General features: G+C 69.1%; 55 protein-coding genes, 1 tRNA gene and 3 pseudogenes (1 of these 59 cut by a window edge). 36 read left to right on the top strand and 23 right to left on the bottom strand.

Annotation, left to right across the window (positions count from 1 at the left end; all coding sequences use genetic code 11):
• Positions 1-292: 292 nt before the first annotated feature.
• The gene (locus JDV09_RS03145) at positions 293-943 is read left to right on the top strand and encodes an MBL fold metallo-hydrolase (RefSeq protein ID WP_221367651.1); all 651 of its coding nucleotides are present in this window, start codon (positions 293-295) and stop codon (positions 941-943) included.
• A gap of 15 nt (positions 944-958) precedes the next feature.
• Positions 959-1,834: an LLM class F420-dependent oxidoreductase gene (locus JDV09_RS03140; protein ID WP_221367650.1), complete on the top strand. Its 876-nt coding sequence runs from the start codon at positions 959-961 to the stop codon at positions 1,832-1,834.
• A 4-nt stretch (positions 1,835-1,838) separates the two neighbouring features.
• Here the strand turns inward: JDV09_RS03140 and JDV09_RS03135 are convergent, their stop codons facing one another.
• Complete coding sequence (locus tag JDV09_RS03135; protein ID WP_221367649.1) at positions 1,839-2,825, bottom strand: phosphotransferase enzyme family protein; 987 nt, start codon at positions 2,823-2,825, stop codon at positions 1,839-1,841.
• 46 nt (positions 2,826-2,871) lie between these two features.
• Between JDV09_RS03135 and JDV09_RS03130 the strand changes: the two genes are divergently transcribed.
• Genes JDV09_RS03130 through JDV09_RS03120 form a run of 3 tightly spaced genes read left to right on the top strand, consistent with a single transcriptional unit; the run spans position 2,872 to position 6,483 of the window.
• Positions 2,872-4,194, top strand: coding sequence for an aspartate aminotransferase family protein (locus tag JDV09_RS03130; protein WP_255604744.1), 1,323 nt, complete (start codon positions 2,872-2,874; stop codon positions 4,192-4,194).
• Positions 4,195-4,199: 5 nt separating this feature from the next.
• Positions 4,200-5,096 (top strand): tRNA glutamyl-Q(34) synthetase GluQRS, encoded by an 897-nt coding sequence (gene gluQRS, locus JDV09_RS03125; protein ID WP_221367648.1) that lies wholly within the window; start codon positions 4,200-4,202, stop codon positions 5,094-5,096.
• 13 nt (positions 5,097-5,109) lie between these two features.
• On the top strand, positions 5,110-6,483 hold the full coding sequence (locus JDV09_RS03120) for a flavin monoamine oxidase family protein (RefSeq protein ID WP_221367647.1): 1,374 nt from the start codon (positions 5,110-5,112) through the stop codon (positions 6,481-6,483).
• Between the two features lie 3 nt (positions 6,484-6,486).
• On the opposite strand, the gene JDV09_RS03115 is transcribed toward JDV09_RS03120, so the two are convergent.
• Together JDV09_RS03115 and tgt are read right to left on the bottom strand one after the other, a co-directional pair.
• Positions 6,487-7,737: a cytochrome P450 gene (locus JDV09_RS03115; protein ID WP_221367646.1), complete on the bottom strand. Its 1,251-nt coding sequence runs from the start codon at positions 7,735-7,737 to the stop codon at positions 6,487-6,489.
• 34 nt (positions 7,738-7,771) lie between these two features.
• Complete coding sequence (tgt, locus tag JDV09_RS03110) at positions 7,772-9,046, bottom strand: tRNA guanosine(34) transglycosylase Tgt (protein WP_221367645.1); 1,275 nt, start codon at positions 9,044-9,046, stop codon at positions 7,772-7,774.
• A gap of 17 nt (positions 9,047-9,063) precedes the next feature.
• Here tgt and JDV09_RS03105 point away from each other — a divergent pair, with 17 nt between their 5' ends.
• Both JDV09_RS03105 and JDV09_RS03100 read left to right on the top strand, forming a co-directional pair.
• Positions 9,064-9,498, top strand: a complete 435-nt coding sequence (locus tag JDV09_RS03105) for a lipoprotein LpqH (protein ID WP_221367644.1) — start codon at positions 9,064-9,066, stop codon at positions 9,496-9,498.
• Positions 9,499-9,624: 126 nt separating this feature from the next.
• On the top strand, positions 9,625-10,095 hold the full coding sequence (locus JDV09_RS03100; protein WP_221367643.1) for a lipoprotein LpqH: 471 nt from the start codon (positions 9,625-9,627) through the stop codon (positions 10,093-10,095).
• Between the two features lie 19 nt (positions 10,096-10,114).
• On the opposite strand, the gene JDV09_RS03095 is transcribed toward JDV09_RS03100, so the two are convergent.
• Positions 10,115-10,459, bottom strand: a complete 345-nt coding sequence (locus tag JDV09_RS03095; RefSeq protein WP_221367642.1) for a DUF732 domain-containing protein — start codon at positions 10,457-10,459, stop codon at positions 10,115-10,117.
• A 91-nt stretch (positions 10,460-10,550) separates the two neighbouring features.
• Between JDV09_RS03095 and JDV09_RS03090 the strand changes: the two genes are divergently transcribed.
• Positions 10,551-10,934: a hypothetical protein gene (locus JDV09_RS03090; protein WP_221367641.1), complete on the top strand. Its 384-nt coding sequence runs from the start codon at positions 10,551-10,553 to the stop codon at positions 10,932-10,934.
• Here JDV09_RS03090 and JDV09_RS03085 read toward each other — a convergent pair.
• Complete coding sequence (locus JDV09_RS03085) at positions 10,925-11,947, bottom strand: NAD(P)H-dependent amine dehydrogenase family protein (protein ID WP_221367666.1); 1,023 nt, start codon at positions 11,945-11,947, stop codon at positions 10,925-10,927. The two genes, JDV09_RS03090 and JDV09_RS03085, sit on opposite strands and share 10 nt — an antisense overlap.
• Before the next feature lie 72 nt (positions 11,948-12,019).
• On the opposite strand from JDV09_RS03085, the gene JDV09_RS03080 reads away from it, so the two are divergent.
• Positions 12,020-12,937, top strand: a complete 918-nt coding sequence (locus tag JDV09_RS03080) for an NAD(P)H-dependent flavin oxidoreductase (protein WP_221367640.1) — start codon at positions 12,020-12,022, stop codon at positions 12,935-12,937.
• 39 nt (positions 12,938-12,976) lie between these two features.
• On the top strand, positions 12,977-13,267 hold the full coding sequence (locus tag JDV09_RS03075; RefSeq protein WP_221367639.1) for a hypothetical protein: 291 nt from the start codon (positions 12,977-12,979) through the stop codon (positions 13,265-13,267).
• Between the two features lie 100 nt (positions 13,268-13,367).
• On the opposite strand, the gene JDV09_RS03070 is transcribed toward JDV09_RS03075, so the two are convergent.
• Both JDV09_RS03070 and JDV09_RS03065 read right to left on the bottom strand, forming a co-directional pair.
• A complete protein-coding gene (locus tag JDV09_RS03070; protein ID WP_221367638.1) occupies positions 13,368-14,126 on the bottom strand; it encodes a DeoR/GlpR family DNA-binding transcription regulator in 759 nt (252 codons plus the stop codon).
• Positions 14,127-14,150: 24 nt separating this feature from the next.
• Positions 14,151-16,151 (bottom strand): PTS mannitol transporter subunit IICBA, encoded by a 2,001-nt coding sequence (locus tag JDV09_RS03065; RefSeq protein ID WP_221367637.1) that lies wholly within the window; start codon positions 16,149-16,151, stop codon positions 14,151-14,153.
• Positions 16,152-16,341: 190 nt separating this feature from the next.
• On the opposite strand from JDV09_RS03065, the gene JDV09_RS03060 reads away from it, so the two are divergent.
• The 16 genes from JDV09_RS03060 to JDV09_RS02985 all read left to right on the top strand — a co-directional run bounded on the left by JDV09_RS03060 (position 16,342) and on the right by JDV09_RS02985 (position 33,143).
• Positions 16,342-17,427, top strand: a complete 1,086-nt coding sequence (locus JDV09_RS03060) for a zinc-dependent dehydrogenase (protein WP_221367636.1) — start codon at positions 16,342-16,344, stop codon at positions 17,425-17,427.
• Between the two features lie 93 nt (positions 17,428-17,520).
• Complete coding sequence (locus JDV09_RS03055) at positions 17,521-20,064, top strand: DEAD/DEAH box helicase (protein ID WP_221367635.1); 2,544 nt, start codon at positions 17,521-17,523, stop codon at positions 20,062-20,064.
• 160 nt (positions 20,065-20,224) lie between these two features.
• Positions 20,225-21,166, top strand: a complete 942-nt coding sequence (locus tag JDV09_RS03050; RefSeq protein WP_308123981.1) for a universal stress protein — start codon at positions 20,225-20,227, stop codon at positions 21,164-21,166.
• A 49-nt stretch (positions 21,167-21,215) separates the two neighbouring features.
• Positions 21,216-21,677: a hypothetical protein gene (locus JDV09_RS03045; RefSeq protein WP_221367633.1), complete on the top strand. Its 462-nt coding sequence runs from the start codon at positions 21,216-21,218 to the stop codon at positions 21,675-21,677.
• On the top strand, positions 21,674-22,597 hold the full coding sequence (locus tag JDV09_RS03040) for a hypothetical protein (RefSeq protein ID WP_221367632.1): 924 nt from the start codon (positions 21,674-21,676) through the stop codon (positions 22,595-22,597). Before JDV09_RS03045 ends, JDV09_RS03040 begins: the two co-directional genes overlap by 4 nt.
• Positions 22,584-24,083: a V-type ATPase 116kDa subunit family protein gene (locus JDV09_RS03035; protein WP_255604743.1), complete on the top strand. Its 1,500-nt coding sequence runs from the start codon at positions 22,584-22,586 to the stop codon at positions 24,081-24,083. Before JDV09_RS03040 ends, JDV09_RS03035 begins: the two co-directional genes overlap by 14 nt.
• A complete protein-coding gene (locus JDV09_RS03030; RefSeq protein ID WP_221367631.1) occupies positions 24,077-24,505 on the top strand; it encodes an ATP synthase subunit C in 429 nt (142 codons plus the stop codon). The genes JDV09_RS03035 and JDV09_RS03030 overlap by 7 nt, the downstream gene beginning before the upstream one ends.
• Before the next feature lies 1 nt (position 24,506).
• Complete coding sequence (locus JDV09_RS03025; RefSeq protein ID WP_221367630.1) at positions 24,507-24,725, top strand: V-type proton ATPase subunit F family protein; 219 nt, start codon at positions 24,507-24,509, stop codon at positions 24,723-24,725.
• Positions 24,722-25,246, top strand: a complete 525-nt coding sequence (locus JDV09_RS03020; RefSeq protein WP_221367629.1) for a hypothetical protein — start codon at positions 24,722-24,724, stop codon at positions 25,244-25,246. Before JDV09_RS03025 ends, JDV09_RS03020 begins: the two co-directional genes overlap by 4 nt.
• Positions 25,243-26,961 (top strand): V-type ATP synthase subunit A, encoded by a 1,719-nt coding sequence (locus tag JDV09_RS03015; RefSeq protein ID WP_221367628.1) that lies wholly within the window; start codon positions 25,243-25,245, stop codon positions 26,959-26,961. The genes JDV09_RS03020 and JDV09_RS03015 overlap by 4 nt, the downstream gene beginning before the upstream one ends.
• Positions 26,958-28,343 (top strand): V-type ATP synthase subunit B, encoded by a 1,386-nt coding sequence (locus JDV09_RS03010; RefSeq protein ID WP_221367627.1) that lies wholly within the window; start codon positions 26,958-26,960, stop codon positions 28,341-28,343. Before JDV09_RS03015 ends, JDV09_RS03010 begins: the two co-directional genes overlap by 4 nt.
• Positions 28,344-28,352: 9 nt before the next feature.
• Positions 28,353-28,982 carry a V-type ATP synthase subunit D gene (locus JDV09_RS03005; protein ID WP_221367626.1) on the top strand — a complete coding sequence of 210 codons (630 nt, stop codon included), beginning with the start codon at positions 28,353-28,355 and terminating at the stop codon, positions 28,980-28,982.
• A gap of 226 nt (positions 28,983-29,208) precedes the next feature.
• Positions 29,209-29,676, top strand: coding sequence for a hypothetical protein (locus JDV09_RS03000; RefSeq protein ID WP_221367625.1), 468 nt, complete (start codon positions 29,209-29,211; stop codon positions 29,674-29,676).
• Positions 29,669-31,006, top strand: a complete 1,338-nt coding sequence (locus JDV09_RS02995) for a DUF1254 domain-containing protein (RefSeq protein ID WP_221367624.1) — start codon at positions 29,669-29,671, stop codon at positions 31,004-31,006. Before JDV09_RS03000 ends, JDV09_RS02995 begins: the two co-directional genes overlap by 8 nt.
• Before the next feature lie 65 nt (positions 31,007-31,071).
• Positions 31,072-32,133 (top strand): thiamine pyrophosphate-dependent dehydrogenase E1 component subunit alpha, encoded by a 1,062-nt coding sequence (locus tag JDV09_RS02990; RefSeq protein ID WP_221367623.1) that lies wholly within the window; start codon positions 31,072-31,074, stop codon positions 32,131-32,133.
• Positions 32,130-33,143: an alpha-ketoacid dehydrogenase subunit beta gene (locus tag JDV09_RS02985; RefSeq protein WP_221367622.1), complete on the top strand. Its 1,014-nt coding sequence runs from the start codon at positions 32,130-32,132 to the stop codon at positions 33,141-33,143. Before JDV09_RS02990 ends, JDV09_RS02985 begins: the two co-directional genes overlap by 4 nt.
• Positions 33,144-33,311: 168 nt before the next feature.
• Here JDV09_RS02985 and htpG read toward each other — a convergent pair whose 3' ends face one another.
• Both htpG and JDV09_RS02975 read right to left on the bottom strand, forming a co-directional pair.
• Entirely contained in the window at positions 33,312-35,243 is a 1,932-nt protein-coding gene (gene htpG / locus JDV09_RS02980; protein WP_221367621.1) for a molecular chaperone HtpG, read from the bottom strand.
• A 633-nt stretch (positions 35,244-35,876) separates the two neighbouring features.
• Complete coding sequence (locus JDV09_RS02975) at positions 35,877-36,737, bottom strand: cyclopropane mycolic acid synthase family methyltransferase (protein ID WP_221367620.1); 861 nt, start codon at positions 36,735-36,737, stop codon at positions 35,877-35,879.
• Positions 36,738-37,090: 353 nt separating this feature from the next.
• Between JDV09_RS02975 and JDV09_RS26520 the strand changes: the two are divergent.
• Together JDV09_RS26520 and JDV09_RS02965 are read left to right on the top strand one after the other, a co-directional pair.
• Positions 37,091-37,360, top strand: a pseudogene (locus JDV09_RS26520) (membrane dipeptidase); the annotation flags it as partial.
• Positions 37,361-37,422: 62 nt separating this feature from the next.
• A pseudogene (locus JDV09_RS02965) lies at positions 37,423-38,057 on the top strand (tyrosine-type recombinase/integrase); the annotation flags it as partial.
• 37 nt (positions 38,058-38,094) lie between these two features.
• Here the strand turns inward: JDV09_RS02965 and JDV09_RS02960 are convergent.
• The 3 genes from JDV09_RS02960 to JDV09_RS02950 form a co-directional block, all read right to left on the bottom strand.
• Positions 38,095-38,185: transfer RNA gene (locus JDV09_RS02960), tRNA-Ser, on the bottom strand.
• A gap of 124 nt (positions 38,186-38,309) precedes the next feature.
• Positions 38,310-38,762, bottom strand: coding sequence for a nucleoside deaminase (locus JDV09_RS02955; RefSeq protein ID WP_221367664.1), 453 nt, complete (start codon positions 38,760-38,762; stop codon positions 38,310-38,312).
• Positions 38,762-39,283, bottom strand: coding sequence for a tRNA adenosine deaminase-associated protein (locus tag JDV09_RS02950; protein ID WP_221367618.1), 522 nt, complete (start codon positions 39,281-39,283; stop codon positions 38,762-38,764). The genes JDV09_RS02955 and JDV09_RS02950 overlap by 1 nt, the downstream gene beginning before the upstream one ends.
• Positions 39,284-39,390: 107 nt before the next feature.
• Here JDV09_RS02950 and JDV09_RS02945 point away from each other — a divergent pair, with 107 nt between their 5' ends.
• The gene (locus JDV09_RS02945) at positions 39,391-40,335 is read left to right on the top strand and encodes a prephenate dehydrogenase (protein WP_221367663.1); all 945 of its coding nucleotides are present in this window, start codon (positions 39,391-39,393) and stop codon (positions 40,333-40,335) included.
• On the opposite strand, the gene JDV09_RS02940 is transcribed toward JDV09_RS02945, so the two are convergent.
• Genes JDV09_RS02940 through JDV09_RS02920 form a run of 5 tightly spaced genes read right to left on the bottom strand, consistent with a single transcriptional unit; the run spans position 40,298 to position 44,387 of the window.
• Positions 40,298-40,897, bottom strand: coding sequence for a putative glycolipid-binding domain-containing protein (locus tag JDV09_RS02940; protein ID WP_221367617.1), 600 nt, complete (start codon positions 40,895-40,897; stop codon positions 40,298-40,300). The genes JDV09_RS02945 and JDV09_RS02940 overlap by 38 nt on opposite strands.
• Positions 40,894-41,691: an ABC transporter permease gene (locus JDV09_RS02935; protein ID WP_221367616.1), complete on the bottom strand. Its 798-nt coding sequence runs from the start codon at positions 41,689-41,691 to the stop codon at positions 40,894-40,896. Before JDV09_RS02935 ends, JDV09_RS02940 begins: the two co-directional genes overlap by 4 nt.
• Positions 41,688-42,326, bottom strand: a complete 639-nt coding sequence (locus JDV09_RS02930; protein ID WP_221367615.1) for an ABC transporter permease — start codon at positions 42,324-42,326, stop codon at positions 41,688-41,690. Before JDV09_RS02930 ends, JDV09_RS02935 begins: the two co-directional genes overlap by 4 nt.
• Complete coding sequence (locus tag JDV09_RS02925; protein ID WP_221367614.1) at positions 42,323-43,423, bottom strand: ABC transporter ATP-binding protein; 1,101 nt, start codon at positions 43,421-43,423, stop codon at positions 42,323-42,325. The genes JDV09_RS02930 and JDV09_RS02925 overlap by 4 nt, the downstream gene beginning before the upstream one ends.
• 16 nt (positions 43,424-43,439) lie before the next feature.
• Positions 43,440-44,387 carry an ABC transporter substrate-binding protein gene (locus JDV09_RS02920; RefSeq protein ID WP_221367613.1) on the bottom strand — a complete coding sequence of 316 codons (948 nt, stop codon included), beginning with the start codon at positions 44,385-44,387 and terminating at the stop codon, positions 43,440-43,442.
• A gap of 104 nt (positions 44,388-44,491) precedes the next feature.
• Here JDV09_RS02920 and JDV09_RS02915 point away from each other — a divergent pair, with 104 nt between their 5' ends.
• The gene (locus JDV09_RS02915) at positions 44,492-44,866 is read left to right on the top strand and encodes a LapA family protein (protein WP_221367612.1); all 375 of its coding nucleotides are present in this window, start codon (positions 44,492-44,494) and stop codon (positions 44,864-44,866) included.
• Here JDV09_RS02915 and JDV09_RS02910 read toward each other — a convergent pair.
• From JDV09_RS02910 to JDV09_RS02900, 3 genes are all read right to left on the bottom strand, one after another.
• Positions 44,859-45,671, bottom strand: coding sequence for a transglutaminase-like domain-containing protein (locus tag JDV09_RS02910; protein WP_221367611.1), 813 nt, complete (start codon positions 45,669-45,671; stop codon positions 44,859-44,861). The two genes, JDV09_RS02915 and JDV09_RS02910, sit on opposite strands and share 8 nt — an antisense overlap.
• 97 nt (positions 45,672-45,768) lie before the next feature.
• Complete coding sequence (locus tag JDV09_RS02905; RefSeq protein ID WP_221367610.1) at positions 45,769-46,788, bottom strand: phosphotransferase family protein; 1,020 nt, start codon at positions 46,786-46,788, stop codon at positions 45,769-45,771.
• A 26-nt stretch (positions 46,789-46,814) separates the two neighbouring features.
• Positions 46,815-47,423, bottom strand: coding sequence for a histidine phosphatase family protein (locus JDV09_RS02900; RefSeq protein WP_221367609.1), 609 nt, complete (start codon positions 47,421-47,423; stop codon positions 46,815-46,817).
• Positions 47,424-47,508: 85 nt separating this feature from the next.
• On the opposite strand from JDV09_RS02900, the pseudogene JDV09_RS02895 reads away from it, so the two are divergent.
• Positions 47,509-47,646, top strand: a pseudogene (locus JDV09_RS02895) (putative zinc-binding metallopeptidase); the annotation flags it as partial.
• On the top strand, positions 47,639-48,409 hold the full coding sequence (locus JDV09_RS02890) for an SDR family NAD(P)-dependent oxidoreductase (RefSeq protein WP_221367608.1): 771 nt from the start codon (positions 47,639-47,641) through the stop codon (positions 48,407-48,409). The pseudogene JDV09_RS02895 and the gene JDV09_RS02890, both read left to right, overlap by 8 nt.
• 16 nt (positions 48,410-48,425) lie before the next feature.
• On the opposite strand, the gene JDV09_RS02885 is transcribed toward JDV09_RS02890, so the two are convergent.
• A complete protein-coding gene (locus JDV09_RS02885) occupies positions 48,426-50,303 on the bottom strand; it encodes an alkyl/aryl-sulfatase (protein WP_221367607.1) in 1,878 nt (625 codons plus the stop codon).
• 48 nt (positions 50,304-50,351) lie between these two features.
• Between JDV09_RS02885 and JDV09_RS02880 the strand changes: the two genes are divergently transcribed.
• The gene (locus JDV09_RS02880; protein WP_221367606.1) at positions 50,352-50,903 is read left to right on the top strand and encodes a cupin domain-containing protein; all 552 of its coding nucleotides are present in this window, start codon (positions 50,352-50,354) and stop codon (positions 50,901-50,903) included.
• A 1-nt stretch (position 50,904) separates the two neighbouring features.
• Here JDV09_RS02880 and JDV09_RS02875 read toward each other — a convergent pair whose 3' ends face one another.
• Together JDV09_RS02875 and JDV09_RS02870 are read right to left on the bottom strand one after the other, a co-directional pair.
• Complete coding sequence (locus JDV09_RS02875) at positions 50,905-51,321, bottom strand: MmcQ/YjbR family DNA-binding protein (RefSeq protein ID WP_221367605.1); 417 nt, start codon at positions 51,319-51,321, stop codon at positions 50,905-50,907.
• The gene (locus JDV09_RS02870) at positions 51,314-51,817 is read right to left on the bottom strand and encodes a metallophosphoesterase family protein (RefSeq protein ID WP_221367604.1); all 504 of its coding nucleotides are present in this window, start codon (positions 51,815-51,817) and stop codon (positions 51,314-51,316) included. Before JDV09_RS02870 ends, JDV09_RS02875 begins: the two co-directional genes overlap by 8 nt.
• A gap of 97 nt (positions 51,818-51,914) precedes the next feature.
• Between JDV09_RS02870 and JDV09_RS02865 the strand changes: the two genes are divergently transcribed.
• The 3 genes in view from JDV09_RS02865 to JDV09_RS02855 are tightly spaced (at most 27 nt apart) and all read left to right on the top strand, a layout consistent with a single transcriptional unit that may run on beyond the window.
• Complete coding sequence (locus JDV09_RS02865) at positions 51,915-52,241, top strand: WXG100 family type VII secretion target (protein WP_221367603.1); 327 nt, start codon at positions 51,915-51,917, stop codon at positions 52,239-52,241.
• 6 nt (positions 52,242-52,247) lie between these two features.
• Positions 52,248-52,538: a WXG100 family type VII secretion target gene (locus JDV09_RS02860; protein WP_221367602.1), complete on the top strand. Its 291-nt coding sequence runs from the start codon at positions 52,248-52,250 to the stop codon at positions 52,536-52,538.
• A 27-nt stretch (positions 52,539-52,565) separates the two neighbouring features.
• On the top strand, positions 52,566-52,959 hold the 5' portion of the coding sequence (locus JDV09_RS02855) for a WXG100-like domain-containing protein (protein WP_255604740.1). 1,139 nt of this gene lie beyond the right edge of the window; only the first 394 of its 1,533 coding nucleotides appear in the window; it begins with the start codon at positions 52,566-52,568; the stop codon falls past the right edge of the window.

Raw genomic sequence — 52,959 nt, 5'->3', positions numbered from 1 at the left:
CGGGCGCTGGCACGGCGGTGCCATTCGGCCAGTGCGGCGAACTTGCGGGCCTCCGCGGAGGCGGCCGCGCGCGCCCAGCCCGAGATCGCGTCGATCAGCTCGGCATCGGAGGCGTCGGTGACCGCGGCCGGACCCGGAAGCGAACCATCGAACATACGTGCGACGCTACCCGGCTCCGGTGACCATACCCCGCGGCCGGCAGACCACCCACACCCAGGCTGTGGATGAAACCGCGATTGGGGATAACTGACCCCCTTGACCTCAACAATCGTTCAGGTTGCAGGCTCGAAACATGCGACAAGTACTGAAAGACCTCTGGGAGACCCGGCCCGACAGCCCGTTCCCCGGCCTGACCACCCACGCCTACCTCTGGACGCCGACCCGGGCGCTGTTCTACGCACCGGCCACCGACGCCGATTTCGATCAGATCGAAGGCGCCGGCGGCATCGCCCACCACTACCTGTCCCACCGGGACGAGGCCGGGCCGATGCTCAAACGCATTGCCCAGCGGTTCGGTTCGACGCTGCACGCGCCCGCCGCCGAACGTGCGGAGATCGGCGTCCACCACCCGGTCGACGTCCCACTGAGCATCCGGCGCACCGACACGAACCACGTCGAGGTCATCCCGACCCCCGGCCACACCCCGGGCAGCACGTGCTACCTGGTGTCCGGCGCCGAGGGCCGGTACCTGTTCACCGGCGACACGATGGGCCGCGGTCCCGACGGCGGGTGGTGGGCCGGCTACATCGAGGGCATGAGCGACAGGGCCGCGCTGGCCGACAGCCTCACGCTGCTCGCAGAGTTGGAACCCGACGTCGTGATCTCCAGCGCATTCCAGGGCGACAGCGCGGTACATCGCATCGCCCCGGGCGGCTGGCAGGATCACGTTGCGCAGGCCAGATACGGCCTTTTCACACCGGCCTGGAATGGCCCTGGTTACTGACGCCTTGCAGCGGACATGGACTTCGGAATTCACGTACCGGTCTTCGACATCGACGGTGGCACCACGGCGATACCACCTGAGCTCGCGCGGGTCGGCACCGCGGCGGAGCAAGCCGGCGCCACCTGGCTGTCGTTCATGGACCACTTCTTCCAGATCGAGCCGACCGGGCTGCCCGCCGAGGCCAACATGCTCGAGGGCTACACCACGCTGGGCTACCTCGCCGCCCACACGTCGACGGTCAGCCTCGGGCTGCTGGTCACCGGCGTGACCTACCGCCACCCGGGGCTGCTCGCCAAGATCGTGACGACACTGGACGTGCTTTCCGGCGGACGCGCCGTGCTCGGCATCGGCGCCGCCTGGTTCGAGCGTGAGCACCACGGCCTCGGGGTGCCGTACCCACCGCTGGCCGAACGGTTCGAACGGCTCGAGGAGGCCCTGCAGATCTGCAACCAGATGTGGGATCCGGACAACAACGGCCCCTACACCGGCGCGCACTACCGGCTCGCGGAGACGCTGTGCAATCCGCAGCCGATCAACCGGCCCAAGGTGATGATCGGCGGTAGCGGGGAACGCAAGACACTGCGCCTGGTCGCGCGGTACGGCGACGCGTGCAACCTGTTCGCGAGTTCCCCGGACGACGTCGTGCACAAGCTCGACGTGCTGCGCCGACACTGCGACGACGCCGGACGCGACTACGACGCCATCCGCAAGACCGTGCTGGCCAACAATCCCCGGCCGACCCCGCAGACTCGTGACGAGTTCGTCACCCAGATGGCCGACTACGCAAGACTCGGCATCGACACCGCGATCGCCACTCCGACCACGGGTGCGCCCGCGGCGTGGATCGACGGGATGGCACCCGCGGTGAAACAGCTGGCCGAGCTCGGTTGAGGCCCTACTCGTAGCGCATCCAGCTCCGGTCGCTCAGATAGCGCTCGGCCAGTTCGACGGTGCCCACGGCGAACCCGTCGGTGAACGCGATCGCGGCGTCGGCGTCGGCGTGCGAGGCCACCCACGCGGTCAGCATCATCCGGCGCAGCATCACGAACGTCGGGATCATCCCCACATGGCCGGCCGGTATCGCGCGGACCTCGCGGTAGCCGCGCAGCCAGTCGACGATCATCCGCTCGGCCTCCGGGGTGTCCTCGATGAACGACACCACCGCGCCGAGATCGGCCAGATGCCAGGACCAGCCGCAGTCGTCGAAGTCGATGACGGTGATCCCGGCCGACTCGCCGATCATCAGATTGGCCATCCGCAGATCGGCATGGATCAGCCCGAACCGGTCGGGTCCCTGCCCGAACTCCGTCAGCGACGCCGCGACCGCCGAGGCCGCACGTTCCACCACGGCCACCCCGTCCCGGGTCAGGCCGGGGGCCTCCCGCCAGTTGCCCCACCGGGCGTGCGGGCCGAGCGTCGCCTCGACATCCCACCGGAACCGGGTGAAGTAGTCCGGCGCGGTCCACCGCTCGACGTGGTCGTGCATGTGCGCGCTGAGCCGGCCGAGCTCGTCGAATCCGACCGCCTCCGGGTTCTCCTCGGCGGTGCAGCCTGCGATGAACGTCACCGCGTCGACGTGCAGCATGCCGTCCCCCACCACGGCCGCCACCACGTCCGAGCCGTCGGCGGCGGGGATCAGCTCGGGGGTTGCCACCTCGGTTTCGGTGCGCAGCGCGGCCATCCAGTCCAGCTCGGAGCGGATCGCGTCCAGTGAGTGGTAGCCGGGCCGGTGCACCCGCAGCACCATCGGCGCGTCGCCGCCCACCAGGTAGGTGGCGTTCTCCGACAGACTGAGCAGGCGCAACTCCGCGTCGGGGCGATGCCCGTAGGCGGGCAGCGCGGCGCGGGCGTAGTTCTCGTGGTCGGGCGGCAGTCCGGACATCTGCACAAGTCTGAACGAGCACCCGCGATACAGCAGACTGGGGTCGATGTCATTTTCCAAGGCCTTCTCGAACATCATGGACTCCAACAGCTACCGGCCCGGCGCCGCCGACGGCGCCGAGCCGCTGATCGCCGCGCGCCAGCGACTGCTCGGCCCGGCCAACCGGCTGTTCTACCAGCGGCCGGTGCACATCGTGCGCGGCCTCGGCGCGCACCTGTACGACGCCGACGGGCTCGAATACCTCGACGGCTACAACAACGTCGCCAGCGTCGGACACTGCGAACCCCGGGTGACCGAGGCGGTGACCCGCCAGATGGCCACGCTGAACACCCACACCCGATACCTGCACGGCGGAATCGTGGACTACTCCGAGCGGCTGCTGGCGACCATGCCCGGCGCCCTGGACCAGGTGATGTACGCATGCACCGGATCCGAGGCCAACGACCTGGCCCTGCGGGTGGCCGAGACGTTCACCGGTGCGCGCGGTGTCGTCATCACCGCCGATGCCTACCACGGGAACACAGCTGCGGTGACCGCGATCTCGCCGTCGCTGGGCGGGGCGACGACGATCGGCGATCACGTCCGCACGGTGGCGCCGCCGGACAGCTACCGGGTGCCCGCCGGCGAGCTCGCCGAGCGCTTCGCCGCCGACGTGGCCCGCGCCGCCGACGAGCTAAAAGCGGCCGGGCACGGGGTCAGCGCGCTGGTCCTCGACACCATCTTCTCCTCCGACGGCGTGTACGCCACGCCCGACGTGCTGGGCCCGGCGGTCGACGTGGTGCGGGGGCACGGCGGGGTGTTCCTGGCCGACGAGGTGCAGCCCGGCTTCGCCAGGACCGGCGACACCACGTGGGGATTCCAGCGCCATCACGTCACACCCGACCTGGTCACGATGGGCAAGCCGATGGGCAACGGACTACCGGTGGCCGCGATGGTGGGCCGCTCGGAGGTGATCGCCCCGTTCGCGACCGGGGTGCCGTACTTCAACACCTTCGCCGGCAATCCGGTGTCGATGGCGGCGGCCTGGGCGGTGCTCGACGTCATCGCCGACGACGGCCTGCTGGGCAACGCCCGCGACGTCGGGGCCGCGCTGCGCGAGGGCGTCTCCGCGATCGGCGATCCGCGCATCGGCGACGTCCGCGGTTCGGGCCTCTACATCGGCGTCGAGATCTCCGACCCCGAGACCGGGACACCCGACCGGACCACCGCACGCCGGCTGGTCAACGAACTACGGGAGCGACGGGTGCTGATCTCGGTCTGCGGCAGCGAGGGCCAGGTGCTCAAGATCCGCCCGCCGCTGGTGTTCTCCCCTTCCGACGTGGACTGGTTCTGCTCGGCGCTGACCGACGTGCTGGCCCTACTAGCCTGAACCGCGTGACGATCCCGCCCGGCGCAGGCAGGTTCGCGCCGAGCCCGTCGGCGGATCTGCACATCGGCAACCTGCGCACCGCCGTGCTGGCGTGGCTGTTCGCCCGTGCCACCGGCCGGCGGTTCCTGATGCGGGTCGAGGACCTCGATGACCGCACCCACGGCGACATCGCCGAACGCCAGCTCGCCGACCTCGCGGCGCTGGGCCTGACCTGGGACGAACCGGCCGCCTGGCAGACCAGCCATCCCGAGCGTTACGACAGCGTCGTCGACGACCTCGCCGGCCGCGGGCTGCTGTTCGAATGTTATTGCACCAGAAGGGATATCGCTGCGGCGCCGCGGGCCCCGCACGCCCCGCAGGGGGCCTATCCGGGGACCTGCCGCGAGTTGACCGACGAGCAACGCGCCCAACGCGGGCGCGAGACCGGGCGCCCCCCGGCGTTGCGGTTACGCACCGACACCACCGAGTACACCGTGCGTGACCTGCTGCACGGCGACTACACCGGCCTGGTCGACGACTTCGTGGTGCGCCGCGGCGACGGGGTGCCCGCCTACAACCTGGCGGTGGTGGTCGACGACGCCGCCTCCGGGATCGACCAGGTGGTCCGCGGGGACGACCTGCTGGCGTCGTCGCCCCGGCAGGCCTACCTGGCGCGGCTGCTGGGCCATCCGGAACCGGTGTACGCCCATGTGCCGCTGGTGCTCAACGGCGACGGAGCCCGGCTGGCCAAACGCGACGGCGCGGTGACGCTGGCCGAGATCGGCGTGGCCGATGCGCTGCGCCTGATCGCCGATTCACTGGGCTACTCGGCACACTCGGTCGACGGGATGCTCGGCGAGTTCGACCCGGCCCGGTTGCCGCGCTCCCCCTGGATATTCCGGCCGGACGCCCCGGTGCCGTGAGACAGTGGCCGCCATGGCAACTGCAGCGACCCATGAGGCGGACGTCGTCATCGTCGGCGCCGGGATCTCCGGGCTGATCGCCGCCCGCACGGTGCTCGCGGCCGGCCTGACCCCGCTGGTGCTGGAGGCCGACCAGCGCGTCGGCGGCCGGATCCTGACCGAGGAGGTGGCACCGGGACTACCGGTGGAGCTGGGCGCGCAGTGGATCGGCGACACCCATCACCGGATGTTCGCCCTGGCCGAGGAACTCGGTGTGCAGACCTACCCGCAGTACGATCAGGGCGAGACGTCGTATCAGCTGGTCGGCTCGGGTGTGTTGCGGGAGAACGAGTTTCACGCCCGGTTCCGCGGCGAGCTGGCCGAGCTGGAGAAAGTGTTCCGGCTGCTCGACGAGCTCGCCGCCGAGGTGCCGCCGGATGCCCCGTGGCGGGCCCCGCGCGCCGCGGAATGGGACGCCATCACCGCGGGCGCCTGGTATGACGGGCAGGGCCTTTCGCCGGTGGCCCGCACGCTACTGGAGATCTGCACGGTCGGGATCCTCGCGGTACCCACCGTCGAGGTGTCGTTCCTGCACCTGCTCTTCACGATCCAGACCTGCGGGGTCACCTCCGAGCTGTTCGCCGAATCCGAGGGCGGCGCCCAGACCACCCGCTTCGTCGGCGGCACCGGCGAGATCCCGAACCGGCTGGCCGCGCTGATCGCCGACCATCTCGTTCTCGACGCACCCGTGTTGCTCATCGAGCACGGCCCGGACAGGGTGAGCGTGCACTGCCGCGGCGGCGTGGTCGCGCACGGCCGCCGGGTGATCGTCACGCTGTCACCGACGCTGGCGGGCCGCATCATGTACGACCCGCCGCTTCCCGGTGTGCGGGATCAGCTCACCCAGCGCACACCGAACGCGTCGGCGATGAAGGCGTTCTTCGTCTACGACGAACCGTTCTGGCGGGCGGACGGCCTCAACGGCCAGCTGATCTCCGACGTCGGGCCGGCCCGGATGTCCAACGACACCTGCATACCCGGCGACGACCACGGGGTGATCCTGCTCTTCCTGGAGGGCGAGCAGGCCCGCACCTACGGCCGGCTGCCGACCGACGAGCGACGGGCGGCGTTGACGGCTGAGCTGGTGCGCCACTTCGGCGACCGGGCGGCCCGGCCGGAGTTCTACGTCGACGGCGAGTGGGCCGACCGGCAGTGGACCCGCGGCTGTTACAACGCCAACTGCGGGCCGCTGGTGTGGACCAGCTACGGTTCGGCGCTGTCCGCGCCGATCGGCGCCATCCACTGGGCCGGCACGGACACCGCCACCCACTGGAGCGCCTACATGGAGGGCGCGGTCGAGGCGGGCGAGCGTGCCGCACAGGCGGTCATCGCCGAACTCGCCGGCTGACCGTCACAGCGCCAGCTGCAGCTCCGCCATGCCGCGCAGCGTGACGTTCTGTTTGTATGTCGGCTCGGCGGCCGGCTCGGCGTCCGGAAAGCGCGACACCAGTGCGGTGAGCGCGACGGTGGCCTCCAGCCGGGCCAGCGGCGCGCCGAGGCAGAAGTGCGGGCCCTTGCCGAACCCGAGGTGCCGGATGGTTTCGCGGTCCGGGTCGAACTCGTCGGGCCGGTCGGCCAGCTGGGGGTCGCGGTGCGCCGCGGCCAGCAGCAGTAACATGTTGTCGCCCTTGGGGATCGACACGCCGCCCGTGCCGTTTCCCCCGTCGCTTCGCTCGCCCCCGATCGTCATGTCCTCCCCCGCGATCCGGCCGACCAGCTGCACCGGCGGGTCGTAGCGCAGCGTCTCCTCGATCACCGGGCCGACCCGGCCCGGATCGGCGGCCAGGGCCGCCCACTGCTGCGGGTGCCGCAGCAGCGCCAGCGTCGCATTGGCGATCAGGTTGACCGTCGTCTCGTGGCCCGCGATCAGCAGCAGGTTGCACGTCGCGACGATCTCCTCCTCGGTGAGTTGGTCACCGGACTCTTCGACGTGGATCAGCCCCGACATCAGGTCCTCGCCCGGGTCGCGTCGCCGGCGGGCGATCAGCCCGCGCAGATACTCGCGCAGCCACAGCCCCGCCTCGATGCGCTCCTCGAACCCGTCGCCGGCCGAGCCCGTGACGCTGACGAACGGGTCCAGCGACTGGGCCAGCAGCGCCGAGGCCGCGCTGAACTGCGGCTCGTCCTCCAGCGGAACACCGAGCAGCCGGCAGATCACCGCGACCGGCAGCGGGTAGGCCAGCCCGCTGATCACCTCGAAGCCGCCGTCGGCGTCGCGCAGCAGCGAATCCACCAGCGCGGCGATGTCGGGTTCGAGCGCCCTGATCACCTTGGGCACGAACGCCTTACTGACCAGTCGGCGCAGCCGGGTGTGGTCGGGCGGATCGAGGAACAGGAAGCCCGGCTCGCCGAATGGGCGGGCCGCGGCACCGTCGGCAACCATCCGCTGGGCGACGGTCGACTTCAGCCGGTCGGAACACGAGGCCGGGTGCGTGAGCACCTCCTCGCAGTGCGCGAAGGAGGAGAATACGGTCAGGTTGTTCTCCGGCAGCTGCACCGGGCCGTGCTCGCGGATCCGCCGGTAGTACGGATACGGATCGGCCCGGTGGGCCGGGTCGAGCACCTGAAGCAGCAGTGACTGCGGTTCGGCGGCGGTCGTCATGCTCTTATTGTGCACGCGTCTAAGACGTTGCAGGTCAGGCTTTCGCGGAGTAGTACCGGCCCAGCACGTGCTCGCGCAGTTCGTCGAACCGGCCCGCCGCCAGCGCAACCCGGATGTCGTCGACCAGCCGGATGACGAACCGTTCGTTGTGGATCGTGCACAGCGTCGAGGCCAGGATCTCCTTGGCCTTGAACAGGTGGTGCAGATAGGCCCGGGTGTAGTGGGCACAGGTGTAGCAGTCGCACTCGTCGTCGATCGGGGTGAAGTCGCGCCGGTAGCGCGACCCGTTGATGTTGTACCGGCCGGTCGCCGAGTACACCGCGGCGTTGCGCGCGACCCGCGACGGCGACACACAGTCGAAGGTGTCCGCACCGGCCTCGACCGCGGCGAACAGATCGTCGGGTTCGCTGATGCCCAGCAGGTGCCGGGGCCTGTCCGGGGGCAGCTCACTGCTGACCCAGCCGACGATGGTGGCCAGGTTCTGTTTCTCCAGCGCACCACCGATGCCGTAGCCGTCGAACTCGAGTCCCTCCGCAGGCCCCGGAGCCGATCCGATGTCCCGCAGACCGCGGGCCGCCTGCCTGCGCAGGTCCTCGTACTGCGCGCCCTGCACCACGCCGAACAGCGCCTGGCGCGGCTGGTCGGTTCGTAGCTCCGAGAGCCGGCGGTGCTCGACCAGGCAGCGCTCCGCCCACTCATGGGTGCGCTGCACCGACCGCTCCTGATAGCCGCGCGTGTTGACCAGCGTGGTCAGCTCGTCGAAAGCGAAGATGATGTCGGCGCCGAGCTGATGCTGGATCCCGATCGACACCTCGGGCGTGAAACGGTGCTTCGAACCGTTGAGGTGCGACCGGAACGTGACCCCGTCGTCGTCGACGTGGGCGAGGCGTTCCTTGCCCTCGGCGATGATGTCGTCGGCCTGCACCCGGTTGGCGTCCATCGCCAGCACCTTGCGGAAGCCCGCGCCCAACGAGAGCACCTGGAATCCGCCGCTGTCGGTGAAAGTCGGCCCCCGCCAGTTCATGAACCTGCCGAGGCCGCCGGCCGCCTCGACGACGTCGGGCCCCGGCTGCAGGTAGAGGTGGTAGGCATTGGCCAGAATCGCCTGTGCGCCAAGCTCTCTCATCGACTCGGGGAGCACGGCTTTGACGCTGGCCTGGGTGCCGACCGCGATGAACGCCGGGGTGCGGATCCGGCCGTGCGGGGTGTGGATGACCCCGGTGCGGCCGGGCCGGCCGGGAAGTTCGGCTTCGACGGTGAAGAAGGGCTCCCCCGAATCGCTCAGACCAGGACTATTCGGTGCTGCCACGCCGTAGATTCTGCACTGTGAACAGAGCGTGGGCTGTCGCCGCAGCGGTACTGGCCGTCGCGGGGTGCTCGTCGTCGCCGCCGCCGGAGTTCCAGCCGCCGCCGGGTGCGCTCGTCCCGGGCACCGCTCAGATGACGGTGAACGGCCGGGACGCCGGCACCACCCAGTCGGTCCAGTGCAACACCATCGGGCCGTTGACCATGATCAGCACCGGCGATCAGGCCTCCGGCCTGACGGCGATGGTGTCCAACCGCGAGGACCTGGTGGTACGCAATCTGGGCATCAACGACCTGGGCGGCTTCACCGGCAGCTACAACCAGGGGCTGGGCGGCGAGGCGAACGTGTCGATGACCGGACGCACCTACGACATCAACGGAACCGCAGAAGGCTTCGACACCGACAACCCGAGCTTCCGCACCACGGGGACCTTCCAGGTCAAGATCGCCTGCTGACCGGACAGCGACCTATCAGCAAATCCCGATTTTCGCGGAATCGGCCTCGGCGCGGCGAACCGGCCAACCATACTGCTGGAGATGATCCGCCGAACCGGCGATCACACGACACGAAGGAGAGCCGTGATGAAGGGTTCAGCCCGCGGAATCGCCGTTGCCATCGGTGGCGCGGCGGTGGTCATCGCCGGTCTGTCGGGGTGTTCCTCGGACGACAAGTCGTCGACGTCGGGAGACACGTCGACGGCCGCGGCGGCCGAGGGGACGAGCACCGTGACCATCGACGGTCAAGATCAGAACGTCGAGGGCACCGTCGTGTGCAGCACGATGGGCGGCAACGTGAACATCGCGATCGGCGATGCGACCACCGGCATCGGTGCGGTGGTGTCCGAGGGTGACTCACCCAGCGTCGTGTCGGTGGGGCTGGGCAACGTCAACGGCGTCACGCTCGGTTACCAGAGCGGGGTCAACCAGGAAGAGGCCACCGTCGAGAAGGACGGCAGCACCTACAAGATCTCCGGCACCGCGACGGGCGTCGACATGGCCAACCCGCTGCAGCCGGTGACCAAGCCGTTCGAGATCCAGGTCAGCTGCCCCTGAGCGGCGGTCAGGTAGGGGATCAGGTGGGGATGTAGCCCGCGGCCGACTGCCGCAACTGCCAGATCTGCGCGGGGCACAGTTCGTTGACGGCCTGGTTGATCAGGTAGGCGCCCTGGTAGTAGTCGGTGGTGTGGAAGTCGGCCTTCACCTGGTCGACAAGCTCGGTGTAGCTCATCTGCGAGGCCACCCGCGCGCAGATGCTCTGCCCGTAGCCGAGCGCGGCCTCGGCGTTGGGGAAGTTGTAACCGGGCCGGACGTGGACGTTGACCAGGTACGCCACGGTGTCGGCGTTCGCCGGGGCGGCGGCGAGCAGCGCAGCCCCCGACAACAGGCCTGCCGACAACACGCCCACCAGTGTCTTCATGGGATCAGACCCTACGCCCGACCGGACCTCGGCGGGGCAATGCGGGCAAACCGTGCTCGCACCGGGGGGCAACCCACCTAGGCTGAGCGCCATGAAGCGGATTGCCGTGGTCGCGATCGCCGGTGGTCTTCTCGCTGCGCCCTGGATGGCGTTCGGCCCCGGAACGGGTGCCGCCGGCGCACAGCCGAACACCTGCGACGGTGCGGCCTGCGTTCCGTTCGTCGACCACACGGCCCAGCTCGGTGCGGAGTGCAACCAGCGGACCCGCTACAACTTCGGCACGGATGCGGCGGGCAACACCCTGCAATGCAACGCGAAGCGGCAGTGGGTGTCGGTCGCCCCGTTGGTCGGTGTGCGGTTGCTTCGCTCGCCGTGCGAAAACAGCACGGGCTCCGCGCAGACCCCGGACGGAGTGCCGTTGTCGTGCGACGGCGGCGCGTGGAGCGCCGACTACTCGGTGGCCACCTACGGCTGACGCCGGAACCCCGACCGGCTGCGGATCAACGGCAGCGACGCAGCGGTCGCGAAGCCCGGCGGCGCCGCACACACCGCGGGCACCGCGTTGAGGACCTGCATCGCAGTCGCCACGTTCGCCGATCTCACGTGTTCGGCCATGCCGGCGCGGCGACTGAAGCTGGCCAGCGCGACAAAGTGGGTTCGCATCGACGGGTCGCCCTCGATCGTCAGGGTCCATCCGTGTTCGGGCGCCGGCCAGTGGCCGGGGTACTCGCCGCCGACCGTCCACAGCGTCTCGATCTCGACGAGCACCTCCCCGCCCCGCCGCCCGGTCCAGTTCCACCGTTGCCCGGCCGTGGTCCCGGCCGCCAGCGTGTGGTCGAAGATCCGGTGGTCGGCCTCGGCCGCGACGGCCTCGACCGTGGCCGTCACCTCCTCGAGGCCGGCCCCCAGCGCGTCGGCGATGAACCACACCTGTTCGGTGAAGATCGCGCTGTTGAACGCCAGGAAGTCGGTGGCGTCGGGACTGATCGACTCGACGGGCCGGCCGAAGCCCATGTTGTCGAACGTGATCCCGGTGCTCTCGTAGACCGACCAGTCGGCGCGCTCCTGCAGCGCGATCCGGTCGATCGTGCGGCTCATGCCCGACAGCGCCAGCGGCAGCACGGCCGACAGATTTCCGGGGTTCAGCCCGCTGCCGTGCACTGTGGCGCCACCGGCCTCGCAGGCGGCCAGCACGCGGTCCCGGTCGACCGGGTTCATCCGCCGCGGATGGAACATGAACGCGGTGGTGGCCACGTTCTTGCCGGACGCCAGCAGCGCGCACACGTCGTCGACGCGGGCGGTGCGCGGCGTGTACAGCACGCAGTCGGCGTCCAGATCCAGGATCGCCTGCACGTCGGTGGTGGCGGCCACGCCGACGGGATCGCGCCCGACGAGCGTGCCGAGATCGACCCCGTCCTTCTCGTCGGTGTAGACCCTGGCCCCCACCAGCCGCAGATCGTGCTGTAGGTCGAGGATCGTGTGGACCATCTCGGTCCCGATCGCCCCTGTCCCCCACTGGATCACCCGGTACACACCGGCGAACGTAGCAAGATTGCGGACGTGACCAATCGTGTTCAGGAACTGCTCGGCGTCGAGTTCCCCGTCGTGCAGGCGCCGATGACCTTCATCGCGCGCGCGGAGTTGGCCGCGGCGGTGTCCGAGGGCGGCGGGCTCGGCATGATCGAGACGCTCACCGCCGAGGGCAGGGCGGACCTGCGCCGGGTGCGTGGGCTCACCGACCGTCCGGTGGCGGCCAACCTGATGATCCAGGGCTGGAAGCGCGACCCGACGATCGTCGACGTGCTCGCCGAGGCCGGGGTTCGGCACGTGTTCACCTCGGCCGGCGACCCGGCGCTGTTCGCCGCCCGGCTGCACGACGCGGGCATGACCGTCGTGCACGTCGTCGGGTCGTTGAAGGGCGCGCAGAAGGCCGCCGATGCCGGGGTCGACGCACTGGTCGTCGAGGGGGTGGAGGGCGGCGGTTTCAAGTCGGCGCTGGGCGCCTCGACGATGGTGCTGCTGCCGCTGGTCGCCGAACGCGTCGGGCTGCCGATCATCAGCGCCGGCGGCATCTGCGACGCCCGGTCGGCGGCCGCGGCGGTGCTGCTCGGCGCCGAGGGGGTGCAGATGGGAACCCGCATGCTGGCCAGCGAGGAGGCCGGTGTGCACGCCGGCTTCAAGAACGCGATCGTGTCCGCCGACGACGCCGGCACCGTGCTGCTGGACATCCCGGGCAACCCGACCATGCGGGTGCTGCGCGTGGGTCTGGCGGCACGCATCGCCGAGGAGGACACCGGGGCGGAGCTGCTGGGCCGGGTCACCGAGCTGTACTTCGGCGGCGACATGGATGCCAGCGTCGCCAACACCGGCCAGGTGTCCTCGCGGATCACCGGGGTACGCCCGGCGGCCGAGATCGTCCGTGACACCTGGTGCGGGATCGAGGCGGTGTTGTCGCAGGCGCGGGCGCGGCTGGGATGACCGGCCAGGGCGCTCCGCAGACGATGGCACACTCGGGGCATGAGCGACTACGACGACGGTGGACCCGACAACACCCTGGGCCCCAGTGAATCGCTGGATTCCGACGAGGTGCGCAACGACGACGGCGACATCGTCGTCGACCCGCCCGACGAGTGGATCGACGCCGAGGAAGGTCAGACCCTCGACGAACGACTCGCCGCCGAGGTACCCGACGTGCTGTCACCGGCCGAACCGTCACGTGCCGCGACCGACCGTCACACCCTGGGGCAGATCGACGGCACGCCGGAGGACGGCGACTCGTTCTACACCGTCGCCGAGGGCGACGATTGAGGTCCGGTCGCCGAGGGCGACGATTGAGGTCCGGTCGCCGAGGGCGACGATTGAGGTCCGGTCGCCGAGGGCGACGATTGCGGCCCCGTCGCCGACGGCGTCAGGCCCGGACGACGACCGGCCCGAGCAATTCGTAACGCCGCGCCTCGGCGGCGGGCAGTTCCGAACCGGTGACGATCGATTCGAAGTCGGACACCGCCCCGAAGCGGCAGAAGCTGCTCTCCCCGAATTTCGAGTCCGCCGCCACCAGGATGGGGCGGCGCGCCACCCGCACCGCGGTGCTCTTCACCGCGGCGACCGCGGGGTCTGGGGTGGTGAGCCCGTGTTCCAGCGAGATTCCGTTGGTGCCGAGGAAGGCCACGTCGATCACCATGCCGGCGAGCATGTCCACCGCCCAGTGGCCCACCGTCGCCAGTGTCCGCCCGCGCATCCGCCCGCCGAGCAGCAGCACGGTGACCGAGCGGCTGTGCGCGAGCGCCTCGGCCGCCAGCAGCGACGACGTCACCACCGTCAGCTCCCGATCGGCCAGCCGTTCGGCGATCAACCGGGGGGTGAATCCCTCGTCCAGATAGACGGTTTCGGCACCGTGCAGCAGATCGGCTGCGGCGGCGGCGATCCGGTGCTTCTGCGCGAGGTCGACCTGGCTGCGGTATTCGACGCCCGACTCGAAGGCCGCCGTCTCCAGCGGCACCGCACCGCCGTGCACCCGTTTGAGCAGCCGACGACCCGCCAGCACCTTCAGGTCTCGCCGGATGGTCTCACTCGCGACATCGAGTTCGGTCGCGAGCGAGACCACCTCCACTCGCCCACGGGTGCGGGCGAATTCGACGATCCGGCTCTGGCGGGTGTCGGAATCCACTAGGCCACCGTACTTATCGAACGGCTAGCTGCCATTGGTGAGGATCGCCTTGACCTCCTCGGACGTCTGGGCTTCCCGGAGCCTGGCGACATCGTCGGGCTTGAGGAACACCTGGGCGATCTTGGTCAGCAACGCCATATGGTCCTTGCCCGCACCGGCGATCCCGACGACGAACTCGGCCGGCTTGCCGTTCCAGTCGATCGGCTCGGGGTAGCGCACGAAGGACAGTCCGGTATGCCTGATCGAGTCCTTGGCGTCGTTGGTGCCGTGCGGAATGGCCAGCCCGTTGCCCATGTAGGTCGAGATCGACTTCTCCCGCTCGTGCATGGCGTCGATGTAGGCGGGCTCGACCGCACCGGCGGAGACCAGCAGCTGACCGGCCTCGTCGATCGCGTCGTCGGCCGTCCTGGCCGACCCGCTCAGCACGATCGAGTCCAGAGTCAGCACCTCGTCGGCGGGCGCGTCGGCGGCCCCGTCGACGCCGTCGGGCTCGGCCGCCGTCGCGGCTTCTGCCTCGGCCGAACCGCCGCCGTTGGTCTGCGCGAGTTGCTCGACGATCTCGTCGTAGCGGGGGCTGCCCATGAAGTCGTCGACCGACACGTGGATCGCCGAACCGGTCCGTTGTCGGGCCCGCTCGGTCAGATCACGGTGCGAGACGACGAGGTCGTAGGTGTCGTTCAGGTTCGAGATCGCCGAGTTGGTGACCTTGATATCGCTGTAGCCGGCCTGCTTGATCTTCTTGCGCAGCACCGACGCACCCATCGCCGAGGAACCCATGCCGGCGTCGCAGGCGAACACGATGCTGTGGATGGGGCCCGCCAGAACTGCTCCAGGGGCGACCAGCGTCGAGGCCACGCTGGACTTCTTGCCCTTCATCGACTCCATCGACGCGGTGGCGGCGGCGAGGTCCTGCTCGTCGTCGGCCTTGTCGGTCTTCAGCAGCAGCGAGGCGACCGCGAACGACACCCCGGTGGCCCCGAGCACCGCCAGCGTCACGCCGATGAAGCTGTCGGCGGGGGTCTGGGCGTAGATCGCGATGATCGATCCCGGTGCGGCGGGGGCCCGCAGCCCGGACCCGAACAGCACGTTGATGAACACGCCGGTCATGCCGCCGAGGATGGTCGCGGCGATCAGCTTCGGCTTCATCAGCACGTACGGGAAGTAGATCTCGTGGATGCCGCCGAAGAACTGGATGACCGCGGCACCCGGCGCCGACGCCCGGGCGGCACCCTTGCCGAACACCATGAACGCCAGCAGCACACCCAGGCCGGGGCCGGGATTGGTCTCGAGCAGGAACAGGATGGACTTGCCCGTTTCCAGCGCCTGCGTGGTACCCAACGGGGTCAGCACACCGTGGTTGATGGCGTTGTTGAGGAACAGCACCTTGGCGGGCTCGATCAGCAGCGACGTCAGCGGCAGCAGATCGTTGTTGACCAGGAAGTCGACGACGTCGCCTGCGGCGCGGGTGATCGACGAGACGATGGGCCCGATGCCGAAGAAGCCGAAGGCCGCCAGGATCAACCCGAGGATGCCGGAGGAGAAGTTGTCGATCAGCATCTCGAAGCCCGGCTTGATCTTGCCGTCCCAGATCGAGTCGATCTTCTTCATCAACCAGCCGCCGAGCGGGCCCATGATCATGGCGCCCATGAACATCGGGATGTCCGAGCCGGTGACCACGCCCATCGTGGCGATGGCGCCGACCACGGCGCCGCGGGTGCCGTACACCATCCGGCCGCCGGTGTAGCCGATCAGGATCGGCAGCAGGTAGGTGATCATCGGGCCGACGATGCCGGCGCCCTCGTAGTCACCCCAGCCGCCGATCTGGGCCACCCAGCCGCCTGGGTCCCTCAATCCGCTGAAGATGCCGGTCAACCACCCGGCCTCGATGAACAGCGCGGTGATCAGGCCCCAGGCGATGAACGCGCCGATGTTGGGCATGACCATGTTGGACAGCGCGGTGCCGAGTTTCTGGATCCGCACCCGCGTGCCGGTCCGCGGCGATGCGTCCTGGGTAGTTGCTGACATTCACGTCCTCCGTTGTCCTGTTCCGGCAGGTGACGCCGGTCACATATGGTCATTAGACCGCACAAACGGGCATGAGTGCAAGCATTCGGTCAAAAATGGTCAGGATTTTTAGTGGTTTTATGCCCGTATCACCGATAGAGTGCTGGAGAGCACACCGATGCAGCGGTCGAATCGAGAGGAATCACCCACCATGAAGGCACTGCGCTTCTACGCCCCCGAAGACGTCCGCCTGGAGGACGTCCCCGAGCCGACATGCGCCCCCGACGAGGTCAAGCTGCGGGTCCGCAACTGTTCGACCTGCGGAACCGACGTCAAGATCTTCTACAACGGGCATCAGAACCTGACCCCGCCGCGGACCATCGGCCACGAGATCGCCGGCGAGATCGTCGAGGTCGGCGCCGAGGTGAACGCGCGCTACGGCAGCAACTGGCAGGAGGGCGACCGGGTCCAGGTGATCGCGGCCGTGCCGTGCGGCGAGTGCCACGAGTGCCACAAGGGCTGGATGGCGGTGTGCCAGAACCAGACCTCGATGGGCTATCAGTACGACGGCGGCTTCGCCGAGTACATGATCGTGCCCCGGCAGGTGCTCAAGGTCGACGGGCTGAACCGGATCCCCGACAACGTCGGCTTCGACGAGGCCTCGGCGGCCGAACCGTTCGCGTGTGCGATCAACGCGCAGGAACTGCTGGGCATCGAGGCGGGCGACACCGTCGTGGTGTTCGGCGCGGGCCCGATCGGCTGCATGCACATCCGGATCGCCCGCGGCGTGCACAACTGCGGGCCGATCTATCTGGTGGACGTCAACGCCGCCCGGCTGCAGATGTCCGCCGATGCGGTCTCGCCCGACGGGATCATCAACGGCGCCGAGGTCGACGTCGTCGAGAAGGTGATGGAGCTGACCGGTGGGCGTGGCGCCGACGTGGTGATCACCGCGACCGCCGCCAACGTCGCCCAGGAACAGGCGATCGCGATGGCCGCCCGCAACGGGCGCATCTCGTTCTTCGGCGGGCTGCCCAAGACCGATCCGACCATCACCTGCGACTCGAACGTCGTGCACTACCGCCAGCTGCACATCCACGGCGCCAACGGCTCCGCACCGGAACACAACAAGCGGGCGCTGCAGTACATCTCCACCGGACAGGTACCGGTCAAGGACCTGATCACCCGCCACATCCCACTGGAGAACGTGCTCGACGCGTTCCAGATCGTCAAGAACGGCGAGGCCATCAAGGTGACCGTGGAGCCGGTGCCGGCGCAGGTGGGCGCGGGGGTCTGAGCGCGCCGATTCTGAGCTTGTGCGCGAGATCTCCGACAATTCTCGAACACGAGTTCAGACTCGAGCCACGGGTGGGGCAGGCTGGTGGTCACGATGACCGCGACCACCGATCTGATCGACGACACCGGCGACCTGTCCGCCCTGCGTGACATCGCGGACGACCCCGACGAACTGTTCGCGTCGTTCGCGGCGTGGGCCGAATCCGCCGGGACCCCGCTGTACCCCGCCCAGGAGGAGGCGCTGATCGAGCTGGTCAGCGGCGCGAACGTCATCCTGGCCACCCCGACCGGCTCGGGAAAGTCGCTGGTGGCCACCGGCGCCGTCTACGCGGCGCTGGCCGGGGCGCGGCGCAGCTACTACACCGCGCCGATCAAGGCGCTGGTCAGCGAGAAGTTCTTCGCGCTGTGCGGGATCTTCGGGGCCGACAACGTCGGCATGCTGACCGGCGACGCCGCGGTCAACGCGGACGCCCCGATCATCGCGTGCACGGCCGAGGTGCTGGCGAACATCGCGCTGCGGGAGGGCGGCGGCGGCCGTTTTGGAAACGAACCCAGCCTGGTCGTGATGGACGAGTTCCACTTCTACGGCGACCCCGACCGCGGCTGGGCCTGGCAGGTGCCGCTGCTGGAGCTGCCGCGCGCCCAGTTCCTGCTGATGTCGGCCACCCTCGGCGACGTGAGCTTCCTGCGCGAGGACCTGACCCGGCGCACCGGCCGCCCGACCGAGCTGGTCGCCAACGCGCAACGGCCGGTGCCGCTGTTCTACTCCTATGCCACCACGCCGATGCACGAGACCATCCAGGAACTCATCGACACCGCCCAAACCCCGGTCTACGTCGTGCATTTCACCCAGGCCTCCGCCCTGGAGCGGGCCCAGGCGCTGATGAGCGTCAACGTGTGCACCAAGCAGGAGAAGGCCGCCATCGCCGAGCTGATCGGCGACTTCCGGTTCTCCACCGCGTTCGGTTCGACGCTGTCGCGGCTGGTCCGGCACGGCACTGGCGTCCATCACGCCGGGCTGCTGCCCAAGTACCGCCGGCTGGTGGAGCAACTGGCCCAGGCCGGTCTGCTGAAGGTGATCTGCGGTACCGACACGCTCGGGGTCGGCATCAACGTGCCGATCCGCACCGTGGTGTTCTCGGCCCTGTCGAAATACGACGGCACCCGCACCCGGCTGCTCAACGCCCGGGAGTTCCATCAGATCGCCGGCCGGGCCGGGCGGGCCGGCTACGACACCGCGGGCACCGTCGTGGTGCAGGCACCCGAGCACGAGGTGGCCAACCTCAAGCAGTTCGCCAAGGTCGCCGACGACCCGAAGAAGCGGCGGAAGCTGGTGCGCCGCAAGGCCCCCGAGGGCATGGTGCCGTGGAGCGAGGCCACCATGAAACGGTTGATCGAGGCCGAACCGGAGCGGCTGACCAGCAACATGCGGGTGTCCACGTCGATGATCCTGGACGTGGTGGACCGCCCCGGCGACCCGTTCGCCGCGATGCGCCGGCTGCTGACCGACAACCACGAACCGCGCAAACGCCAGCTCAAGCTCATCCGCGAGGCGGTCGGCATCGCCCGTTCGCTGCTGCAGGCCGGGGTGGTGGAACGGCTCGACCACCCCGACGCCGACGGCCGGCGCTACCGGCTGACCGTCGACCTGCCCTCGGGATTCGCGCTCTACCAGCCGTTGTCGACGTTCGCGCTGGCGGCCATCGATCTGCTCGATCCGGCCGCAGAAACGTATGCGCTGGACGTCGTTTCGGTCATCGAGTCGACCCTGGAGGACCCCCGCCAGATACTGGCCGCACAGTTGAACAAGGCCAGGGGCGAGGCCGTCGCACAGATGAAGGCCGACGGGATCGAGTACGACGAGCGCATCGAGTTGCTCGACGAGGTCAGCTACCCCAAGCCGCTCGAGGAGCTGCTTCGCCACGCGTACGCGGTCTATGTGCAGAGCAACCCGTGGGCCGCCGACGGGCGGCTCTCGCCCAAGTCGGTGGTGCGCGAGATGTGGGAGCGGGCCATGACCTTCCGCGAGTACGTCAGCGAATACGGGCTGACCCGCTCCGAGGGAGCGGTGCTGCGGTATCTGTCCGACGCGTTCAAGGCGCTGCGGTCCGGGGTGCCGGCCACCGCGCGCACCGAGGAACTCTCCGACATCGTCGAGTGGCTGGGTGAGCTGGTCCGCCAGGTCGACTCCAGCCTGCTCGACGAATGGGAGCAGCTCACCAACCCCGATCAGCCGGTCGACGCAACGCCGCAGGCGCGTCCGGTGACGGCCAACGAGCGCGCGTTCACCGCGATGGTCCGCAACGCGCTGTTCCGCCGGGTGCAGTTGTTCGCCCGGCGGCGCTGGGGCGAGCTCGGCGAGCTGGATGCCGGGTCGGGCTGGACCGCGCAGTGCTGGGAGGAACTCGGCGACGAGTACTTCGCCGAACACGACGACCTCGGCACCGGCGCCGACGCGCGCGGGCCGGCGCTGCTGGTCTTCGACCGTCGGCCCGGACTGTGGCGGGTGCGCCAAATCCTCGACGACCCGGCCGGCGACCACGACTGGGGGTTCGACGTGGAGGTGGACCTCGCCGACGCCGACGAGCGCGGCGACGTGGCGGTGCGCATGATCGGCGCGGGTCGGCTGGACGGGTGAACACGACTGGTCTCGCTGAGACTGCGCTCACGGCGGGGTCCACTCGCACGTCGTCGCCGTACACGCAGTCTCGATGCAATCCCTGTCAGCTCATGGCCCGCGCCCGGTTCGCACCGCAGAACAGACAACAGGGAATCCACACGGTGCCATAATGTTTGAAGTGACATCGAGTCCGACCAGCGGGTCTGAGATACCTGCCGACCCGGGCGGGGTCGGCATCGTCGTCGGCGTCGATGGATCCCGGGCCTCGGCCGCTGCGCTCGGTTGGGCCGCTCGAGACGCAGCGCTGCGGGGGGCCGCACTGACAATCGTGCACGCGGTGGAGCCGCTACCTCCGCCTTCAGCGGTCTGGGGGCCGGTACCGGTTCCTGCCGGATTCGCTGAATGGCGAGACAGCGAGGCTACCCAGATCGTTCAGGACGCGGCCGAGGTCGTCCGGCGCACCCTACCCGACTCGACCCCGGTGCCGGTGCGCACCGAGGTCGTCCACGGTGCGGCCGCCCCGGCACTCCTCGATCTGTCCAGCCGAGCGGACATGGTGGTGCTCGGATACAACGGGCAGGGCGCCATTCGCCAAACGTTGCTCGGATCGGTCACGGCGAGCCTGCTGCACCGGGCGGAGTGTCCCGTCGCCGCGGTTCACGGTGAGCAGTCGGCTTCCGCGTCACCGTCGCGGGCTCCTGTCCTCGTCGGCACCGACGGTTCGCCCACGTCCGAACTGGCCGCCGACATCGGTTTCGCCGAAGCGGCGTGGCGCGGCGTGGACCTCATCGCCCTGCACGCCTGGAGCGACCTCGCCGAACTGGGTCCGCCGGGAATGGGTTGGTCGCCGGCCGAGTGGCTGGACATCCATGACCGTGAGACCCACGCTCTGGCGCAGTGGCTGGAGCCGTGGCAGCAACGCCATCCCACCGTCACGGTTCGCCGCCTCGTGGTCAGCGGCAGGCCGGCTCGTCTTCTCGTCGAGAACTCCGCCTCGGCACAGCTCGTCGTGATCGGCAGCCGGGGCCGCGGTGGATTCGCGGGTCTGCTGCTGGGCTCGGTGAGCCGGGCCGTGGTCGATGCGGCCCCGACGCCGGTGATCGTCGCCCGGCCACGGTAGCCACGCGTTCGGGCTCGGGCGATAAACTCGACAGCGCAAGGGAGGGTGCATGCCGCAGTGGCGCGATTTCCTGGAACGTTTCCGCCCTTCCGGTGCACCGGGTGCGGCCGGCAAGCCCGGTATACCGGCAGATCGCGTCGGCGACGCCGCGGCCGAACTGGTTCCGCTGCTGCAGCTACTCGACGATGCGCAGGACGAAGCGGCCCGGATCCGCAGTGACGCCGCCGAACGTGCCGATGAAGTCCGCGGGACCGCCCGCCGGGAAGCCGATGCGATAGTGGCCCGCGCGCGGGCGGAGACCGAGCGGGTGCGGGCCGAGGCCGAAGCGGCCACCCGGAGCCGGGCGGCGGCGGCCCGAAGTGACCTCCGCGCCCGAACGGCGACCGAGATCGAGGAACTGCAGGCGCGGGTCGCCGAACGGATGCCCGGCCACGTCGACAAGGTGCTCACCGCGGCGCGGATGTGGCTCGACCAGTCGGCGCACCACCCGGTCGAGGCAACCGAGGGATGAGCGCGGGCTGGGTCGCGGGCAGCGTCCGGGCCAAGGGCCTGCTCAGCCGGCGGCTGGGCGCCGGGGGCACCCGAGCGATCGCCGGGCTGGGTTCACTGGCCGAGGCACAGCACGCGCTGGCCGACGGCCCGTACGGCCGGGGCATCGTGGTCGGCCAGAGCGCTGCCGACACCGAACACCTGGTCACCGCGACGCCGCTCTGGCAGTTGCGCGTGCTCGCGGGCTGGCTGCCGCGTGAGGGTGCCCGGGCGATCCGGTCGCTGGCTGCCGGTTTCGAGGCCGCCAACATCGTCTCGCATGCCCGCGCGCTGGCCGGCGCGCCGCCCGAGCCGCTGTTCGACCTGGGCGCCCTGGCCACGGCGTGGTTGCGGCTGCGCGAGACCTCGTCACTGTCGGAGTTGCGCCGCGCGCTGTCGCAGTCGCTGTGGGGTGACCCCGGCGGCGACGCACCCTCCGACATCGCCACCGGTGTCCAGGTCGCCTGGGCCGTGCGCGCCGCGACCACGGTGCCGGAAGCCGGCGGCTGGGCGGCCGGCGGGCTGGCCCTGCTGGTCGCTCGCCAGCACCTCCTGCACCGGCGGCAGTTGCGTGACGACGTGTCGGCGCACGCCGCCCGGGTGCTGGGAACGGCCGCCCTGGGGGCCGGCGACCTGACGTCGTTCGCCGCGGCGCTGCCGTCACGGGCCCGTTGGTCGGTCGCGGGCATCCAGGACGCCGGCGAATTGTGGCGGGGCGAGGCCAGGTGGTGGACCCGATTGGAACGCGACGGGTTCCAGCTGGTGGCGGGCACCGGTTTCGGCCGGGCCCGACCGGTCGGGACGGCGGCGGTGCTGGCCGCCGACGCCTGGCGGTGCCGGGCCGCGGTGCACCTCGCCGCGCGCGGCGGCGGACCGATGGAGGCCTACGATGCCCTCACCTGACCCGCCTGACCCGCCTGGCGGGCCCGTGCACCCGGAAGGGGCCCCGAGCCCGGCCCGGCGGCGGCGCTGGATGCCGGCGCAGATGCAGCGCGTCGCCCTGGTGGCCGTCGAGGACTCGCTGCGCGACGCGCTGGTGCGGGTGGCCGACGCCGGGACGGTCCAGCTCGACGAACCGGCCATCGACGAGGGCACCGCGCCCGGCGAAGCAGCTCAGGCCCTGCAACGGCTCGGCGTCCGCGGCGCACCGGAAGACGGCGACGCGCCGGCGAAACTGTCGGAGACGAGGCCGGATCTGCAAGCGTGGGAGCGCGACGGCCGCACCGACCTGTTGGCCGGCGAGGCGCAACTGCAGCGCTACGCCGCGGGTGCGGTGCGCCGTCGCGACGTCGCCGGGCTGGCCGGGTGGTGCGCCGCCGAGCAGGTCCCCGACCTGACCGCACGGCTGACGGACACCGGCGCCTCGGTGGTGCCGATGCCGCTGCCGCGGTCGATGGACCCGCCGACGCTGCTTTCCGGCGGCAGTGGTCTGCGCCGCGGCTTCGCTCAGCTGGTGCAGACCTACGGGACGGTGCCCTACCACGACGTCGACCCGTCCCTGTGGGCCGGCGTCGTGTATGTGGTCATGTTCGGGATGATGTTCGGCGACGTCGGCCACGGCCTGCTGCTGCTCGGCGGGGCGGCGATGATCGGGCTCGGCTGGATACCCCGGCTCGCCAAGCTGAAGCCGATGTGGAGCTTCGTGGCCGCGGCGGGCCTTGCCGCGACGGTCTTCGGCGCGCTGTACGGGGAGTTCTTCGGGCCCACCGGGGTGATTCCGGTGTTGTGGCTGGCGCCCCTGGAGGAACCGCTGCGCCTGCTGCTGGTCGCGTTGGCGGCAGGTGCGGTGCTGTTGGGCCTGTCGTACACCTTCGGCGCGGTGAATCGTTGGCGCGAAGGCGGTGTCAAGCTCGCGCTGTACGCGCCCTCCGGAATCGCCGGCGCCACGGTGTTCGTCGGCGCCGGGATCGCGGTCGCGGGTTTCGTCACCGGGCCGACGGCGTTGGTCATCGCCGGAGGGGTGGTCGCGGTGATCGGCGTCGCACTGGCCGTCGTCGGTCTGTACGCGGAGGCCGGCGGCGGCGGGTCGGCGGTGCTGCAGGCCGCCATAGGCGGGTTCGACCTGGTGGTGCGGCTGGGTTCCAATGTGGTGTCGTTCGCCCGACTGGCCGCGTTCGGAATGACCCACGCCGCGCTGGGCTGGGTAGTGTGGCGTGGCGTGCAGGCCTTGTGGCACAACGGTTGGGTGGGGGCACTCGCGGCGGTGGTCCTGTTCGTGGTGGGCAACGCCATCGCCTTCGCCCTCGAGGCGCTGGTAGCCGCCGTGCAGGCGCTGCGGCTCGAGTTCTACGAACTGTTCTCGCGGGTCTTCGTCGGCGAGGGCCGGGCTTTTCAGCCGTGGCGGATTCCCGTCGAACAAGTTGACCGATCGGAGACGTCGACATGCTGATGTGGATCATCGCGCTACCCGCATTGCTCAGTGGCTTCGCGGTGAGCCTGTTGTTGCTGCGCCGTCGCGGCCGGCTGGCGGTGCGGTTGTTCTGGACCGTCAATGCGGTGGTGGTGCTCGCCGGCATGGTGGTGCTCGCCGCGGCGCTCACCGCAGGTCCCGCCACCGCCGACGTCGTCGCCGCGGCCGGCGAGTCAGGCACATCGGCCGGCAACTGGGCGGCGTTGCTCGGTGCGGCGATCTCGGTGGCGGGCTCCTCGATCGGCGCGGCCATCGCGGTGGCCTACACCGGAGCGGCGGCCCTGGCGGCGCTGAGCGAACGACCCGAATTGTTCGGCCGCGCGATGGTGATCGTCGGCCTGGCCGAAGGGATCGCCATCTACGGCCTGGTGATCGCCATCATCCTGATCCAGCAGGCCTGACATGGGAGCGGTCGTCGTGATCGGTGAACCGGGACTGGTGGACGGTTACGCGCTGGCCGGAGCGGTCGTGGTCCCCGCCGAAGGGCCCGACCAGGCCCGCCGAGCCTGGCGGGACCTGCCCGAGTCGGTGTCGCTGGTGATCCTGACGGATTCGGCCGCGCAGGCCCTCACCGCCGACATCCGCGACTCCGCCGTGCTCACGGTGGTGATGCCCGCGTGAGCGGACTGGATCCCGACCGGGCGGCGGCCGCGCTCGGACCGGTGCGTGCGGAACTGCTGCGCCGGGCGAACGCCGACGCCGAAAAGGTCATCGCCGCAGCCCAATCCGACGCGCAGCGCGTCGTCGAGGAAGCCACCCGCACCGCGAACCAGATGCTCGACCGGGCGCGCGCCGCCGGCAAAGCCGCCGGCGCCAGGCTGGCGGCCAACGAGGAGGTGGCACTGCGCCGGGGCCTGCGACGCGACGTGCTTGCCGCCCGCGACGGCGCCTACCGGTTGTGGCGGCAGCGGGCCGGCGAGGCGGTGCTCGCGCTCCGCGACGATCCCCGCTATCCGCAGTGGCGGGCCGCGTTGGTCGACATCGCCCACGCCACGCTGGGTGACGACGCGCAGGTGACCGAGGACGCCACCGGCGGTGTGCACGCCGAAAAGGATTCGCGCCGAATTGATCTGAGCCTCTCGGCGATCGCCACCCGCACCGTCGACGAGGCCGCCGCGGAGGCAGAAAGCCTGTGGTCATGACCGATTCGCCCTCCGTCGTCCGGGTTTCGGGTCCGTTGGTGGAGGTGCGGTGCGACGTCGCGGTGGCCGTGGGCGACCTGATCGGGCTGGGACCGGGGGCCATTCCCGGTGAAGTGGTTTCCATCTCCGACGGCCGCCTGACCGTACAGGCCTATGAGTACACCGGTGGATTGAAACCCGGGGACGACGCCGAGCCGCAGGGGTTCCCGTTGTCGGCGCCGCTGGGACCCGGACTGCTCGGCGGGGTGTTCGACGGCCTGCTGCGGCCACTGACCAGCGCCGGCACCTGGCTGAGGGCGGGCAGCTACGGCTACAGCAGCACCGACGGCTGGCGGTTCGAACCGACCGCCGAGCCGGGCAAGACGGTGTCGGCCGGTGCGGTGCTGGGCGTGGTGCACAACGCCGGGTCGGTGGAGCACCGCGTATTGGTTCCCCCGGGCACCGAAGGGGTGGTGGAGTCGGTCGCCCCGGCGGGTTCCTATTCCGTCGACGCGCCCGTCGCCACCGTCGACGGCACCCCGATCTCACTGGGGTCCACCTGGCCGGTACGGACGGCGCGACCGTACCGGAGTCGGCGCGAGGACGTCGCCCCGCTCAACACCGGGCAACGCGTGCTGGACCTGCTGTTCCCCATCGCGCTCGGCAGCACCGCCGGTGTCCCGGGCGGTTTCGGCACCGGGAAGACCGTTCTGCTGCAACAGCTGGCGAAGTGGTGCGATGCCGACGTCATCGTCTACGTCGGTTGCGGCGAGCGCGGCAACGAGATGGCCGAGATCGTCGCCGACATGCTCGACCTGGTCGATCCACGCACCGGCGGGCGGCTGGCCGACCGCAGCGTGATCATCGCCAACACCTCCAACATGCCGATGATGGCCAGGGAGGCCAGCATCTACACCGGGGTGACCGTCGCCGAGTACTACCGCGACATGGGTTACCACGTGGTGGTGATCGCCGACTCGACATCCCGGTGGGCGGAGGCGTTGCGGGAGTTCGCCTCCCGGATGGGCGAGCTGCCCGCCGAGGAGGGCTACCCGGCGACGCTGGCCACGGAGTTGGCGGCGTTCTACGAACGTGCCGGCTACGTCGACACCCTCGGCGGCGGGGCCGGTTCGGTCACGGTGATCGGCGCCGTCTCGCCGTCGGGCGGCGACATGTCCGAGCCCGTCACCGTGCACACCGAGCGATTCGTGCGCTGTCGCTGGACGTTGGACCGGGACCTGGCGTATTCGCGGCACTACCCGGCGGTGTCGTGGTCGGCGTCGTTCTCCCGGGACGCCGAGCCGCTGGGTTCGGCGCACGTGGCGGCCGGGAACATCGACTGGGCGGCCCACCGCGGCCGGGTGCTCGCGCTTCTCAACGAGTCGGACCGGCTGGCCGCGCTGACCGAACTCGTCGGCGTCACCGCGCTGGCCGACAGCGAGCGGATCGAACTGCTCGGCGGGCGCCTGCTGCGCGAGGCGGTACTGCAGCAGAATGCCCTGGTGCCCAACGACGCCCACTGTTCGCCGGAGAAGACAGCGGCACTGGTCGACGCCGTGCTGGCGGTGATCGACGTCTGCCACAACGTGGTGGCCGCGGGGGTACCCGCCGAACTCGTCGAGGAGACCGACTTCGGCCCGTTGATCCGTGCCCGTGACGACGGTGGACCGTCGGACACCGCGGTGGCGGCGCAGCGCCGCGACGAGATCGCGGCCAGATTGCAGCAGCTGCGATGACCGGCGCCGACCGCTGGATCGAGTACGGCGGAGTCCGGGAACTGCGCGGACCGCTGGCCGTCGTTGCGGGCGTGGCCGGCGTCGGCTGGGACGAGTACGTGTCGATCTCGCTGGCCGACGGCACCCAGCGGCACGGGCTGGTGCTCGACGTGCACGACGACGTGGCCGTTGTCCAGGTGCTCGAAGGCACGTCGGGAATGGACATATCCCGCACCAGAATACGGTTCAGTGGCGAGCCGATGCGGGTCGCGGTGGGCACCGGTTGGCTGGGCCGAACCTGCAACGGTCGCGGCGAACCGATCGACGGAGGTCCACCGGTGACCGGTGCGCGAACGGTCTCGGTCAACGGCGATCCGCTCAATCCGGTGCGCCGCGAACCCCCGTCCGAACCGGTACTGACCGGGGTCTCGGTGCTCGACGGGTTGACCACCCTGGTGCGCGGCCAGAAGCTGCCGGTGTTCTCGCTGCCGGGACTGCCACATCTGAAGCTGGCCTGCCAGATCGCGGCCCAGGCCACCTCCGGGGACGAGCCGTTCAGCGTGGTCTTCGCCGGGATCGGCCTGACCCACGGCGATGCCGCCTACGTCCGCGACACCCTCGAATCACGCAGCGCTGCAGGCGAACTGGTGATGCTGCTCAACGTCGCGAACGATCCGGTGATCGAACGGATCCTGACTCCGCGCATCGCGTTGACCGTGGCCGAACACCTGGCCTTCGACGCCGGACGCCATGTCCTGGTGGTGCTCAGCGACATGACCAGCTACGCCGAAGCGCTGCGCCAGGTGTCAGCGGCGCGCGGTGAAATCCCCGCTCGCAGAGCCTATCCCGGATACCTGTACAGCGACCTGGCGTCGCTGTACGAGCGCTGCGGCCGGATCGCCGGCGAGGCGGGCTCGGTGACCGTGCTGCCGGTGCTCACGATGCCGGGTGGCGACATCACCCATCCGGTACCCGACCTGACCGGCTACATCACCGAAGGTCAGATCATCTTCTCGGGGCAGCTGCACCTCAGCGGGATCTACCCGCCGGTCGATGCGCTGTCCTCGCTGTCCCGGCTGATGCGCCGCGGCGCCGGTCCCGGACGAACGCGTGAAGACCACCTTCCGCTGGCTGCGCAGCTGCTGGCCGCGCTGGCCAAGGCCCGGCAGGTGCGCGAGCTCGCCGAACTCATCGGAACCGAGGCGCTGACGCCGACCGACCGCAGTTACCTGTTCTTCCAGGACGGGTTCATCCGGGAACTGGTCGACCAGCACCCCGACGAGGCCCGAAGCCTCACCGACACCCTGACCCGTGGGTGGGAGGTGGCGCTTCGGCTGGCCCGCAGCGAACTGTCGATGCTGCCGGCCGAACTGCTGGACCGCTACGGAAAACCCGCCGACTGAGAGAACCCGATGCCCACACTGCAGACTCCGCCGGGACGGATGGGCCGGCTATGGCTGATGAGCCGGCTCGAACTCGCCGAGCGGGGAGTCACGCTGCTGGAGGAGAAACTGCACCTCCTGGCCGGGCACCGCGACGAGTTGCGGGACAGGGTCGCGAGCACCCGGCGCGTCTGGCGCGACGCCTGCCGCGAGGCGGACGTCTGGCAGCTGCGGGCGACGCTGTTGGGTGGCGAGCGCGCGATCACGCTCGCCACCCCGGATGAACATGCGTCGGTCACCATCGAGTGGGCGACGACGAGCGGGGTGCGCTATCCCGACCGGATCCGGTGCACGCTCCCGCCCGCCGACGACCCCGCGGTCGTCGTCACGGGTTCGGCGGTGGCGGGCGCCGGCCGGACACACCGGGCGGCGCTGCAAGCCGCCGCAGAACACGCCGTCACGGCGGCCGCCCTGGCCACCGTGGAGCGGGAGTACCAGGCCACTCAGTTGCGCGCCCGGGCGTTGAGCAAGCACTGGTTGCCCCGGTTGCATGACGAGCTCGCCCGGATCAATCTCGAACTCGAGGAACAGGACCGCGCCGAGTCCAGCCGGCTGCGGCTGGTCGAACTCGGGTACGGAAAGTCGGCGCCCGGCTCGTGACGGCGCGCCCGCCGCGGTGTCGGTGCCTACCGCCGCGCTGTCGGCGCCGAAAGTGAGGACCTCCGACCCTGGCAGTAGCCGCTGTGGCCGTGTGAACCTCACAGGTACCCGATCCGATTCACGGTGGTTTCGAAGGCACGGCAATGGTCCCGATGGGCGAGACGTCGAACGTCGACAACTTCGTGCGGACCGGGACCGCCCGACGGGTCCACCTGCGGGAGGCCCGGTGATCTGGGCGCTGCTCGCACTGATCGGGATCCCGGTGTGGTTCGTGCTGCTCGTGCTGGTCATGATGCTCTATCAGCGCAGGGTCGTGCTCAAGCGCAGCGATGTCTTCCGGTACCGCGCGCGGACCGACACCGGGTGGGCGCGCCGCAAGGGCGCTGCCCGCTGGGTATCCGATGTGCTGGTCCGGCACCGCGGAATCGCCCTGGTCCGGACGCTCATCGATCCGATCGCGACCGTCGAGGTCGGCACCATCTCGGGGGATCCGCCGAAGGGGCTCGGTGACGGTCCGTTGGAGATCCGATTGACCCTGACGGGTCAGGAATCGCCGTTGCGACTTGCCGTTTCAGCCGAGTCGCGGGACCGGGCGTGCGGCCCCGCCCGCTTGCGCGCGCAGTCCTCGCAGCTGAAGAGCGAACAACCGGTAGAAGGAGGAGGTCCTATGACGACTGGAGGTCGCAATGAGTAGTTCTCGCCTGTCCCCCGACGAGCTTGCGGCGATCGCGGAGGAGGCATACATCTTCTCGTTCCCGATGCTGATGGGTTACCGCTTCTGCTTCGCGACGTTCCTGGTCCCGTCGCTGCCGTCCTACCGGGGCCCGATGAACGAGATGCACGGTGAGCCGGTGACGCTGGACCACAACTTCAAAGAGGTCATCACACCGAACGCCGACACGCCCTACTCGATGGCCGCGCTCGACCTGCGGGCCGAGCCGGTGGTGCTCGAGGTGCCGGCGGTGACCGATCGCTACTACGTGATGCAGCTGGAGGATCTGTACGGCACGAATCCGCACTATGTCGGTTCCCGTACCACCGGGTCGGGGCCCGGGTCCTATGTGCTGGCCGGCCCGACGTTCACCGGTGATGTCCCTGACGGGTTCTCCGGCGTCCTGCGCTTCGAGACCGATCTGGTGTTCGTGATCGGCCGGACTCAACTGCTCGGCCCCGACGATGTCGAGACCCTGCGACCGATCATGGCGGCTTATCACCTCGAGCCGCTGTCGGCGCGTGTCGGCACCGCGGCACCCGTCGCACCGGCGTTCGACTGGCCGGTGTGGAACGACGAGGCGTCCCGCGACGAACGATTCATCGGCTTCGTCAACTCCCTGCTCGAATGGTGCCAGCCCCCGCACCCGAGCGAGGTGGCGATGTTCGAGCGCTTCGCGCGGGCCGGCATCGGCGCCGGTCTGCCGTTCGCACCCGACGACCTCGACGACGACGTCCGCACGGCCCTGCGCTCCGGGGTCGACCGGGCCCGGGCGACGATCGCGGACCGAGTCGAGAACCTCGGCGACAAGATCAACGGCTGGTCGGCCGTCGACGCGCTCGGCAGCCGCGACTTCTTCGCCGGCGACTACCTGCTGCGGGCGGCCGGGGCGATGGCCGGATGGGGCGGCAACGACAAGATCGAAGCCTTCTACCCACTGGCCCGCCAAGACTCCACCGGCAAATCCTTCTCCGGTGACCACGCCTACCGGCTGCGGTTCGACACGCTGCCGCCGGCGAAGGCGTTCTGGTCGGTCACCATGTACGACACGTCCTACGACGGCGTCGCCGGCTACCTGGTGGAGAACACGATCGGGCGATACCTCATCAACTCCACCACCGCCGGCCTGGCGTTCGGCGCGGACGGATCGCTGACCATCCACATCCAGCACGACGAACCCGACACCGAAGAGGGCAGGGCGAATTGGCTGCCGGCCCCGAAGGGTCCCTTCTATATGGCGATGCGCATCTACTGGCCGGAACCGGAAGCGCTCGACGGCACCTGGGAGCCGCCACCCATCGTCAGAATCTGACTCGAGCGAGCCGGCGTGGTCTTGACTGCCGGCCCCAAGTCCGGGAGCCGAAAGGCGGTAACCAAATGCGCGTCACCCACAGGGCACACGATCTGGATGTCGAAGTCGCCTACGAGGCGATGGTTCGCATGCGGAGGTTCGAGGAAGCCCAAGCCGAGATGTGGCGGGATGGATTGATCTCCGGCGAGATGCATCTCGGCGTAGGCGAGGAGGGCGTCGTGGCCGGGGTCGTCGGCAACCTGGTGGACGGCGACGCCATGGCCCTCGACCACCGCTCGACGCCGCCGCTCGTGGCACGCGGGGCCGACCTCGAGTCACTTTTCCTGGAAGTGCTCGGTTCGGAGAAGGGCCTGTGCCGTGGCCGGGGCGGACACATGCACCTTCTCGCCCCCGACCTTCTCGCCGCGTCCGACGGCATCGTGGGGGCGGGCGCTCCCCTGGCGTGCGGATTCGCGTTCGCCGCCCAGCGTTTGCGCCCGGGCCACGTTGCGGTCGCGTTTTTCGGCGAGGGCGCCGCCAACCAGGGAATGCTCCTCGAGGCCTTCAACCTCGCCGTCGTATGGAACCTGCCGGTGCTGTTCGTGTGCAAGGACAACGGCTGGTCGATCACGACCCGCAGCACCGAGGTCACGGGTGGGGGCCTGGTGCGGCGCGCTCGGGCTTTCGGCGTTCGTGCCCGCGCGGTCGACGGCGGCCGCGTCGACGCCGTGGCGAAGGAGAGCGCGCGCCTCATCGACCGCGCCCGGCGCGGTAACGGCCCGGGCTTCCTGCTCACCCGCTGCCACCGGCCGCAGGGCCACTTCCTCGGTGACCCCATGCTGCGCATGATGACCGAACCCCTCGATCAGGCCCGTCAGCTCGGTCCGCCGTTGCTGCGGGCGGCCGTGGCCGGCGACGGCGCGCGCCCGACGGTCAGGTTGGCCGGCCTGAGCGGAATCGGCGGGCGCATCGCGCGGCTCACCTTGCAGTACACGTTGCACCGTCGCGACCCGCTGGCCCGTGCACGTGCACTGCTGGATGCCGACACGGCCGCGGCCATCGAAGAACGGGTGTCCGCCGAAGTCCGAGCCGCCGCGGACAACGCGTTGAGCCAGGCCGGATTGCCGGGTGTGGGTGCAGGGCGATGACGGTGATGACGTTCGCCGATGCCATCGACGAAGGGTTGGCATCCGCCATGGCCCGCGACCAACGGGTGGTCACCTTCGGTGAAGATGTCCGGATACTGCGCCGAAACCTCCTGGCGCGTTTCGGCGCAAGCCGCGTCATGGACACACCGATAAGTGAGTCGGCATTCCTCGGCGCGGCGGTCGGCGCCGCGATGGCGGGGCTGCGCCCGGTCGTCGAGATCATGTTGGTCGACTTCATCGGAGTGGCCTTGGACGCCCTGCTCAACCACGCCGCCAAGATCGAGGCGTTCTCCGGCGGCCAATGGCGGTGTCCGCTCGTCGTACGCACTTCGTGCGGGGCCGGTTACGGCGATGGCGGCCAGCACGGGCAGGCGCTGTGGGGCATGCTCGCGGGTATCCCCGGGCTCACCGTGGTGGTGCCGTCCACACCGGCCGATGCGGCGGGGCTCATGATTGCCGCGATCGACCACGACGGTCCGGTCATCTTCATGGAACACAAGTTGCTCGCCGACTACTTGCTCGACTACCTGGGCGGAGCAAGCAGGCCCGGGGTTGCGTTCGACGTGCCGGCCACCGGGGCGACGGGTGAGGTACCCGACCTCGTCGCGACACCACTCGGCCAGGCTGCGATCCGCCGGCACGGCGGAGACGTCGCCCTCGTCAGCGTCGGTGTCGGCGTGCACCGCGCGCTTGAGGCCGCAGAGGTGCTTGCTGACGACGGCATCGACTGCACGGTCCTCGATGTACGGACGGTGGCCCCCCTCGATCGCGCCGCGATAGTCCAGGCGGTGGGCCGCACCGGGGCGGTCGTCGCCGTCGACGAAGACTACATTCGCGGGGGACTCACCGGAGAGGTCGCCGCCATCCTCGCCGAGGAAGGCTTGGCGGCGAAGTTCGCTCGTGTCGCGGTCGAGTCGACGATCCCGTACGCCCGCGACCTGGAGCGGGAGGTGCTGCCGAACCGCGAGCGAATAGTCGACGCCGTTCGGCGGCTTCGCTGCCGGCGATAGGGTTGCGCCGATCGGCCCGGCAAGTACGACCCGCGGCCGATTGTGGCCGATATCGCGATGGGCCTGTTGGCCCTCGGTGGTGCCCAGCCCGACCGTCCGGCGCCGAAATCAACCTGACGGCCCGGCCGGGAAGCGCTACCGACACTCCCCTACCATTGTGGGTCCTCCCTAGACGGTGCGGGTCAACCGATCCGCGAGCAACTCGGCGAACCGTGCCGGATCCTCCAATTCGCCGCCTTCTGCGAGAAGTGCTGTGCCGTAGAGCAGTTCGGCCGTCTCAGCGACCGATGGATCGTCAGGGCGGTCTTTGTGCGCCTGGCGCAGGCCGATGACGAGCCCATGATTCGGGTTGAGTTCGAGGATCCGCTTACCGGCCGGGAGGTCCTGCCCGGAAGCCCGGTAGAGGCGCTCGAGCGCCGGTGTGATGTCGAAGGCGTCGGTGATCAGGCAGGCCGGCGATTCGGTCAGGCGAGAGGACAGCCGCACGTCCTTGACATGCTCACTCAGGGTCTCCTCCAACCATGTCAACAGTTCGGCGAACTCTTTCTCCCGCTCCTCGCGCTCGGCCTCATGCGCCGTCTTCTCCTCCTCGGAGTCAAGGTCCACCTCTCCCCGGGCTACCGATTGCAGCGGTTTGCCGTCGAACTCGGTCACGGTTCCCACCCAGACCTCGTCGACCGGGTCGGTGAGCAGCAGGACCTCGTATCCCTTGGCCTTGAACACCTCGAGGTGCGGCGACTTCAGGATCTGCTGACGGGTCTCGCCGGTGGCGTAGAAGATCTGCTCCTGACCGTCCTTCATTCGCTCGACATACCCGGCAAGGGTGGTGGGTTCGTCCTCGCTGTGCGTCGAGGCGAACGAGGAAATCCGAAGCAGGGTGTCCTGGTTGTCCAAGTCCGACAGCAGGCCCTCTTTGAGGACCCTGCCGAACTGGGTCCAAAACGTGCGGTAGTCCTCTGGGCGCTCGGACTGCAGATCCTTGATCGTGGAAAGGACCTTTTTGGTCAGACGGCGACGAATCGCCTTGATCTGACGATCCTGCTGCAAGATTTCGCGGGAAACATTCAGCGACATGTCCTGTGCGTCGACGACGCCCTTGACGAAGCGCAGGTATTCCGGCATCAGTTGGTCACAATCGCCCATGATGAACACGCGTTTGACATACAGCTGTATCCCGATGTGGGCGTCCCGGTTGAACAGATCGAATGGGGCGTGTGACGGAATGAACAGCAGGGCCTGATACTCGAAGGTGCCCTCGGCCTTCATCGCGATGACCTCGAGCGGATCGTCCCAGGCGTGCGCGATGTGCTTGTAGAACTCTTTGTACTCTTCGTCGGAGACCTCATCTTTGGGCTTGGCCCACAGCGCCTTCATCGAGTTGAGGGTCTCGGTGTCGAGGGTGACGGTCTCGTCGCCACCCTCTGCGCCTGCCGGGGTACGTCGCTCGACCGTCATCCGGACGGGCCAGGCAATGAAGTCGGAGTACTTCTTGACCAGGCTCCGGATCGTCGACTCCGAGGTGTAGTCGTGCAGTTCGTTCTCGGCGTCCTCGGGCTTGAGGTGCAGGGTTATCGATGTTCCCTGCGGCGCGTCGTCGACGGATTCGATGGTGTAGGTGCCGTCGCCGCTCGATTCCCACCTGGTGGCTTCGCTCTCGCCGGCCTTACGGGTGAGCAACTCGACCTTGTCGGCCACCATGAAGACGGAGTAGAAACCGATACCGAACTGACCGATCAGTTCTTCTGAGGCGGCCCGGTTCTTGGCCTGGCGCAACTGCTCACGCAACTCGGCGGTACCCGACCTGGCCAGAGTGCCGATCAGATCCACGACCTCATCGCGCGTCATACCGATGCCGTTGTCGCAGACGGTCAGGGTGCGTGCCTCCCTGTCCGCCTCGATGTCGATATGTAGATCGGAGGTGTCGACGTTCAGGTCCTTGTTACGGAACGCCTCGAGCCGAAGCTTGTCCAGCGCATCCGAGGCGTTCGAGATCAACTCCCGCAGAAACGAATCCTTGTGGGAGTAGACCGAGTGGACCATCAAATCCAGCAGTTGCCGTGCCTCGGCCTGGAACTCCAACTGCTCGACACGCGCGTTCATAGGACTCCGTTCGTCAGCCACAGCGTTCAAATCTAGCGAGGCGTTCACCGGCCGGATCATCGCCGCCCGTCCACAGCAGCTTTCGCGGCCGCATCTCTTTCAGTAAACGCCGGTGCAACTGTGGCCGATACCAGCGGTTCGGTATCGACGAATCATAATTCTGATGGTCTGTGACCAGCGCTGTGGCGGTCAACGTGCGAAAAGACATCACCGTAGTTCAGTGAAGTTATCTGTAGCTGTGGGCAGATTGTGGGCACGGCGTGGGCACGACGCGTGTCTGTAACCGCCACCGGGCGCTGATGCGGTAGCGGTTGAGCACCGCCAGTTACCCAACCGACGAGCCGACGAACCCCTGCGGACGTCATGCCGCCGTCGGTGGTGTAGGGCAGCTGAGTGGCGTTGGCAGCCAGCGGGGCCGCCGCGGTGCTGATGGTCGCAGCGATGCTGTTGGGGTTGTGGCGCATCTGAGCGAGCACAACCGCTCCCTAGCCGCACACACTCAGCGGTCCTACGAGCAGGCGTTGCGGTTGTTCATCCTGCCGACGCTCGGCGACAAGCACGTGACACGACGCCAGGTTAGGGTCCGGCCGGCTCTACCCGCATCTGATTTTTCGGTAGGTGCGACATGCCCGCCTACTTTTGCAGCGTGAACTGATGAACATTGGTGTGGCCTTCGCGGAATAGGCGTGGGCAGCCGTTGAGGTATTTGTCGTAGCGGTCGTAGACCGCCTGGGACTGCATCGCTATCGCCTCGTCGCGGTGTGATTCCAGGCCGGCCGCCCACATCTCGAGTGTGCGTGGGTAGTACTGCCCGATGGCTTGTTCCTGGGTCAGGGTGAAGCCGGCCTTGGCGGCGTGCTCCTCGACCATCGGCACCGTCGGTAAGCGACCGCCCGGGAAGATCTCGGTGGCGATGAACTTCGCGAACCGGGCGATCTCCAACGTGATCGGCACCCCGAGGCGTTTCGCGTCGGCCTGCGTGATTGCGGTGATCGTGTGCAGCAGCATCACCCCATCCTCGGGCAGTGCGGTGTGGGCCATCTCAAAGAAGTCGTCGTAGCGATTGTGGCCGAAGTGCTCGAAGGCGCCGATGGACACAATCCGATCCACCTTCTCGTCGAACTCCTCCCAGCCCTGCAATCTGACCTCGACGGTACGTTCCGTTCCAATCTCGGCGAGTTTGGCGGCGGCGTAGTCGCGTTGGCGTTCGCTGAGGGTCAGCCCAATGACGTTGACGTCGTAGTTCTCGATCGCCCGCTGCATGCAGGCGCCCCAACCGCAACCGATGTCGAGAAGCGTCATACCCGGCTGTAGGCCCAGCTTGCCGAGAGCCAGGTCGAACTTGGCCAGCTGACCCTCCTCGAGGGTCAAGCCTTCCCTGGGGAAGTACGAACACGTATAACCCATCGTCGGGCCGAGAAAGAGTTCGAAGAACTCGTTGGAGATGTCATAAATCGACTGCAGTTCTGCGTACTTCGGTTCCAGCTCCGACATATCTGACGACTCCGATTGCTTACGTGGTGTGATTCGAATTAGGACCACGCTAGCGGGCCGGGGGCGCGTCCGGGGCCTTGCACCAACTGCATGAGAAACCTTGTTGCGCGCTGTGCCGAGACGATCAGAGCGGGCAAAGGTAGGTGCGGGAGGATTTGGCGTGCGTTGCTCGTATAGGACTCATGATGTGACTCCTCGTGATGAATGGCGTGGCGGGGTTCGGAGGCCTTGGTGTCCGCCTGCGCGCGACTCGGGCTGGTGGGGATGAACTCACCGCTGTCGGTGAAGTCGATGGTGGGCTCGGCGGGTCGCAGCGGCCGGTCGCGCTGGGCGTCTAGCAAATTCACGACAACGTGGCCCTCTTGAAAGCGCTGGGCTACGGCTACTGCCTGTTGGTCTACAACATTCGGAACGCGGTGGGCGGCGGTTGCGCCGAAGACGACGACCCCGGATTAAGTGACTACGGCCGCAAGGTCATCCAGGCCTTCAACAAGTACGGCATGGTGGTCGATGTCAATCACACCGGCAACCGGACCGCGCTGTAGGCCTGCGAGGTCAGCACCAAACCGGTCATCTTCTCCCACTCGGGAGCGAACGGCGTTCTCGCGACCTACCGCAACACGTCGGACGACCTCATCAGGGCGATCGCGCGGACCGGAGGTGTCTGTTCGGTGTTCGGTGTCGGTACCTATCGGCTGACGATGTACATCGGTTGGCGGCCGAATCGGGCGAGCGCCGGCCGCTTTTCTACGTCCTGGCGTTCTGTGGACTCCGCTGGGGTGAGGCGATCGCACTCCGGGTTCGCGATGTCGAGTTCCCGAAGCGGCGTCTTGTTGTCGCCGAGAACGCGGTGAGCTCGGTGTCGATCACGCGGCAGGGCAGACGAAGGGCCGCAAGGTCCGCTCCGTACCCGTGCCCTCGTTCGTACTCGACGAGTTATCCTCGCTGTGCGCGGACAAGAGCACCGACGATCTGGTGTTCGGCGGCCAGGACGGGAAGTACCTGCCGCGGCCGAAGTCGACGCGCGGATGGTTCTCCGGTGCGGTGACGCGGGCGAAGGTCCAGAAGGTCACCCCGCACGATCTGCGGCACACCGCGGCGAGCCTGGCGGTGTCGGCAGGGGTCGATGTAATGACGCTGGAACGGATGCTCGGACACAAGTCCGCGAAGGTCACTCCGGACGTGTACGCGGACCTGTTCGATACGGACCTCGATGCGGTAGCAGAGTCACTGCACGCCTCATATTCGCAGCCCGGTTTAGCCGAAAGTGTGGGCAAAACGTGGGCAAAGAGTGGGCAGGGCTCCGCCCAGCAAACATGAAAATAGCCCCTCACCTGGATCGCAGGCACAGGGGCTATGGCGGTGGCGGAGGGATTTGAACCCTCGGACGGGGGTTACCCGTCACACGCTTTCGAGGCGTGCTCCTTAGGCCGCTCGGACACGCCACCGTGTGGCAGCTTACCGATGCACACCGGGGGAAACCAAAACCGCCCGTTCACCGAGTGTGTAACCGCTGCGGGAAATCGGCCCGGACACCGCAGTGGGTGCACTCTCGGCGAAAAAATCGGGCCCTCAGCGCTGGCGCGCGAAGAACTCCTCCAGCAGCGCGGCGCACTCGTCGCCCAGCACGCCGCCGTGCACCTGCGGACGGTGGTTGAGCCGCCGGTCGCGCACCACGTCCCACAGCGACCCGACCGCCCCGGTCTTGGGCTCCCACGCCCCGAACACGACTCGCGCGATCCGGGCCATGACCAGCGCACCGGCGCACATCGTGCACGGCTCGACCGTGACCGCCAGCGTCGCACCCTCCAGCCGCCACCCGTCACCCAGGACCGCCGCGGCCGCGCGCATCGCCAGGATCTCGGCGTGCGCGGTCGGATCGCCCAGTTCCTCGCGGGCGTTGGCGGCACGGGCCAGTTCGGTGCCGTCGGCCGCGACGATGACCGCCCCGATCGGCACGTCGCGCGGTCCGGCCGCGCGGGCGGCCGCCAGCGCGGCCCGGATCAGCTCCTCGTCGGCCGGAATCACCTGTCCAGACGATCGAGGACGGCCGACAGCTCGTCGGCGAACCCCATCTCCCTGGCGATGCGGCCGATCTGCTCGTCGGCGTAGAGGTCGGACTCGTCGAGGATGATGCTCAACACCGCGGGAGGCAGCCCGAGGTCGGACAGCAGCCCGACGTCCCCCTCCTCGAACGGGTCGGCATCGTCGAGGTCCTCCTCGTCGATGTCGTAATCCAGCTTGTCGAGCACCTCGGCGGCGATGTCGTAGTCCAGTGCCGCGGTCGCGTCCGACAGCAACAGGCGGGTGCCCGACGGCGCCGGCCGGACGATCACGAAGAACTCGTCATCGATGTCGAGCAGCCCGAAAACTGCTCCGGCACTGCGCAATTGACAAAGCTCCTGCTCCGCTGCGGTCAGGCTCGCCAGCGCGGCGGGACTCAGCGCGGTGCACCGCCACGTGCCGTCCTCGCGGACCACCGCCACACCGAAGCCGTCCGGGGCGTCGACCGCCTTCTGCTGCGCCTGTGTGCGCTGCGCTCCCATGAGAGGACACGGTAGTCCCGATAAACGCCCTTGACCAGCGGCTCCGCACCTCCTGGCACCGGCGGGCACACCCGGTGTGCCAACCTTGACGGGTGGCGACGACACCGGTGTGCGTGATCGGTCTGGGGTTGATCGGCGGCTCCGTCATGCGGGCGGCCAGGGCGGCCGGGCGCGAGGTGTTCGGCTACAACCGCTCCCCCGACGGGGTCGCGGCCGCCCGGTTCGACGGCTACGACGCCGGCGCCGATCTCGACGAGGTGCTGGCCCGGGCCGCCGCCACCGGCGCGCTCATCGTGCTCGCGGTGCCGGTCCCGGCCCTGCCGTCGATGCTCGAGCACGTCGGCAGGGCCGCGCCCGCCAACCCGCTGACCGACGTGACCAGCGTCAAGGGTGCCGTGCTCGACGCCGTGCGGCACGCCGGGCTGCTGGCCCGCTTCGTCGGCGGCCACCCGATGGCCGGCACCGCGCATTCCGGCTGGGCGGCCGGGGACGCCGGGTTGTTCGTCGACGCGCCGTGGGTGATCGGCGTCGACGACCACGTCGACCCGGACGTCTGGGCCGAGGTGATGACGCTGGCGCTGGACTGCGGCGCGTTCGTCGTACCGGCCCGTGCCGACGAGCACGACGCCGCCGCGGCGGCCATCTCGCATCTGCCTCACCTGCTGGCCGAGGCGCTGGCCGCCACCGCCGGGGAGGTGCCGCTCGCGTTCGCGCTGGCGGCCGGATCCTTCCGCGACGGCACCAGGGTCGCGGGCACCGCCCCGGACCTGGTACGGGCGATGTGCGAGGCCAACTCCGCTGCGCTGGTGCCCGCGCTGGACCGTGCGCTGCACCGGCTGACCTCGGCGCGCGAGCTGCTGGCTCAGGACGGACCGATAACCGGCCTGGTGGAGTCCGGCCACGCCGCGCGGATCCGCTACGACGGGTTTTCCCGGCCGCAGATCACCACCGCGGTCATCGGGGCCGACGGCTGGCGCGACGAACTCGCCGCGGCGGGGCGCGCCGGCGGGGTGGTCAGATCCGCTCTGCCAACCCTGGGTAGTTCAGGATGAACCCGTCGTCGTCGACGGTGATCGTGGTCTCGGCGACCGGCGAGTTCAGCTTGATGCCGTCGGCCCCGGTGGTGTAGCCGATCGTCGCGACATCGACCGACAGGTCGGGCACCCGCACGTAGACCACCGGCAGTGTCACCGATTCCCCGGGCCGCTGGAACACCCGGGTACGGCGGATCGGCAGCGCGTTGAAGAAAGGGCTGAAGATCACGTCCACGTCGACCGCGCCGTCGTAGGCCGAACGGCTGGTCTCACCGGAGTGGTCCTGCACCAGCCACATGTTCTCCTCGTCGTGGGCGATGGAGAGCTGGCGCTCGCGCTCGGCGAGCGTGATGGTCAGCGACAACCGCTTGGTCGCGCCCGACTCGTCGGTGACGAGGTCGTAGGACGCGCTGAACGCGGGGTGCGACCCGGTGGCGGCGGCCACGATCCGGCCGTGGGCCTTGATGCGGTCACCGGAGAGCTGCACCCGTACCGACTCCATCCGCCGTCCGTCGTGGGCGCGCCAGGTCAGGATGGCGGGCCAGCGGGTGCTTTCCTCAGAGCCGTCGGCTTCACTCATCCCTCTACCGTATGCGACGGGTCGCCCCGTGGGTGACCGGCCCGGAAACTGGACGGCGAACCGACGTGTGGGCGTGATTCCAGCGCAACCTCATCGCTGAGCAACGGCGCCGGCAGGCTCCCCCGGGACCGGCTCAATCTCCCGGTGCCGGGCATCGACAACCAGACCGCGAAGGCCAGCGCCGCATCGAGAATCAGCGCCAGCGCGGTCACCATCAGCGCGCCCACCAGGGCGATGTGGAACTGGCGCACCTTGATCCCGTCGATGAGGTAGCGGCCCAGCCCGCCCAGGCTGGCGTAGGCCGCGATGGTGGCCGTCGCGACGATCTGCAGTGTGGCGGTGCGCAGCCCGCCCAGGATCAGCGGCATTGCGTTGGGGGTCTCCACGCGCAGCAGGATCCGCCGCTCGGTCATCCCCATCGAGCGGGCCGCATCGACCACCGTGCGGTCCACGTTGGCGATGCCCGAGTAGGTGCCTGCCAGCAGCGGCGGGATGCCCAGCAGCATCAACGCGACGGTCGGCGGGACCAGACCCAGTCCCCACAGCAGCACGCCGAGCAGCAGCACGCCCAGCGTCGGCAGCGCCCGCAGGGCGTTGACCCCGGTCACGACCAGGAACGTGCCCCGGCCGGTGTGGCCGATGAGCATCCCGACCGGCACCGCGATCAGCGCCGAGAAGAACGTCGCGATGACGGTGTACTGCAGGTGTTCGGCGATGCGGGCGCCGAGCCCGGACGGGCCCGCCCAGTTCGCCGCGGTGAAGATGAACGAGAGCGCCTGTTCGAGGAAGTTCACGCCGGCACCGCCGTCCACGGCGTCAACACCCGGCCCGCCAGCATGATCAGGGTGTCGATGACGATCGCGAGCACGAAGATCGCGATGATGCCCGCGACGATCTGATTGCTCTTGTCGGACTGATAGCCCTCGGTGAACCAGGTGCCCAGACCGCCGATGCCGATGACCGAGCCGACCGACACCATCGAGATGTTGGTGACCGCGACCACCCGCAGGCTGGCCACCAGCACGGGAACGGCCAGCGGCAGTTCCACTTTCAGCATCCGGGTCAGGGGCCGGTAACCCACCGCGGTGGCGGCGTCGCGCACCGGGTCGGGCACCGCGTCGAGCGCCTCGGGAACCGCGCGCACCAGCAGTGCGGTCGTGTAGAGCGTCAGCGCGACGATCACGTTGGCCTCGTCGAGGATTCGGGTCGGGATGATCAGCGGCAGCACCACGAACAGCGCCAGCGACGGGATCGTGAAGATGATGCTGGCGGTCACGGTGGTGAGCCGCCGCAGCGTCGTGGTGCGCTGCACCAGCGCACCGAGCGGAACCGCGATGAGCAGCCCCAGCACCACCGGGATCAGCGACAGCCGCAGGTGCACGACGGTCAGCGCCCATGCGTCGTCGAGGTTGTCCAGCAGATAGTTCACGATGCCGACCGCTGCCTCTTCAACGCGTCGAGCACGTCGTCGGCGAGCACCCCTCCGACCGGCTTCCCATCGGCACCCACCGCGACCCCGAGGCCCGACGGCGAGGATAGTGCCGAGTCCAGCGCCTGCCGCAGCGAATCGTCGGGACGGAACAACGAACCGCCCGCAGTAGTGCTGTCGTACAACAGCTTTCCCGACCGGTGCAGCCCGACGCCGGCCGCGTCGATCCACGCATACGGAGTACCGTCGGGTTTGGTGACCAGCGCCCACTGACCGGGACCGAGTCCCAGCGCGTCGATGCCCGCCTCGTCGACGGTGCGCAACTCGTGCATCGGCAGGCCGGTGGCGTGCCGGAACTGCAACCCGCGGTAGCCGCGGTCGGCGCCGATGAACCCGGCCACGAAATCGTTGGCCGGGTTGGACAACAGCCGCTTCGGCTCGTCGTACTGCTGCAGCACGCCGCCGCGGCCGAACACCGCGACCCGGTCGCCGATCTTGATCGCCTCGTCGATGTCGTGGGTGACGAACACGATCGTCTTGTGCAATTCGCTTTGCAGTCGCAGGATCTCGGCCTGCAGCTCCTCCCGCACCACCGGGTCGACGGCACTGAACGGCTCGTCCATCAACAGGATCGGCGGGTCGGCCGCCAGCGCCCTGGCCACCCCGACGCGCTGCTGCTGGCCGCCGGAGAGCTGTGCGGGATAGCGGTCGGCGAGCTTGGGGTCCAGACCGACCCGCTCCATCACACCGAGGGCCGCCTTGCGGGCGCTGCGGCGTGACTCCCCCTTGAGCACCGGCACCGTGGCGACGTTGTCGATCACCCGCTGGTGCGGCATCAGGCCCGCGCTCTGGATCACGTAGCCGATCCCGAGGCGCAGTTTGACCGGATCGACCGAGGTCACGTCGGCGCCGTCGACGGTCAGCGTCCCCGAGGTCGGCTCGGTCATCCGGTTGATCATCCGCATCGAGGTGGTCTTGCCGCAGCCCGACGGACCCACGAACACGGTCAGCGATCCGTCGGGCACCACGAGATCCAGGTCGTCGACGGCGACGGTGCCGTCCGGGTACTTCTTGGTGACGCCGGCGAATTCGATCATCGTGACCCTTCGTTGCTCACGGAAGCAGCGGTTCGTCGAACCCCTTGTCCTGTACCCACTTCCTGGCCGCCTCGTCCGGGTTGATCCCGGAGTTGCCGGAGGTCTCGGTGTTCATCGCGATGAGGTCCTCGGTGGTCAGCGCCGCCGACACCGCGTCGAGCACGGTCTTGAGGTCGTCGGACTTCTTCTGCGAACTCACCAGCGGCACCACGTTGGCCGCCAGGAAGTTGTTCTTCGGATCCTCCAGTACCACCAGATCGTTCTGGGCGATCGCCGGAGACGTGCTGAAGATGTTGGCGGCGGTCACCGTCCCGTCGGTCAGCGCGCGCACCGTGGCGGGCCCGCCGCCGTCACTGATCGCGACGAAATTGCTCTCCGGTATGTCGAGACCGTAGGCCTGATTCAGGCCGGGCAGTCCCTCGGAGCGGTTCAGGAACTCCGAGGGCGCACCGAACTTCACGTCGGGCGAGTGGGCGGCCAGGTCTGCGATGGTGGTGAGATTCCAGCGCTGCGCGGTCTGCGCCGTCACCGCGACCGTGTCCTTGTCCTCGGCGGGTGACGGATTCAGGATCGACAGATCACCCGGCAGCGCCCGGAACAGCGCCAGCAGAACACCGTCGGGAGTGGTCACGTCGGTCCCGGGATCGAAGTACTGCAGCAGATTTCCGGTGTACTCGGGGATCAGATCGATCGAGTGGTCTTGAACCGCAGGGATGTAGGTCTCCCGGCTGCCGATGCCGAACTGCCTGCCCACGGTGAATCCGTTGGCCTCCAGGGTCTGCGCGTAGATCTCGGCGATGATCTTGGACTCGGGGAAGTCCGCGGATCCGACGACGACGGACCTCAGGTCGCCGGAAATCTCACCTCCGCCCAGCGGATTGGAACTGCCGCATCCCGACGACAAGGCCGTGGTCAGGGCAAACACTACGGTCAGCGTGGCGAGCGCACGTCGGGAAACGTTCACCGGAACGTCCTTTCGGCGGTGGCGTGCTTGGGTGGGCCTTTCGTGACCCTAACGCCATCGGCACCGAGGTTTCATTCAACGCGGGAAAGAGCAAAGATATGACCATGAGCAGCGATCCCCTCGCGTCGCCGGAACCCCCGTTCGACGGGCCCTCCGACGGGCCCTCCGACGCGCCCGCGGCCGCCCCGCCGGCCCTTCCCGAATCGGCCGTCACGTTCACCAAGGCCGCCGCGATGTGGGGGGCGTTGGTGGCGGGTTTCGTGATCCTGATCATCCTGCTGATCTTCATCGCGCAGAACACCGAATCGACCCGGTTCACGTTCCTGGGCTGGCACTGGAGCCTGCCGCTGGGGGTGGCCATCCTGTTCGCCGCGGTCGCGGGTGGCCTGCTGACGGTGGCGGTCGGCGCCGTGCGCATCTTCCAGCTCCGCCGCGCCGCGAAGAAGAACCTCAAGGCCGGGCTGGAGGGGCCTACCTGATCGACACCAGCTGATCGACCGAGTCCGTCGGCAGGTCGCCGTCGACGGTGGCGGTCACCGTGCAGTTGTTGAGGACGACGGCGCCCTTGTGGTTGTCCAGGAACGCGGTGTCGGCGGCGTCGCGCCCGGTGGCGATGCGCACCATCGACTGCCGCGGTGCCAGGCAGGTGGCGTCGACGACCCGCCAGTGCCCGTCGACGAAGGCCTCGGCGACGGCGTGGAAGTCCATCGGATCGCAGCCGGGCGCATACACCGCGACCAGGCGCGCGGGCACGTTGACCGCACGCAGCAACGCGACGACGAGGTGCGCGTAGTCCCGGCACACCCCCTCACCGGCCAGCAGGGTGTCGGCCGCACCGTCGATCGGGTCGCTCGAGCCGGGCACGTAGCTCAACCGGGTGCCCACCCACGACGACACCTTCTCCAGCAGCGTGGCCGAATCGGCGTAGTCGCCGAACTCGGTCGCCGCGAAGCCGAAGAACTTGTCCGCCTCGGCGTAGCGGCTGGGCCGCAGATAGGTGGACAGGTCGAGATCGCGCACCGGGGCGGGCTCGGCCTGCCCGATCACCGTCGCGGAATAGCTCACCTGCAGGTTGCCCACCGGCGCGGCGAACGTGTGGATCCGGTTGCCGTGCTCACCGGTGATCTCGCGGATGTCCTCGGCCGGAATCGGCTGGCCGTCCAACACGAACGACAGCTTCTCGGTTACCTCGGCACCCGGCTGCGGGGCCACCGCGATCTGGAACTCCAGCGTCGTCGGCGCGGTGATCTGCACGTCCAACTCGGCACCGACATCGCGTTTCATCACAGGGCGCTTTCTTCCGATCCAAGGGAACGATCTGGTGGGGCTTGCTTTGGGCACGCGACTCTCTACCCCGGCCGGGCGGCGACCAAACAAAACCCTATTTCAACTCGGCCAGCCCGGCGGAGATCAGCGGTCCGACCGCCTCGCCGACCGGGTCACCTTCGTCGCCGGCACCACCCTCCCGCGCCCGGTAGGAGATGCCCGCGGCGATGATGGCGAGCTTGAAGTACGCCAGCGCCATGTAGAAGTCCCAGTGCTCCAGGTCCACGCCGGCGGCGCGCGAATACTTCTCGGCCAGCACGTCGGCGGTCGGGATCAGCTCGGACGCCCATGCGGCGTCCATGTGCACCAGACGGAACGTCGGGTGCCGATAGACGCACATCAGCGCGGCGTCGCTGAGCGGGTCCCCCAGCGTGGACATCTCCCAGTCCAGCACCGCGACCACCTTATTTGGGTCCTCGGCGTCGAGGATCGTGTTGTCGATGCGGTAGTCGCCGTGCACGATCGACGTTCGGCTCTGCGCCGGGGTGGCCGCCGCCAGACGCTCGTGCAGCAGCTTGACGTCGGCCTCGCAGGGATCGCCGGCGCGCTTGACCAGCTCCCACTGCGACCCCCAGCGGCGCACCTGGCGCTCCAGATACCCGCTCGGCTTGCCGAAGTCGCCCAACCCGACGGCGTCGGGATCGACCGCGTGCAGGTCGGCCAGCACCGTGATCAGGGCGTCCACGCAGGACTCGATGGTGGCCGCATCGCCGAGCGCCTCGAGCTGGTCGGTGTGGCGCACCACCCGGCCCGGCACGTACTCGACCATCTGAAACGGTGCGCCCAGCACCGAGTCGTCGTTGCGCATCGTGACCGCGCGGGCTACCGGCACCGGGGTATCGGCCAGCGCCGCGACCACACGGTATTCGCGGGCCATGTCGTGCGCGGACGGGGTCAGGCCGTGCAGCGGGGGACGGCGCAGCACCCACTGCGAGGCGTCGTCGCTCACCAGGAACGTCAGGTTGGACCGGCCACCGGAGATCAACTCGGCGCGCAACTCGCCGCTGCGGGGCACTCCGACGTCGCGCAGGTGTCGATCCAGGGCGGCCAGATCGAGGCCATCGAGGTCAGTCACGCCCAACTGTCTACCATCGCGGCTGTTCAGGATGGACGGTGCCTGGGCAGTAGGTCCCACACGTGCTCGGTGGCGTTGACGCCGGCGACCGCGAGCCTGCCGGTGCGCGACGACAGCACCGTGGTCACCGACGCGTAGTCGACGTGGAAGGACAGCAGCCGTTCGGTGCCGAGGACCCGGTGCAGCACCGCGTTGATCACCCCGCCGTGGCTGAACACCGCGACGGTCTCCTCGTGCGCTGCCGACGCCAGCAGATCGTCGAGCGCGTCACCGACCCGCTGCAGGAACGCTGCCTCATCGACGGCGCTGGGCAGGTGCCCCGCCATCAACCGCGCCAGTTCGGCCGGGTTCTCGGCGGCGATCTGCTCGATCGGGATGTAGTGCGCCATGTCCCGGTCGTACTCGGCGAGGCGCTCATCGATCTGCACCGACAGGCCCAACGCCTCGGCCACCGGCGCGGCGGTCTGCGCAGCACGGACCTGGGGGCTGCTGACCACCCGGGTGATCGGGAACCGGGCGAGCGCGTCGGGCAGCCGCGCGGCCTGCCGGAGACCGTCGTCGGACAGCGGTGGGTCGGAGCCCTGCCCGTGCTCGCTGCGCAGTGGCAGTGCGTGGCGGACGAGGAGCAGTTGCACCGTGACACCATATGGCCCGTGCGCGCATTCGCCTGCCCCGTGTGCCACTCGTTCACGCCGTTCGAAGCCGGCCGGTGCGCCGGCTGCGCTGTTCTTCAACCGGGTGAACACCGCGATGGGCAAGAATCCGTTGTACCCGTTCACGATCCCGCCACCCGTGGTGGCCAAGCTGGGGTTCGTGCACCGGGTGATCAGAGACACGGCACGGGAGGGACATGGGTAACGCGGGATACGCCGATCAGCTGTTCGATCTGACCGGGCGGGTGGTGTTGATCACCGGCGGCAGCCGCGGGCTGGGTCGGGAGATGGCGTTCGGCGCGGCGCGCTGCGGCGCGGACGTGATCGTGGCCAGCCGCAAGTTCGACGCCTGCGTGGACACCGCGCAGGAGATCACCACCGCCACCGGGCGCCGGGCGTTTCCCTACCAGGTGCACGTCGGTCGGTGGGATGAGCTGGACGGACTCGCCGACGCGGCCTACGCGGAGTTCGGGAAGGTCGACGTGCTGGTCAACAACGCCGGCATGTCACCGGTGTACGAGAAGCAGACCGACGTCACCGAGAAGCTGTTCGACGCGGTGATGAACCTCAACCTGAAGGGACCGTTCCGGCTCTCGGCCCTGATCGGGGAACGCATGGTGGCCGCCGGGGGCGGTTCGATCATCAACGTCAGCACCCACGGCTCGCTGCGACCGCATCCGTCGTTCATCCCGTACGCCGCCTCCAAGGCCGGGCTGAACGCGATGACCGAGGGCCTGGCGCTGGCGTTCGGCCCGACCGTGCGGGTCAACACGCTGATGCCGGGCCCGTTCCTCACCGACATCAGCAATGCCTGGGACTTCGGGGAGGGCACCAACCCGTTCCGCAACAGCGCGCTGCAGCGCGCCGGCGAGCCGGCCGAGATCGTCGGCGCCGCGCTGTTCCTGATGTCGGACGCGTCGAGCTTCACGTCCGGCTCGATCCTGCGCGCCGACGGCGGCATCCCGTAGACCGCGTGCTGAGACCTCAGGGCGTGACGATGTTGAACGACGGGTCGGGCTTGTCCAGCACCGAGGTCAGCGACGCGAGCACGCCGGCGTCGCCGGTGATCTCCACGCCCGGTGAGGTGTTGTCGCCGGCGGCCAGGGTGAGCAGTCGGACCTTGCTCGCCAGCCGCACGGTGGCCTGGGCGCTGGTGTCGTCGGCAGCCACCTTGCGGTACACCAGCACCCCGTTGCGGAGCGTGAGCCGGTAGTTCACCCCGCTGTCGAGGAACGTGACGTCGAATGCAAGGTCGAGATCCCAGGCCCGCGGGCCGTTCACGCTGATCGCCAGCACGTCGAACATCTGCTCGGGGGTCAGCTGTGCGGCGATCGTCGGCGACGCGGTCTGCGTCGGGGTGCCGAAGTTGCCGTCGCGCAGCTCGGTGGCGCCGGCCAGGAAGAAGTTGCGCCACGGGCCGTTCTCGGAGCCGTAGGCCAGCTGCTCGAAGGTGTCCGCGTACAGCTCACGGGCCGCTGCATGGTTCTGGTCGGTGAAGATGGCGTGGTCGAGAAGGGTTGCCGCCCAGCGGAAGTCGCCGTCGTCGAAGGCCGCCCGGGCCAGCTCGACCACCCGGTCGATGCCGCCCATGGCCGCGACGTAGCGCGGGCCGATCGACTCGGGCGGGTGCGGCCACAACCGGGCCGGGTTGCCGTCGAACCAGCCCATGTAGCGCTGGTAGACGGCCTTGACGTTGTGGCTGACCGAGCCGTAGTAGCCGTGCGCGTGCCAGGCCCGCTCCAGCGCCGGCGGCATCGCGAAGGTCTCGGCGATCTCGATGCCGGTGAAACCCTGGTTGAGCTGCCGCAGCGTCTGGTCGTGCAGGTAGGAGTACAGATCCCGCTGCAGGGACAGGAACTCGACGATCCGGTCCTTTCCCCAGGTGGGCCAGTGGTGGGATGCGAACACCACGTCGGCACGGTCGGAGAACGTGTCGATGGCCTCGGTGAGATAGCCCGCCCAGCCGTGCGGGTCGCGCACCAGCGCGCCGCGCAGCGTCAGCAGGTTGTGCAGGTTGTGGGTGGCGTTCTCGGCCATGCACAGCGCGCGGTAGCGCGGGAAGTAGAAGTGCATCTCGGCGGGCGCCTCGGTGCCGGGAGCCATCTGGAACTCGATCTCGACGCCGTCGATGGTGTGCTTCTCCCCCGTCTCCCGGATGTCGACGGTCGGCACGATCAGCGCCACCTCGCCGGTCGACGGGGTCTGCCCGAGCCCGCAGCCGACCTGGCCCTTCGGGCCCCGTTCGAGCACCGCGCCGTACATGTAGCCGGCCCGGCGCCCCATCGCCGTCCCGGCGTAGACGTTCTCCTGCACGGCGTGCTCGGTGAAGTGCTCGGGCGCGAGCACCACGACGTTGCCCGCGTCGACGTCTTCCTGCGAGGTCACCCCGAGCACGCCGCCGAAATGGTCGACGTGGCTGTGGGTGTAAATCACCGCCTTGACGGTCCGGTCGCCGCGGTGCTCGCGGTACAGGGCCAGGGCCGCGGCGGCGACCTCGGTGGACACCAGCGGGTCGATCACGATGATGCCGGTGTCCCCCTCGACGAACGTGATGTTGGACAGGTCGAAGCCGCGCACCTGGTAGATGCCCTCCACTACCTGGTAGAGGCCCTGCTTGGCGACCAGCATCGACTGCCGCCACAGGCTGGGGTGCACGGTGGTCGGCGCGTCACCGGTCAGGAACGCGTAGACGTCGTTGTCCCACACCACCCGGCCGTCGGCGGCGGTGAACACGCACGGGGACGCCGCGGCGACGAAGCCGCGGTCGGCATCGGCGAAATCGCGGCTGTCGTCGAACGGCAGGGTTCCGAGGTGTTCGCGGTGGGCGGCTTCGATGGTCGGTGTCGGCGGCTTGCTCTGCATGTCGCAAGATTGCCACGGCGACCCGGGTGCCGGTGGTTGACTGGCCCGATGGATGTACGTCGAGTGGTCACCGGGCACGACGCCTCCGGCAAGTCCGTGTTCGTCAGCGACGAGGCCGTTGCCCCGCGAAAACCGGCGCTGTTGCCCGGTTCGGAGTTCACCAGGCTGTGGGGCGGTGACGAGGCGCCGCATTTCCCCGACGACGGCACGATGCCGAAGTGGCACAGTTACTTTCCGCCGATCGGCGGTTTCCGGTTCTGGATCGTCACGCTGCCGCCCGGCAACGTCGAGACGCCGTTGGACGGGCTGGACTTCGACGCGGCCGTCGCCGAGGCCGAAGAGCAACTGCCCGGCCTGCTCGGCTACCTGGACCTCGAGGATGCGGGCATGCACACGACCGACACCGTCGACTTCGAGGTGGTGCTGGAGGGTCCGCTGATCCTCGAACTCGACGACGGCGCCGAGGTGACGCTGCAGTCCGGTGACACCGTTGTGCAGAACGGCACCCGGCACCGCTGGCGCAACCCCGGGGACAACCCGGCCCGGTTCGCTGTGTTCCTCGCCGGAGCCTCCCACGACAAGGTCGCGCCGGGCAGCTGACTCAGTCGCCCTGCTCGGTCAGCCAGCATTCGGCCCGGCGCTTCGACGCCCGCGACAGCCACGCGTCCTGGATCAGTTCACGCAGCTCGACCACGCCGACCTCACCGAGTCGGCTGGCGCGCACCAGCACCGACAGGTGCCCGTCGAAGTGCGCCGTGGTGAAGAACGGCGATTCGGGGTCCTGCGTCAGCGCGCGTTTGTCGTCCTCGGACTCCACCCAGATCACGATCACGTCCGGGTAGCGCTCGCCGGTGTCGGGGTCGAACGCATCGGGCCGCGGCGTGCGGAAGAACACGAACGACTTGCCGCCCACCTGGTAGATCGGGTTACCCGCCTTCGGCCCCTCGACCCGGGTCACATGCGGCATCCCCGCCGCGATCTCGTGCACGTCGGCCTCGGTGGCGGGCCGGTCACTCATCGCGGTGCAGCCGGTGCAGCCGGACGTCGGTGAGCGCGCCGGCGTGCACCGTCGCGGTCGTGTACGTGCAGTACGGCTGACGCCGCCGGTCCGTCGGGGATCCCGGATTGAGCAGCCGCAGGCCGGTTTTGGCCACTGTGTCCCACGGGATGTGGCTGTGCCCGAACACCAGCACGTCGGTGTCCGGGTATTCGCGGGCCATCCGGGCCTCCCGGCCGGTGGCCGCGCCGGTCTCGTGCACCACGGTGAACCGCAGGCCACCGAGCACCACGTCGGCCCGTTCCGGCAGCCGCCGGCGCAGCTCCGCACCATCGTTGTTGCCCCAGCAGGCCACCAGCCGGCGGGCCCGCGACTGCAGCCGGTCGAGCAGTTCGGGTTCCACCCAGTCCCCGGCGTGGATGACCACGTCGGCCTCGTCGACGGCCGCCCAGACTTCGGCGGGTAGGTCGCGGGCACGCTTGGGGACGTGCGTGTCGGCGATCAGCAGCAGGCGCACACCTTCCACCCTAGGAGACCGGGGCCGGGAGAAATTGGTGCGCGGACCCCCTCGTCGGCGCGAATAGGCTCTCAAATCGGGGGTAAGCCGTCGCGACGTGAGGGGTGACGTGGGGGATTCGGTCGACGTCCATGTATCGGAGTTGTATTGGGCCGCCGCTCAACTGCGTGACGCCGGACAGCGGCTGCAGGACGGGTTGGCCGGCATCGACCACGAGACCAGACAGCTGCTGGATTCGGGCTGGCAGGGCGATGCCGCGTCCGGCTACGGACTGGCGTGGGACCGGTGGCACAACGGGGCCTGCCAGGTGATCGGCGGCCTGCAGGCGATGGCGGAAGCGCTGACCGTCGCCGGCAGTGCGTATACGACGATCGACGACCGCTCCGGCGACGTGCTCGAATCTGCGCTGCGGACCGGCGGTTAGCAGGCGATGAAGACGCTGGTGGTGGATTTCCCGGCGTTGCGCGCGGCGATCGCCCACATGGCGGAATTCGAGCGTGAGATCGGCGAGTGCCTGGACGACATCGATCAGACCGTCGCCGGACTTCGGGCGTCGTGGCACGGCGACGGCTCGGATGCGCAGGCGCAGGCGCAGCAGCAGTGGGAGGACGGCGCGGCACAGATGGCGGCGGCATTGTCGGCGTTGCGGCAGATCGCCGACACCGCGCACCGGAACTATGCCGATACGGTGAGCAGGAATGGCCGGATGTGGCAGGGATGACGCCGCCGGCCGGTGTCGGGGGTGTGGATGTTCATCGAGGTTGATCCACTGGCCCTGATCGCGGCTGGTCGACAGATGGGATCACTGGGATCGCAGCTGGGCAGGCTCTCGGATGCGCTGGGTGCGGCGCTGTCGGGTGGGATCGCCTCGGGTGCCGACCCGGCGGGGCTGAACTTCGGCATCAAGTACGGCCGCCAGGCACAGGAGTTCTCAGCCGCGGTCGCCGATTCGGCCGATGCGTTCACCGCATTCGGCCTGCTGCTGGAGGCCACCGGGTTCAACTACCGCAACGCCGACGCGGCGTCGACGATCGGAGGGCCGGGCCCGGGCGGCGGCGTGGGCGGCCGGCCCGGTGCCACTGCGGCCGCGCACGTCCCCCCGGGACCCAACGGTGTGATCGTTGCGCCACCGGCGAAGTGGT

Source organism: Mycolicibacterium xanthum, assembly GCF_019710635.1.
GTDB classification, from domain to species: domain Bacteria; phylum Actinomycetota; class Actinomycetes; order Mycobacteriales; family Mycobacteriaceae; genus Mycobacterium; species Mycobacterium xanthum.
Note: the sequence above shows the minus strand (reverse complement) of the source record. Positions and strands in the feature narration are given on the sequence as shown.

Bases quoted from the DNA above. Each gene is read 5' to 3' on its own strand.
- JDV09_RS03145 (WP_221367651.1), top strand. From the start codon at position 293: ATGCGACAAGTACTGAAAGACCTCTGGGAGACCCGGCCCGACAGCCCG.
- JDV09_RS03140 (WP_221367650.1), top strand. From the start codon at position 959: ATGGACTTCGGAATTCACGTACCGGTCTTCGACATCGACGGTGGCACC.
- JDV09_RS03135 (WP_221367649.1), bottom strand. From the start codon at position 2,825: ATGTCCGGACTGCCGCCCGACCACGAGAACTACGCCCGCGCCGCGCTG.
- JDV09_RS03130 (WP_255604744.1), top strand. From the start codon at position 2,872: ATGTCATTTTCCAAGGCCTTCTCGAACATCATGGACTCCAACAGCTAC.
- JDV09_RS03120 (WP_221367647.1), top strand. From the start codon at position 5,110: ATGGCAACTGCAGCGACCCATGAGGCGGACGTCGTCATCGTCGGCGCC.
- JDV09_RS03115 (WP_221367646.1), bottom strand. From the start codon at position 7,737: ATGACGACCGCCGCCGAACCGCAGTCACTGCTGCTTCAGGTGCTCGAC.
- JDV09_RS03100 (WP_221367643.1), top strand. From the start codon at position 9,625: ATGAAGGGTTCAGCCCGCGGAATCGCCGTTGCCATCGGTGGCGCGGCG.
- JDV09_RS03095 (WP_221367642.1), bottom strand. From the start codon at position 10,459: ATGAAGACACTGGTGGGCGTGTTGTCGGCAGGCCTGTTGTCGGGGGCT.
- JDV09_RS03090 (WP_221367641.1), top strand. From the start codon at position 10,551: ATGAAGCGGATTGCCGTGGTCGCGATCGCCGGTGGTCTTCTCGCTGCG.
- JDV09_RS03085 (WP_221367666.1), bottom strand. From the start codon at position 11,947: ATGGTCCACACGATCCTCGACCTACAGCACGATCTGCGGCTGGTGGGG.
- JDV09_RS03075 (WP_221367639.1), top strand. From the start codon at position 12,977: ATGAGCGACTACGACGACGGTGGACCCGACAACACCCTGGGCCCCAGT.
- JDV09_RS03065 (WP_221367637.1), bottom strand. From the start codon at position 16,151: ATGTCAGCAACTACCCAGGACGCATCGCCGCGGACCGGCACGCGGGTG.
- JDV09_RS03060 (WP_221367636.1), top strand. From the start codon at position 16,342: ATGAAGGCACTGCGCTTCTACGCCCCCGAAGACGTCCGCCTGGAGGAC.
- JDV09_RS03055 (WP_221367635.1), top strand. From the start codon at position 17,521: ATGACCGCGACCACCGATCTGATCGACGACACCGGCGACCTGTCCGCC.
- JDV09_RS03045 (WP_221367633.1), top strand. From the start codon at position 21,216: ATGCCGCAGTGGCGCGATTTCCTGGAACGTTTCCGCCCTTCCGGTGCA.
- JDV09_RS03040 (WP_221367632.1), top strand. From the start codon at position 21,674: ATGAGCGCGGGCTGGGTCGCGGGCAGCGTCCGGGCCAAGGGCCTGCTC.
- JDV09_RS03035 (WP_255604743.1), top strand. From the start codon at position 22,584: ATGCCCTCACCTGACCCGCCTGACCCGCCTGGCGGGCCCGTGCACCCG.
- JDV09_RS03030 (WP_221367631.1), top strand. From the start codon at position 24,077: ATGCTGATGTGGATCATCGCGCTACCCGCATTGCTCAGTGGCTTCGCG.
- JDV09_RS03025 (WP_221367630.1), top strand. From the start codon at position 24,507: ATGGGAGCGGTCGTCGTGATCGGTGAACCGGGACTGGTGGACGGTTAC.
- JDV09_RS03015 (WP_221367628.1), top strand. From the start codon at position 25,243: ATGACCGATTCGCCCTCCGTCGTCCGGGTTTCGGGTCCGTTGGTGGAG.
- JDV09_RS03010 (WP_221367627.1), top strand. From the start codon at position 26,958: ATGACCGGCGCCGACCGCTGGATCGAGTACGGCGGAGTCCGGGAACTG.
- JDV09_RS03005 (WP_221367626.1), top strand. From the start codon at position 28,353: ATGCCCACACTGCAGACTCCGCCGGGACGGATGGGCCGGCTATGGCTG.
- JDV09_RS02995 (WP_221367624.1), top strand. From the start codon at position 29,669: ATGAGTAGTTCTCGCCTGTCCCCCGACGAGCTTGCGGCGATCGCGGAG.
- JDV09_RS02990 (WP_221367623.1), top strand. From the start codon at position 31,072: ATGCGCGTCACCCACAGGGCACACGATCTGGATGTCGAAGTCGCCTAC.
- JDV09_RS02985 (WP_221367622.1), top strand. From the start codon at position 32,130: ATGACGGTGATGACGTTCGCCGATGCCATCGACGAAGGGTTGGCATCC.
- htpG (WP_221367621.1), bottom strand. From the start codon at position 35,243: ATGAACGCGCGTGTCGAGCAGTTGGAGTTCCAGGCCGAGGCACGGCAA.
- JDV09_RS02975 (WP_221367620.1), bottom strand. From the start codon at position 36,737: ATGTCGGAGCTGGAACCGAAGTACGCAGAACTGCAGTCGATTTATGAC.
- JDV09_RS02950 (WP_221367618.1), bottom strand. From the start codon at position 39,283: ATGGGAGCGCAGCGCACACAGGCGCAGCAGAAGGCGGTCGACGCCCCG.
- JDV09_RS02940 (WP_221367617.1), bottom strand. From the start codon at position 40,897: ATGAGTGAAGCCGACGGCTCTGAGGAAAGCACCCGCTGGCCCGCCATC.
- JDV09_RS02925 (WP_221367614.1), bottom strand. From the start codon at position 43,423: ATGATCGAATTCGCCGGCGTCACCAAGAAGTACCCGGACGGCACCGTC.
- JDV09_RS02915 (WP_221367612.1), top strand. From the start codon at position 44,492: ATGAGCAGCGATCCCCTCGCGTCGCCGGAACCCCCGTTCGACGGGCCC.
- JDV09_RS02910 (WP_221367611.1), bottom strand. From the start codon at position 45,671: ATGAAACGCGATGTCGGTGCCGAGTTGGACGTGCAGATCACCGCGCCG.
- JDV09_RS02890 (WP_221367608.1), top strand. From the start codon at position 47,639: ATGGGTAACGCGGGATACGCCGATCAGCTGTTCGATCTGACCGGGCGG.
- JDV09_RS02885 (WP_221367607.1), bottom strand. From the start codon at position 50,303: ATGCAGAGCAAGCCGCCGACACCGACCATCGAAGCCGCCCACCGCGAA.
- JDV09_RS02880 (WP_221367606.1), top strand. From the start codon at position 50,352: ATGGATGTACGTCGAGTGGTCACCGGGCACGACGCCTCCGGCAAGTCC.
- JDV09_RS02875 (WP_221367605.1), bottom strand. From the start codon at position 51,321: ATGAGTGACCGGCCCGCCACCGAGGCCGACGTGCACGAGATCGCGGCG.
- JDV09_RS02860 (WP_221367602.1), top strand. From the start codon at position 52,248: ATGAAGACGCTGGTGGTGGATTTCCCGGCGTTGCGCGCGGCGATCGCC.